Source organism: Pseudomonas sp. B707 (genome assembly GCF_022496685.1).
GTDB classification, from domain to species: Bacteria; Pseudomonadota; Gammaproteobacteria; order Pseudomonadales; family Pseudomonadaceae; genus Aquipseudomonas; species Aquipseudomonas paraglycinae.
In genome coordinates, this window is the sequence record NZ_WTVE01000033.1 from 172,329 (window position 1) to 229,999 (window position 57,671).

Here is a 57,671-nt window from a genome sequence, read left to right on the forward strand (position 1 = left end):
GGCATCAATCAGCATCAGGCCCGGCATCAGCCGGCCGAGCCCATGGATACTGCCCAGTTCAAACTCCATGCAACCACTGAACAAGAGAGTGCTCGGCGTGGGGCTGGCATCCGCTCCGGTATCCACCGCGCTGACGGTGTCACCCAAGGTTTCGCCGTCTAGACGGTCGATGTCTTGAACAGGCGCGTCCGGATGGGAAAACAGTTGATGGGACGCGCCATGGGAGATGAACACGGCGTTGCCGGCAGACAGCGCGTAGGTGTTGCCGTCCTCCATTTGCAGTACCGCATTGCCAACGGCCATGAAGTGGAACCAGGCGTGCCCAGGTTTTTCCGCGAAGCTCAATCCGAACGTTGGACCCGCCTGGATACGCCGGTATTCAACGCCACGCAGGCGCATGCCGCGCAATAGCTCATTGATGAGGTCCGAGGAGAGAGCAAACTGGTCTGCAGACATCGTTCAGGGGTTTTGATCAAAAAGTAGAGACTTTGGATCATAGATCATCCAGTTTTCAGCGCCTAGACTCGGCTCGCAATGAACATTGGGAGATCCTTGCAATGACTGACTGTTTAAGTAACACCGTATCCGACCGCCATTGCGGCGTAGGAGCGGACTTGGAACCTTCGACGCCCGCGTGGATGGCCGTTTTCTCGTTGGCAATGGGTGTGTTCGGGTTACTGACCGCTGAATACCTGCCGGCGAGTTTGTTGACGCTGATGGCTAACGATCTGGGAGTGTCCGAAGCGCTGGCTGGCCAGGCGGTAACGGTGACAGCCGTGGTGGCGCTGTTCGCGGGCCTGTTGGTGCCAGGCCTGACCCGCGGCATCGATCGACGTTGGGTGTTGCTGGGTTTTTCCACGTTGATGGTGGCGTCGAATCTGTTGGTCGCCGTTTCCTCCAGCTTCGCGGTGCTGTTGTTGATGCGCATCTTGCTGGGTATTGCCCTTGGCGGGTTCTGGAGCATGGCGGCAGCGGTAGCGATGCGCCTGGTGCCGAATGCTCTGTTGCCTCGGGCGTTGTCGATCATTTTCAGCGGCATAGCCATTGGGACGGTGGTGGCAGTGCCGCTGGGCAGTTATCTGGGCGGGTTATATGGCTGGCGCAGCGCGTTCTTTGCAGCGGCGGCGGTAGGCCTGGTGACCCTGGCTTTCCAGTCGCTCACTCTGCCGCGCCTCGCGCCGCGCCGGCCGGCAAGACTGCGCACCGTTTTCGAGGTGTTGCAGCGTCCGGGCATCGCCATCGGCATGTTCGGCTGTGTACTGGTGCACAGCGGGCACTTTGCGATGTTCACTTATGTTCGGCCATTCTTTGAAGGGACTACTGGCATCGGCTCGCAGGGGCTGTCATTGATGCTGCTGGGGTTCGGTGTGGCGAACTTCGTCGGTACGTTGCTGGCCGGGAGATTGCTGGAGCGCCACCCGCTGGCAACTCTGGTGTTGATGCCCGCGCTGGTCGGCGTCGCAGCACTGGCGTTGGTGCTGTTGCCAGCGTCGGTGCCGGGGCAGGCGGTACTGCTGGCGATCTGGGGCCTGGCCTTTGGTGGTGTGCCGGTGGCGTGGTCGAACTGGGTCGCCAGCGCGGTACCTGATCAGGCGGAAAGCGCCGGGGGCATGGTGGTGGCCTCTGTGCAGTCCGCCATTGCAACGGGCGCGGCCGCTGGCGGTGCGATGTTCAACCTTGGAGGAAGTGCCGCCGTATTCGTAGCGGCGGCCGTGCTGATGCTGCTCGCCGCGTTACTGATTGCGCTACGTGTCCGCGCGCCTTCTGTCCATGGCGTTCGCCAGGCCAAGCCTGCGTTGCACCTTTGATGCGGTTTGCCAAACCGCTTCAAGTCCTTCCGTAATCAGGAGATATTCCGATAGAAGCCTAGAGACTGTCAGGGTCCCCAAAAAACATCTGAATCCGCGACCGCAACCACCGCTCACCCGGATCGTTATCCTGCGACCCACGCCACGCCATGTGCAGCTCGAAAGTGCGTGTCGGCAACGGTGGATCTTCCGCGCGAAGACCTCCAGCCGCCGTCAGCGCTTCCGCCGTGTAATCAGGCACGGTCGCGACGATGTCGGTGCCCGCCAGCAGCGTACCCAGTCCGTTGAACTGCGGCACCGCCAGTACCACATGCCGTTTACGTTCGAGTTTTTCCAGCTCTTCATCGACGAAACCACTGAGGTCGCCGGCGAACGACACCAGCGCATGCGGTCGGGCGCAGTAATCGTCGAGACTCAACGGTCCCGGCACAGTATCGGCGCGCAGCAATTTGGGTGCGCTGCGGCGCAGGACCTTGCGTTTGGCGTTGGCCGGCAGGTCGGTGGTGTAGCTGACGCCGATGGAGATTTCGCCGGAGGCGAGCAGGCCGGGCATCAGGATGTAGTTGACGCGGCGTACTACCAGCACGATCCCGGGTGCCTCGGCGCGCAGGCGCTTGAGCAACATTGGCAGCAACGCGAATTCGACGTCGTCCGACAGGCCGATGCGAAATACTGAAGTGCTGGTGGCGGGGTCGAATTCCGCTGCGCGGCTGACGGCTGTCGAAATCGAGTCCAGGGCCGGGGAGAGCAGGGCGAAGATTTCCACCGCGCGGGCGGAAGGCTCCATGCTGCGCCCGGTGCGCACAAACAAAGGATCGTCGAACAGGCCACGCAGGCGCGAAAGCGCCGCGCTGATCGCCGGCTGGCCGAGAAACAGCTTTTCCGCCGCACGGGTCACGCTGCGCTCATGCATCAGCGTTTCGAACACGATCAACAGGTTGAGGTCGACACGACGCAGGTCATTACGATTCATCTGGAGTCCTGGCAGAGTCATCAAGCTTGACGAGAGCGACCATATGAGAACAATGGCCGGCATGAATCTTACGGGGAAAGGCTGGTAGTCTGCACCGGGTAATTCAGCTTTACTGAGAAGGCGGCAGCAGTTTTTTCATGGATTTTTTCAATGCTGACCATGCTGCGGAATCAATGACAGGCATGTCGACTATTAATAGCCACTGATAGTCTTGGCTGGAAAGCCCAGATAGAGTTCATGGCATTAGAGGTTACTTTGACGAGGTTTGCGATGTCCCGCACGATCCGTTTTCACAAGTTTGGTCCAGCCGAGGTGCTCAAATGCGAAGAGCATGCGGCTGCTCAGCCAGGTCCTGGCGAAGTGCAGGTGCGTGTCGAGGCGATCGGCATCAGCTGGTATGACACGCTCTGGCGCCAGAATCTGGCGTCGTCCCAGGCGCGTCTGCCTTCCGGCCTCGGTCATGAAATGGCCGGCGTGGTCACGGCGATCGGCGACGGCGTCGAAGATCTTGCCGTGGGCGACAAGGTGGCCAGCTTCCCGGCCGAGAGCCCCAACGATTACCCGGTCTACGGCGAACTGATCGTTCTGCCGCGCACCGCGCTGACCCGTTATCCGGACGTGCTCAGCCCGATTGAAGCCAGCGTGCATTACACGCCGCTGTTGATCGCCTATTTCGGTTACGTTGATCTGGCACGGGTCAAACCCGGGCAGTTCGCCCTGGTGACCGACGCCAGCCACTGTGCCGGTCCGTCCTTCGTCCAGTTGGGCAAGGCGCTGGGTGTACGGGTGATTGCTGCCACCAAAACGGCGGAGGAACGTGAGTATCTGCTGTCGCTCGGTGCCGAGAAAGTGATCGTCACTGAAGAAGAAGACTTGTTGATGCGGATCAACAAGATCACCGACAACCGCGGCGTCGACGTGGTGTTCGACGGTCTCGGCGGGCCTCAGATGTCGCTGCTCGGCGATGTGCTGGCACCCCGTGGCAGTCTGGTGCTGTACGGCCTGCAGGGCGGCAACCAGACGCCGTTCCCGGCCTGCGCAGCGTTCCAGAAGAACATTCAGTTCTTCGTGCATTGCATCGGCAACTTCACCGGCAAACCGGAGCTCGGCATCATTCAGGATCACGTCGCCTTGCAGCGTGCCTTGCGTGATATCAACCAGCTCACTGCCGACCGTGTGCTGCTGCCGCTCAAGACTCGTGTGTTTCCGTTCAACGAGTTTGTCGAAGCTCACCGCTACATGGACGAATGCCCATGCCGCGAGCGGGTTGCCCTGCAAATCGAAACTGCCTGACCCTTCCAATCAGAGTCCGTGGCCGCACGGACTCTTGTGCGTTTAATCCTTCAGATATCGAGAAGCCCCTGGGCCATACGCCTGGGGACGTTCAGCAACTGAACTGGTTTTTGCTCTCGATCTGTATCTTCTAATTGCCCTCCAGACCCTGATAATTGAATGACTACTTTCATCTCAAGGAATGAGCTATGTCTGTGCATTCTATTTGTTCTGTGCAGTATCAATCTGCTGTTTATCAGCGCATCTCAAACTTTTGTTTAAAGTTTGTAGGCGTGTCATGTAATCCCTTCTTTTTTTCTTGTGCTCATCATGTGCAGGGGCTTGTAAGAAGTTTCCTAGGAAAGCTCGACCTTGCAAGGAACCCAGCAACGACGGGGCTTTCGGTCACGCCATTCGTGATTCCAAAATGCCGCGCGCTCAACTGTTTCAAATAACTACAAAAGCTTAAGTGTTAGCATTTCAGCGTCTATTAATTAATGAAGAATGATTGTGCGTCCGCCATTTGCGTCCGTGCGATATAAAACCTTTGATACCGGGTGAAGTACTGATGAGCACGATCCATGATCAGGCAATGAATTATGTCTACCAGCAAGTATTGCAACGACTGCTGAGTTTCTTTTCCCGTGCCGAGCGCACGGCATTGCAGCTGTTGATCCAGCGGCTGGCGGTCGCTGCCGGTGGTATGGATCGCATCGGTGAATTCAAGGTGATGACGATTCAGTCCGGCACACGAGATTGCAGCTACAGCCTGGCCCTGTTGCGTGCTGCCCAGCTGAGCATTGCCGGGCGTGCACCGGCCACGTTCCAGTTACGGGTCGCAACCTTGCGGAGCAATGGCTTACCGGCTTCGGCATTGCACAATCTGCATCGCAGTTTCAGCGCCCTGTTTCTGCATGACGATCCGAGGGTCGAACTGTTGATGGTCGATCATCGCGAGATTCTGCCTTTCAACCATCTGACACCTGTCTGCGATGAAGGTCGTGAAGCCGGCAGAATCGACCTGTTGATGGTCGGGCATCGTCGTGGATGGAATGAGGAGCTGACGTTGTGGGATGACGAGTACTTGACCACCGCCGAGTTCTACGGTCAGGTCGCCCGATGGAACAACGGTGTCGATTCATTCATCAGTAGCGACAGCGCACACCGTCAGGAGCAGTTTCTCGATGGGCTGGACCGCGCAGTGCGCAAGGTCGGCATGGGCGATCTGTCGCGAAAGGGCGGCGGGTTCGATGAACTGTTCAGTCTGCTCGACAACATCGGCGGCGATTGTTATCGCGAACTCTACTCGCAAGACGATCGGGTGCCGTGGCGTCCGCTCGGCGAGTTCGAAGCCTGTCGTCGCACCAGCTATATCGGGATCGACGATATGGTCGTCGGCAAAATGGAGGAGCGCTGGCCCTTGCTCAGCGATTTTCTCGGGTTTCAGGCTGACGAGATGATGCTTGAAGCCCGCCCCGGCGAGTGCGCTGATCCCTTGATCGGCGGCTATTTGAAGGGACTGCAAGCCAGTTACATCGAAGGGAGTACCTACGAGGCCGGCGTATCGGACTATCTGCAGCAATGCCTGGCCACGATGCGCCGCAGGAACACGCCCGAGCAGATTTGCGAACGCTTCGTTGCCACGTTCGACAAAGATCTCGCCGAGCATCGGTCGCTGGCAGCGTCGTCCCTGCAAAAGAATTTCAGTATCAATGAGTCGCAACTGGTTTGTCTGTTGTTCGCTCCCTTCAACAATTCCGGTGCCGGTCTCGAGCGATTCCTGCGCACTTGTCACCCCGGCATGCTGGTCGCCATGCCGGACCTGCACCGCGCCATGCAGGGTTTGCACGCGCCGGAGCAGGTCTTGCAATGGATGACTGATGTCAGCGGTTTGCCCCTGCGACTGATCTGCCGGTTATATGCAATGGGGGCTGTCCGGATGGGCGAACACGTCGCACAAGCTCAGGAGTTGCCCGAGCACGAGGTCACTCTGGGCGACCGCTCGGCGGAAGGTTGAATGGGATTTTGTCGCCCGATCACACGGACACCTCTGCGGACGTACGCTCATGAGTGAGCCGAGAGAATCTGATTTTGCCTACCAAGCGGTCTATCGCTACCTGACGCAACTGATTAGCGAGCCGGGCAACCAAGGGGCGATTCGACTGCCATCGTTAAGGCAGCTGGCCGAGCGGTTGAACGTTTCGATATCGACTATTCAATATGCTTACGCGCTACTGGAGAAAGAAGGCCGGGTCTATTCCGTCGCCAAATCCGGATACTTCGCGCAGCCTGCATCGTCGGTCATGCCGCCCGGACGCGGCGGTGATTTGCTGGAAACGGTGTACGTCAATGCCAGATGCACTGGCATGCAGGTATTGAGCGCCGATGAGCCGGCGTCGATCCAGCCCCTCGATCGTCCGTTGCTGATGCTTGAACGAGAGCTGTTGCGCCAGTATCCCCGGCACCTGCAAACGCCGGCCCAGCCTTGCGGCGAGCTTGAGTTGCGCACGCTGCTGGCGGCGCGCTACACGTCATCGGCCGCTCATTGGTGGCACGCTGAAGACGTCTACATCGGTGCCGATCTGCGAGGAGTGCTGGAAATCCTGATCGCCGTCCTTGAGCTGCGCCACGCAACCGTGGTGATCGAATCGCCGTGTGACTGGATGATCCTGCGCCTTTTCCAGTCCGCCGAGGTTCAGGTGATCGAGTTGCCGCTTCAGCCGGACGGGGCATTCGATCCGCAGAAACTCCAGAGACTGCTTGAAAGCGAGCGGGTGCGATTGATCCTGCTGTCCTCCAGATTGAACATGCCCCACGGTAGTCGTGTCCCGCCGGCCAGCCGTGAAGCCATTGCGCATTTGCTGCTGAGTCATGGCACCTGGTTGCTGGAAAATGATTGCCACGGCGACTTGCTGGACGACGCCGAAGGGGAGCCGCTGCGCGAGTTGGTGGATCCCGACCGCTTGTTGGTGTTTTCCATGTTCGAAAAAATCATCGGGGTCGAAGCACCTTACGGTTTTGTCCTGTCGCGGCAATGGCGTGCGGACCTGCAGCGTCACTTCCTGCTGCGTTCGTTCCGCCTGTCACCGATCCGCCAGAAAGCCATTGCCCGACTCTATGCGAGCGGGCGGGTCGACCAGCATCTGCCAGTGCTCAAGCACTTGCTCAGAGAGCGCCGAACGCAATGGATCGATTTGATACGTGAGCGTCTGGGCGACTTTCTGCAAATCGTGGAACCTGATGGCGGCGCAACAATCTGGCTGCATTCTGCGCGCCCGGTCGTGATGGATGCCGTGTTTCAACGGTTGCTCAAGCAGCACGTGCTGATTGCTCCGGGGGAGTTGTTCAGCCTCAGAGGGTTGCACGCGCAGCACATGCGTTTGAGCGCGATTGGTGGCACGGAACACGAGTTGTTAAGACTTGTCGGACTGCTTGGGGATGCGTTGCGACTGGCTCCGCGGACAGATGCGCGCAAACACTCGGCTTGTACGCAATAGACCCCATCGCACTCCGGACAAACTGCCAGTAAACTCCGGTGTAATTTCCTGAACCACTCTATTTCAGAGGTTTTGCATGACACTCAGTCCTTTTGCGGGCAAACCGGCACCGGCAGAACTGTTGGTCGACATCCCGCGACTGGTTACGGCGTATTACACCGGTCAACCCGACGCCTCGGTTTCCACCCAGCGCGTGGCGTTCGGCACCTCCGGGCACCGGGGCAGTTCCTTTGATTTGAGTTTCAACGAGTGGCACGTTTTGGCCATCAGCCAGGCGATCTGCCTGTATCGCGAAGCCCAGGGCATCACCGGGCCGCTGTTCGTCGGTATCGACACCCATGCGTTGTCGACCCCGGCCGGGGCCAGCGCCCTGGAAGTGCTGGCGGCCAACGGCGTGACCGTAATGATCGCCGAAGGCGATGAATACACGCCCACCCCGGCAGTCTCCCACGCCATTCTTTGCTACAACCGTGGTCGCACCACGGGCCTTGCCGACGGCATCGTCATTACGCCGTCGCACAACCCGCCTCAAAGCGGCGGCTACAAATACAACCCAACCAACGGCGGCCCGGCCGACACCCATATCACCAAGTGGATCGAAGCCAAGGCCAACGAACTGCTGGCCAACAAACTGGCCGGCGTCAAACGCATCAGCTACGAGCAAGCGCTCAAGGCCGAAACCACCCACCGTCACGACTACGTCAACACCTACGTCGCCGACCTGATCAACGTCATCGACTTCGATGCCATTCGCGGGGCCAAACTGCGCCTGGGCGTCGATCCGTTGGGCGGAGCAGGGGTGCGCTACTGGTCGGCGATTGCCGAGCACTATCGTCTGGACCTGGATGTGGTGAACAAGGAAGTCGATTCGACGTTCCGCTTCATGACCGTCGACTGGGACGGGCAGATCCGCATGGACCCATCGTCCAGCCATGCCATGCAAGGCCTGATCGGTCTGAAGGAACGCTTTGACGTGGCCTTCGCCTGCGATCCGGATCACGACCGCCACGGTATCGTCACACCGTCCGGCGGCCTGCTGGCACCGAATAACTACCTGGCGGTGTCGATCGACTACCTGTTCCAGAACCGTCCGCAATGGCGCGCCGATGCTGCCGTGGGTAAAACCGTGGTCAGCAGCGGTCTGATCGATCGCGTGGCCAAGCGTCTGGGCCGTCGCCTATATGAAGTACCGGTTGGCTTCAAATGGTTTGCCGATGGTCTGTTCGACGGCTCGCTGGGTTTTGGCGGCGAAGAAAGCGCCGGCGCCTCGTTCCTGCGCAAGGACGGCGGTGTCTGGAGCACTGACAAGGACGGTCTGATTCCAGCCCTGTTGGCCGCTGAAATGACTGCCCGTACCGGACGCGACCCAAGCCAGGCCTACCGTGCGCTGACCGATGAACTGGGCGAGCCGTTCTCGGTGCGTGTCGACGCCAAGGCCAATCCGGAACAGAAAGCGCTGCTGAGCAAACTGTCGCCGGAGCAGGTCACCTCGACCGAGCTGGCGGGCGAGAAGATCCAGAGCATTCTGAGCAAGGCTCCAGGCAACGATCAGGCCATTGGCGGTCTGAAAGTGATGACTGAAAACGGCTGGTTCGCTGCGCGTCCGTCGGGCACTGAAGACATCTACAAGATCTACGCCGAAAGCTTCATCGGCGACGACCACCTCAAGCAACTGGTGGCTGAAGCACAAACCCTGGTAGACGGTGCTATCAGCACCCAATAAATCCAGACTGCGAAAAAGGGCGACCCTGAGGTCGCCCTTTTTTGTGCCCGCGATTCGCCGATCAGGCCAGATCCACCAGCACGATCTCGCTGTCTTCCAGCGCCGTGACGGTCAACACCTGTTCATCAGCCACCGCCACACCGTCTCGAGCTTGTGCGCGCAAGCCGTTGACTTCAATGACGCCCGTGGCCGGAACCAGATAGGCACGACGCCCGGCATCGAGACGGTATTCAGCCGTTTCCCCGGCCTTGATATTGGCCGCCACCAAGCGCGCGTCGGCGCGGATGCGCAGGCTCTGATCGTCACCGTCCTTGCCGCTGGCGAGGGTCACGAAACCTTCGCGGTCGCCTTTCGGGAACGGTTTGGCGCCCCAGGACGGCGGTGCGCCGGTTTCGGTCGGCAGAATCCAGATCTGGAAGATCTTGGTGTCCGTGGCTTCCAGGTTGTATTCGCTGTGGGCGATTCCGGTGCCGGCGCTCATGACCTGCACGTCGCCAGCCTCGGTGCGGCCCTTGTTGCCCAGGTTGTCCTGGTGGCTGATCGCACCTTCACGCACGTACGTGATGATTTCCATGTCGCGGTGCGGGTGAGTAGGGAAGCCCGTGCCGGCGGCAATGATGTCGTCGTTCCACACGCGCAGGTTGCCCCAGCTCATACGTTGCGGATCGTAGTACTCGGCGAACGAAAAATGGTGATGGGCATCCAACCAGCCGTGATGGGCGCCGCCCAGCGAGCTGAAGGGTCTGAGTTCAAGCATGATCGTCTCCTCAAAAGGTTCGTCATGGGGCGCGATGCCTGAGCCACGAAGCGAGACCGGTGATTGATGGCAGCCATCATCTATCAGTCAACCATCGAGAAAAAGCGTAAAAACTGCGGCATTCCAATCGAATCGGTTGATATGAAAAAGGCTCGAAACCGTCTCATCCCACCTTCAATTCATCGCCTAAACCAATGACCTGTAAGCATTTCGCTAGAACAAAAAAGCAAATGCAGACACCATAGCCCTCAACAGCCTCACATCCGGAGTCCGTCAGCGTGGCGCAACACACCCCCGATCTTCCTCCCGAACTTCGTCCCTTGGCCGAGATGCCCTGGTTCAAACGCCTGGCGGCGCGTTTTCTTGGCCACGGTCTGACGCAACTGCGCGCCCAGCACCGGGCTTCGTGGTTGCACGGCCAGGCCGACGGCTTTCGCAGCGGGCATACCGCCGGCGTGGATTACGGGTACAAGGAAGGCAAGGCTGACGGGCTGGAAGAGGGCCGCCAGGTCTTGTTGATCCGCGACAGTCGCAATACCGAGCATCGCCCGCCGGGTATCGACAATCACTTGTTCGACGACTGGCGTCTGCCGCTCAGCGCAGAACTGAAGAAGCGCATGAAAGCCGATGTCGCGCGCCTGCTGCCAGCCCACGCCCAGCCAAGCGTGGCGCAATGGAAAATGATTTTCAGCGATACCCCGTCAACCTCGGTGATTGCCGGCGCCGGAGCCGGCAAGTCCACCACGCTGGTGCTGCGGATCGTGCTGCTGACTCACTACCTGGGTTTTGAGCTCGATTCGATGACCGTGGTGACCTTCACCCGCGAGTCGCGCAAGGACTTCATCAACAAACTGATCGAACTGTTCGCGTTGTGGGGCCGGGCATTGAGTCAGAAAGCTGCGAAGGATCTGGTGCGCACCTTTCACTCGCGGATCTTGCCGATGGTTCGCAGCCTGCCGGGGTTCGAGCGCTTGCAGGCATTCGAAAACCTCAGCCAGCGCGGGCCGGATAGAGATGAAGACATAGACAGCAATCCGTTCGATTTGCGCATCAACGACGCGCAACGCCAGCAGCTCAACGCCTGCTACCACCGTCTCTACAACCAAGATCCGCGTTTTGCACAACTGATCCAGCCCTTGTCACGGCATGCCCTGCAATTAAAGGAGCTGGAACGCGATCACCCGGACGTGCAAAAGCGCGTGGCAGTGACAGAGCTGGCGGCCCGGCGCGATGAAGAGCTGTGCGACATGATCGAGGACATGTGGCTCCGCGCCGGCGCCTGGCCGATCAAGGGTATCGAACCAAGCCGCGAGACTTTCGAAATCAACGGTGCTTCGTTCCATTGCCACGGCTACATTCCAAGCCTGGACGCCTGGGTCGTTCTGGGTTTCGACCCTCGGGAAAACCCGCAGGTCTGTCGTCCGAACGCCAAGCTGACGGTACGCGCGGAGTGGGCAGTCAAACGCACCCTGTTTCAAGCTTTCTGTCGTAAACCATTGATCTGGCTTGATAGTTACGAGTCATCAAAGCGTTTATTGGCCACGCTGGCAGGCGATGTCAGCGCCGGTCCCGGCTTCGATTACAAGGTCAAGGGCGAGCTCGCTTCCGCGCCGTTGCTCGACTGTTTTGTCGCCGCCGCAGGCTTCATCGAGAACCTGGGCCTGGATGTGCCGGACGCCGTTGGCCGTATGAGTTTCGCCAAGGACGATCCGGACCGGTTTTTCTTCGAAGCCTTGAGCCTGTTCTGGCGAGCGCTGGAAGACCATTTGCTGGATCAGAAACCGCCGGTCATGACCTACAACCGCATGTTCGCGCTGTTCAGCGAGCATTCGCCGGAGAACTTCAAACTGCTCAGCGATGAGTTACTGCGGCCGATGTCGCACCTGATGATCGATGAGTTTCAGGACGTTTCACCGCAAATCGTCTCGTGGATTCGCGCCAGCCTCTCGGAAATCCGCAGTCGCGGGCCGGCCATGCACGTCGGGCGAGGTGCACAGCGATCCTCGCTGCTTTGCGTAGGCGATGACTGGCAATCGATCTACGGCTGGCGCGGCAGTTCGCCGAGTTACTTCATGGAATTCAACAAGGAATTCCCGTCGCCGAGTACGACGAGGGTGATGCTTAGCGAAAACTATCGCAGCCATCAGCACATTATCGACGCGGCGGAGCACATCGTTCGTGCGGCACCGGCGATTCCCGGCAAGAAGGCCAAGGCCAGCGGCGAAGAGAAGCTGTTGCATCCGGTCAACGTGGCGGAGCGCGACGATCAGGCACTCGGCCAGCGCCTTGCAGAACACTATCGAAAGGGCGATTCAATCCTGATGCTCTATCGAAAAAGCAGCGATAAGTTGTTGATAGAGCAGCATATTCAGTCTGTAGTTAATGTGGATTCGAGCTTGCCATACGAGTCCCGACGCCTGAAACAACTGACCTATCACAGCGCCAAAGGTCTGCAGGCCGACGCGGTCTTCCTGCTGGGCGATTGCCAGCACCTGACCAGTTCGCCGTACAAGAATCAGGTGTATCGCATGGCCGGACTGGGCAAGGCTGGTGACAGCGAGCCTTATGACAGTGCGCAAAAGGACGAAATCCTGCGCCTTGCTTATGTCGGCATCACCCGCGCAGTCAGCCATTGCTACTGGTACGTAGAGCCGCAAGACACGCAGGCAGTCAACATGCCTCGGGCTTCGGACCGGGTCGCCAAAGGCAAACCGTTCTTCGTCGATCATCGTCCGGAAAAGAAAACGGCCTGAATCCATCACCCATAAAAAAGCCCGCACAAAGCAGGCTTTTTATTTTAAATCAGCTAGTTACGCGTAACTCTTGAGAGATTCTGGAGGAATAAAAGCCTCCAATTCGTCCTCGACGGCCTCGATTATTCGCTCCACATCCGCCGCGTTCATGACCGTGGCACAGGGAATGCCGGCGATCGCGATCAGGGTTTCGCCGCTGGCCCGATCGAACAGGCGCGCGACCAGACTGCCCGGCGCATCCATGGTCGCCTCGAAACCCATGGGATGAAAATGCCAGCGCATGAGCTGGCAGGCATTGGGAAACGTGACTTTGCTTGACCCTTTGTTCATGTGTTGCCCGCCTTCTTCATCGAGCGCTTCCGTTTGCTCATGTTAGGTGGGAAGAGCCTTCATTGGCTCAACCGGTGACTGCTTTTAAAAGTAGCATCTGAATGTGAAATTCCTGTGAGAATTTTCAGTTCATTTAGCGATTGCGAGGATTCTTTTGATGTAAGTCACGATCCACCCAATCGTCGCCAAAGTGCCATTACGGTCGGGTTATTGATGCAACGCCAGAAGTTGGGCAAGCTCGGTTCTTTTTCCAAGAGTCCCTTATGCACGCCGATGATGACGGCCCGGAACAGACGCGGGCCACGGCCGAAACGGTCATGCGCTATCACCTGTGCTGGAAACACCGGGACCTGGATGGCGTGATGGCGCTGTACCACCCGGACATCCAGTACAACGATTTTTTCCAGAACCGCGTGCTCGGCCTCGACGAGTTGCGCGAGTACGTGCGGGTCAGCATGCCGCGCGAATCCGACGAAGCGCTGGAGCATTGCGACCGCATCCGCATCGACGGCAATACCGCATTCATTCAGTACGAAGTGACATTGCGCGGCGGCAACGGGCTGGTGTCGTTTCGCTCCAGCGAAGCGATCACGGTCAAGGACGGGCAGATCTGGCGGGTCAACGAATATGCTTCGCTGGTGCGCGAGCAGGCCGATAGCCCGACGACAAGCAGCCAGCGTCCGGCGGTGAGTCGACTGGGGCTGTCGCCGCGCCAGTTGAGTTTCATGGCCGATGACTTGCAGCAGTATTTCCAGCGTCAGCAGCCTTATCTCGACCCCGAGCTCGACCTGCAGCGGGTGGCGAAGGAGTGCGGGTACAGCCGCAATCAGATTTCCTATTTGCTCAATCAGGTGCTGGGGCAAAGTTTCTACCGCTACGTCAATCAGGCGCGTCTGCAACATCTATTGCAGTCGCTGGACAACGCCACGCCGCCGTTGCGCATCGATGAACTGGCCTTCGCCGCCGGTTTCAATTCGCTGTCGGCTTTCTATAGCTGCTTTCGCCAGCACACCGGCCAGTCGCCCAAGGCCTACGCGAAGCAAATTTCTTTGCGGACACGCGCGCAAGACAATCCCTGAGTTCTGCCTCTAGGATCGACGCCATCGAAACCTGGATTGGCGGAGTCTTGCATGCCGGCGTGGCGCACTATCAGTTTGTGGATGGACCAACTCGACGAGCCGCTGATCGCGCGCCCGTCGCTTGCGCAGGATCTGGACGTCGACGTGGCGATCATCGGTGCCGGTTACACCGGGCTGTGGACGGCGTACTACCTGAAACAACAGGCGCCAAACCTGAACATCGCCATCATCGAAGCGCAAACCGCCGGGTTCGGCGCGTCCGGTCGCAACGGCGGCTGGTTGATGGGCAATCTGCTGGGCGAGGATCGCCTGCTGGCAGGGTTGTCGCCACAACAACGCCGCGCTTCATTCGACCTGTTGCACAGCATTCCCGATGAAGTGGAAATCGTCCTCGAACGCGAAGGTGTCGACTGTGATTACCGCAAAGGCGGAGTGCTGTATTGCGCCGCGCGCTATCCCGAGCAGGAAGCCAATCTTCGCGACTACCTGAAAAAGCTCCACGCTCAGGGCCTGACCGACGACGATTACCGCTGGCTAAGCCCGGAGCAACTGGCGCAGCAGCTGCGCATCGCCAAACCCTACGGCGCCATCTTCGCCCCGCATGTGGCGACCATTCACCCGGCGAAACTGGTGCGCGGCCTGGCGCGAACCGTCGAACGCCTGGGAGTGAAAATCTACGAAAACAGCCCGGTGACCCATTGGCAGGCCGGCAGCCTGCGCACCGACAAGGCCAGCGTGCGCAGCCGCTGGATCGTCCCGGCCATCGAAGGCTACTCCGTCACGCTGCCACCGCTGGGCCGTTATCAATTACCGGTGCAGAGCCTGATCGTCGCCACCGAGCCGTTGTCCGCCGCGACCTGGGATGCAATCGGCCTCAGCCGGGGGCAGGCGTTCAGCGAATTCAGTCGTCAGGTCACTTACGGCCAGCGTAGTGCCGATAACCGGCTGATTTTCGGCGCCCGTGGCGGTTATCAGTTCGCCGGCAAGTTGCGCCACAACTTCGACCTGACCCGTGATGAAGTCGACCTGCGTCGCTATCTGTTCGGCGAGCTGTTCCCGCAACTGAAAAACGTCCAGATCACCCACGCCTGGGGCGGCAACCTCGGCATGTCCCGGCATTTCAAGCCGCACATGCTCTGTGATCGGGCCAACGGCATCGCGCTGTCCGGCGGCTATGGCGGGGAGGGTGTCGGCGCTTCCAATCTGGGTGGGCGCACGCTTGCGGATCTGATTCTCGAGCGCGACACCGAGCTGACGCATCAGCCGTGGGTGCTGCCCGACGGCGGGATCCACGCGCTGCGGGCATGGGAGCCGGAACCGTGCCGCTGGCTCGGCTACAACGCGATCATCAAAAGCTTCGTCCACGAAGACCAGACCCTGGCCAACCCGGCGACTGCGCCCTGGCGGCGCAAGCTTGCCAGCCAGGTGGCCGGGTTCATGGAAGGTTTCATGCACTAATCGTTGTTTACTAGCAGACAGGTAACGCCATGAGCATCACCCAATTCAAGAACACCGCCACGTTGCAGCTGGAAGAATCCAACCCGGTGGCCGTGCCGCTCGGCACGCCGGTGGCGATTGCCTCGACCACCAGCGTCGAGCGCGACGACGGCGTCGAGACCGGCGTCTGGGAATGCACCCCCGGTCGCTGGCGCCGTCAGATCACCGCTCAGGAGTTCTGCCATTTCATTTCCGGTCGCTGCACGTTCACCCCGGACGACGGCGGCGAACCCCTGCACATACAAGGTGGCGACGCACTGATGTTGCCGGCCAACACGCTCGGGATCTGGGACATCGAAGAAACCGTGCGCAAGACCTATGTCCTGATTTTCTGACGTTTTGATCCTTTTGATTGCCTGCCAACAACAATAGCCAATACAGGAATCGATCCATGATCCGAAAGACCCTCGCACTCGCACCCTTGATGCTCGCCGTCTCCCTCGCTCAGGCGGCGGATACGGTCAAGGTTTACAACTGGTCCGACTACATAGCACCGGACACCGCCAAGAACTTCGAAAAGGCCAGCGGCATTGGCGTCACCTATGACGTCTACGACAGCAACGAAACTCTCGACGGCAAGTTGATGACCGGTAAATCCGGTTACGACGTGGTGTTTCCGTCCAACCACTTCATGGCGCGGCAAATCGAAGGCGGGGCGCTGAAGAAGCTCGACAAGAGCCAGTTGCCGAACTGGAAGAACCTCAACCCGGTATTGCTCAAGGCCTTGCAGACCAACGATCCGGGTAACGAACACGGCTTTCCATACCTGTGGGGCAGCACCGGCATCGGCTATAACATCGCCAAGGTCAAAGCCGTGCTGGGTGACAACGCGCCGGTCGATTCCTGGGATCTGATCTTCAAACCCGAATACATGGAAAAACTGCAGAAATGCGGCGTGGCGATCCTCGACAACGGCCCGGAACTGCTGCCGGCGGCGCTCAACTACCTGGGTCTGCCGCATCACAGCAAGAATCCCGAGGACTACAAGAAAGCTGAAGCGCTGCTGATGAAAGTGCGGCCTTATGTCAGCTATTTCCATTCCTCGAAGTACACCAGCGATCTGGCCAATGGCGATATTTGCGTGGCGGTCGGTTTCTCCGGCGACATCCTGCAGGCGGAAAACCGCGCCAAGGAAGCGAAGAACGGCATCGAAATCGGCTACGAGATTCCCAAGGAAGGCGCCGCCATCTGGTTCGACATGGTCGCCATGCCCGCCGACGCACCGGACGAGAAGGCCGGCTACGCGTTCATGAACTACCTGCTGCAGCCCGACGTAATGGCCGGCATCAGCAACTACGTGCACTACGCCAATGGCAACGAACAGGCCGACAGCCTGATCGACCCGGCGATCAAGAACGACACCAAGGTTTATCCGAGCCCGGAGATGATGGGCAAGCTGTTCGCACTGGAAGCGATGCCGCTGAATATCGACCGGATTCGCACGCGGGTGTGGAACAAGATTCGTACTGGCAGCTGAAGAAAACAGGCGAGGGCGGTACAGCCCTCGCCTGAGTATGTTCTGTTGGATCAACTTGATATCAAACCACTGGCATTGCACCGATAAAGTGCAGCAAAGTGAGACGTTGCTAACAAAAAACAACTTACCGATATTTAATATTTAAATAAGAAATCGTCAGACAATTAGGCAAACTCACCACACTTACAAACTTCTTTCGGCAGCACGCGCTTTGTTTACGGGAGTTTCCCGGAACAGTTCAATTTGATCTCAAAAAAACGCTAGACGTTAGATTTCAAATTGTGTCAGGTTTCTTACGCCTTCATTGGGCGAGTGATAGGACAATCTCGCCAGAGGTTGTCGCTATCGGACAAAAACTGTTCCATTGCTAAACAAGGAAGTGTGTTTATGTCGAAAGTAAAAGCTAACGCTATTGATACCGCCGAACAGGCTTTCCAGCTGGGCGCGGCGCCGGAACCACTGGCGGCAACCAGCACGGCGTATAACCAGATCAATAGCTTCAGCCATCAGTACGATCGTGGCGGCAACCTCACGGTCAATGGCAAACCCTCTTTTTCCGTCGACCAGGCCGCAACCCAGTTGCTGCGCGACGGCGCTGCCTACCAGGACAAGGATGGCAGCGGCAAGATCGAACTCACCTACACGTTCCTGACTTCGGCATCGTCCAGCACGATGAACAAGCACGGGATCACCGGGTTCAGTCAGTTCAGTGCTCAACAGAAAGCCCAGGCCGTGCTCGCCATGCAATCCTGGGCCGATGTGGCCAACGTCACCTTCACCGAGAAAGCCTCGGGCGGTGATGGCCACATGACCTTCGGTAACTACAGCGGTGGCCAGGATGGCGCTGCAGCGTTCGCTTATCTGCCAGGCACTGGCGCCGGTTACGACGGCACGTCGTGGTACCTGATCAACAGTGGCTACACGCAAAACAAAAATCCGGATCTGAACAACTACGGTCGTCAGACCCTGACCCACGAAATCGGCCACACCCTTGGCCTGGCGCACCCGGGCGACTACAACGCCGGCAACGGCAACCCGACCTACAATGACGCGACCTACGGGCAAGACACCCGCGGCTACAGCGTCATGAGCTACTGGAGCGAAAGCAACACCAGCCAGAACTTCAGCAAGGGCGGCGTGGAAGCTTATTCCTCCGGCCCGCTGATGGATGACATCGCAGCGATCCAGAAGCTCTACGGCGCCAACCTGACCACCCGTACCGGTGACACCACCTACGGCTTCAACTCCAACGCCGGTCGCGATTTCCTCAGCGCCTCGTCGTCGGCCGACAAGCTGGTGTTCTCGGTGTGGGATGCGGGCGGCAAGGACACCTTCGACTTCTCGGGTTTCACCCAGAACCAGAAGATCAACCTCAATGAAGCCTCGTTCTCTGACGTTGGCGGCCTGGTGGGCAACGTGTCCATCGCCAAGGGCGTCACCATCGAGAACGCGATCGGCGGTTCGGGCAACGACCTGCTGATCGGCAACAGCGCGGCCAACGAGCTCAAGGGTGGTGCCGGCAACGACATCATCTGGGGCGCCGGCGGTGCGGACAAGCTGTGGGGCGGCGCAGGTTCGGACACCTTTGTGTTCGCGGCCAGCTCTGATTCCAAGCCGGGTGCGATCGATCAGATCCTCGATTTCGTCAGCGGTCTCGACAAAATCGACCTGACCGGTATCACCAAGGGCGCAGGCCTGCACTTCGTCAGCGCCTTCACCGGCGCGGCGGGTGATGCGGTTCTGACGTCCTCGGGCGGCAACAGCCTGTTGTCGGTGGACTTCTCCGGGCACGGCGTGGCTGATTTCCAGGTCAGCACCGTTGGCCAGGCGGCCACCAGCGATATCGTGGCGTGATGTAACACGGGAAAGCGGTGCGTTATGCGCCGCTTTCTTCGCTTGCTTCGTCTCGCTACGTGCGCAAGGCTACACGCCGGAGTGAAATTTCCTATGATTCGAAACCCTTTTTCCCGCATGGCAGTCACCTGTTTCATGCCGATGCTGATGATTTCTGGAGAAACAACCATGGCAAGCAGCCTCAGACTCGAAGATCCATCGGTATTCGCCGGGCACTGGCAGGCGACGCTGACCGCCGCCCATGACGCTCCCGAAGCACAGGCACTGCAAGACAAACCTTCCAACACCTGCCAGATCGACCTTGAGCCGAACCAGACACTGGGCCACGGCGCCGACTGTCTGAGCGCCTGGCTACAGGAAAACGCCATCGGCTGGTTTCCCGATCCGGACGGTCTTTCGATCACTGGCAAGGAAGGCTCCAGAATTCTTTTTTTCGGCCGACAACATGACGGACTTTATTCCAGTACTTTGAAGTCGGGTCTGATCGTGACGCTCAAGCGTGTCGAGCAATAACGCAGCGAATATAAAGAAGTACCCGACAGTTATAAGTATTCGAAAAAGTTGTTATGAAAATGTAAGCGGGTACTTGCAAGTCATCTCTCGCAGGTAAGCGAAATAACAATTGAGCGCTCGTCACTTTTGGGCGGGTTCAATCATTTCAGGAAGAATCAATGAAGATGGCGAAGGCCCCAGCCACTGCTCCCTTATTCAAGGCCTTGGGTGACTATAAAAGCATTCTGATCAGCGTCGGATGTTTTACCGCATTGATAAACGTGCTGATGCTGGTGCCCTCCATATATATGCTCCAGGTCTATGACCGGGTGCTGTCTTCGCAGAACGAAACCACCCTGGCGATGCTGTCGCTGATGGTCGTCGGTTTCTTCGCCTTCATCGGTCTGCTGGAAGTGGTGCGCAGTTTTATCGTGATCCGCATCGGCAGCCAGTTGGAGCGCCGATTCAACCTGCGGGTCTATCAGGCGGCCTTCGAGCGCAACCTGTTCAAGGGCGAGGGTAACGCCGGGCAGTCCCTGGGCGACCTGACCCACATTCGCCAGTTCGTCACCGGGCCTGCGCTGTTCGCATTCTTTGATGCGCCGTGGTTCCCGGTCTACCTGTTCGTGATTTACCTGTTCAACGTCTGGCTCGGCGTGCTGGCCACGGCGGGTGCGCTACTGCTGATCGCGCTGGCGTGCCTGAACGAATACATGACCAAAAAGCCGCTGGGCGAAGCTGCCGGCTACTCGCAGAAATCCAGCCAGTTGGCCACCAGCCACCTGCACAACGCCGAAACCATTCAAGCCATGGGCATGCTCGGTGCCTTGCGCAAGCGTTGGTTCCAGGTGCATTCGCGCTTTCTTGGCCTGCAGAATCAGGCCAGCGACACTGGCGCAGTCATCAGCTCGCTGAGCAAAACCTTGCGTCTGTGCCTGCAATCGCTGGTGCTGGGCCTTGGCGCACTGTTGGTGATCAAGGGTGATATGACCGCCGGGATGATGATCGCCGGCTCGATCCTGATGGGTCGGGTACTGAGCCCGATCGACCAGTTGATCGCCGTGTGGAAGCAGTGGAGCGGGGCGAAGCTGGCTTACCGTCGCCTCGATGCGTTGCTGCAGGCCTTCCCGCCGAGCGATGACGCCATGGCGCTGCCGGCGCCGAAAGGCCAGATCACCTTCGAACAAGTCAGCGCCGGTCCTCCCGGCCAGCGCGCCGCAACTCTGCATATGGTCAATTTCAACCTGGGGGCCGGTGAAGTGTTGGGCGTGCTCGGTGCCTCCGGCTCCGGCAAGTCGACCCTGGCGCGTGTGCTGGTCGGCGTATGGCCGGCGCTTGGCGGCACGGTGCGTCTGGACGGCGCCGACATCCACCGCTGGAACCGCGATCAGCTCGGCCCGTACATCGGCTACCTGCCACAGGACATCGAGCTGTTCAGCGGCAGCATCGCCGAGAACATCGCCCGCTTCAGTGAAGCCGATCCGCAAAAGGTTGTGGCCGCCGCGCAACAGGCCGGCGTGCACGAACTGATCCTGCGCATGCCGCAAGGCTACGACACCCAACTGGGCGAGGATGGCAGCGGTCTGTCCGGCGGCCAGAAACAGCGCGTGGCCCTGGCCCGTGCACTGTACGGCAACCCGAGCCTGGTGGTGCTGGACGAGCCGAATTCCAACCTCGACACCGTCGGCGAAGCCGCGTTGTCCAGCGCGATCGTGCAGCTCAAGGCCCAGGGCACCACCGTAGTGCTGGTGACGCACCGTTCTTCGGTGCTGGCCCAGGCCGACAAGCTGCTGGTGCTCAACGACGGTCGCCTGCAAGCCTTCGGCCCGAGCCACGATGTGCTCAAGGCGCTGTCCGCAAACCAGCCCGGCAATCAGCCCGGCAACCCATCACAACACAATGAAAAACCTGCGCAAGCACCGGCCGGGCTCAGCATGAGCCGACAGTATCAGCCGACGACAAGGAATTCGGGTGTATGAGCAGCGCGAGCATGAACACGCAAAACGAAGCGACGATGGAACACGCGTACATCACCGAACGCCCGGAGCGCGATGCAAAATTCTTCGCCCGCATGGGCTGGATTCTGGCGCTGGTCGGTGCCGGCAGTTTCTTCACCTGGGCGGCATTGGCGCCGCTGGATCAAGGCATTCCGGTGCAAGGCACCGTGGTGGTGTCGGGCAAGCGCAAGGCCGTACAGTCGATGAGCAGCGGTGTGGTCAGCCGGATTCTGGTGCGCGAGGGCGAAATTGTTAAGCAGGGCCAGCCGCTGTTCCGCCTCGACCAGACCCAGGTCGCCGCCGACGTGCAGTCGTTGCAGGCGCAATACCGCATGGCCTGGGCCAGCCTGGCGCGCTGGCAGGCCGAGCGTGACAACCTCAAGCAAGTGACGTTTCCGGCCGAGCTGAGCGATAACGCCGATCCGCGCCTGGCACTGGTGCTGGAAGGCCAGCGGCAATTGTTCAGCAGCCGCCGCGAAGCGTTCTCCCGCGAGCAAGCCGCCCTGCGCGCCAGCATCGAAGGCGCCACCGCGCAACTGGCCGGCATGCGCCGCGCCCGTACTGACCTCAACGCGCAGGCTGACTCGCTGCAACAACAGTTGAGCAACCTGCAACCGCTGGCTGACAACGGCTACATCCCGCGCAACCGCTTGATGGAATACCAGCGCCAGTTGTCGCAGGTCCAGCAACAACTGGCCGAAAACACCGGCGAAAGTGGCCGGGTCGAGCAGGGCATTCTTGAGTCCCGCCTGAAGCTGCAACAGCACGGTGAGGAATACCAGAAGGAAGTCCGCACCCAACTGGCCGACGCGCAACTGAAAAGCGTCACGCTGTCGGAGCAACTGACTTCCGCCGGTTTCGACCTGCAACACAGCGAAATCCTCGCCACCGCCGACGGCGTGGCAGTCAACCTCAGCGTACACACCGAAGGCGCCGTGGTGCGTCAGGGCGAAACCCTGCTGGAAATCGTCCCGCAAGGCACGCGCCTGGAGGTCGAAGGTCACCTGCCGATCAACCTGATCGACAAGGTCGGCACGCACCTGCCGGTCGACATCCTGTTCACCGCGTTCAATCAGAGCAAGACGCCACGGGTCCCCGGCGAAGTCAGCCTGATTTCCGCTGACCAGATGGTCGACGAGAAAACCGGTGTGCCGTACTACGTGTTGCGCAGCAGCGTCAGCGATCAGGCCATGGAAAAACTCAACGGTCTGGTGATCAAGCCCGGCATGCCGGCGGAAATGTTCGTGCGCACTGGCGAACGTTCACTCCTCAACTACCTGTTCAAGCCGCTGCTCGACCGCGCCGGTTCCGCGTTGACCGAAGAATAAGGATGTTCGGCTGTATGAATAAGCTTTCCATGCTGGCGGCAGCGTTCGCGCTGCTCGCGGGCAACAGTGCAATGGCGGCCATGGGGCCGTTCGAGATCTACGAACAGGCGTTGCGCAATGACCCGGTGTTCCTCGGCGCGATCAAGGAACGCGACGCAGGCCTTGAAAACCGCGCCATCGGCCGCGCCGGCCTGTTGCCGAAACTGGGTTACAACTACAACAAGGGCCGCAACTCGTCGAAAGCCACGTCCCTCGACGAACGCGCGCGCAATCGCACCGATGACCGCAACTACAGCAGCTACGGCTCGAGCCTGACCCTGCAACAACCGTTGCTCGACTACGAAGCCTACGCGGCGTATCGCAAAGGTGTGGCCCAGTCGCTGTTTGCCGACGAAAACTTTCGCGGCAAGAGCCAGGAACTGCTGGTTCGCGTACTGGACAACTACACCAAGGCTTTGTTTGCCCAAGATCAGATCGACATCGCGCAGGCCAAGAAGAAGGCGTACGAGCAGCAGTTCCAGCAGAACGAGCACATGTTCAAGCAGGGCGAGGGCACTCGCACCGACATCCTCGAAGCCGAGTCGCGTTATGAACTGGCGACCGCCGAGGAAATCGAGGCCCGCGACGAGCAGGACGCCGCGCTACGGGAGTTGGGCGCATTGGTAGGCGTGCCGGCGATGGACATCAGTGATCTGGCACCGCTGGATCAGAATTTCCAGACATTCGCCTTGATGCCGGCCAACTACGACACCTGGCACGAACTGGCAGTCAGCAACAACCCGAACCTCGCGTCGCAGCGTCAGGCGGTGGAAGTGGCGCGGTACGAAGTCGAGCGCAACCGCGCCGGGCACCTGCCGAAAGTCAGCGCGTACGCCACGATGCGCCAAAACGAATCGGAAAGCGGCAACACCTACAACCAGCGTTACGAAACCAACACCATCGGTTTTGAAGTCAGCGTGCCGCTGTATGCCGGCGGCGGCGTGTCGGCCTCGACCCGCCAGGCCAGCCGCACCATGGAACAGGCCGAATACGAACTGGACGGCAAGACCCGTGAGACGCTGATCGAATTGCGTCGCCAGTTCAGTGCGTGCCTGTCCGGGGTCAACAAGCTGCGCGCCTATCAAAAGGCCCTGGCCTCGGCCGAAGCGCTGGTCGTGTCGACCAAGCAAAGCATTCTCGGTGGCGAGCGAACCAACCTCGACGCACTGAACGCCGAACAACAACTATTTACCACCCGCCGCGACCTGGCCCAGGCACGCTATGACTACCTTATGGCCTGGACCAAATTGCATTACTACGCGGGCACCTTGAGCGAACAGGATCTGGCGCGGGTGGATGAGGCGTTTGGGGTGGCTCGACGTTGATGTGCATGGCTTCAGAGCGGCCCTCACCCTAACCCTCTCCCGGAGGGAGAGGGGACTGATCGGGGGATATTTTGGACGTACACCGACCTGATCGGGCGTCACCGAATCCAGCATCGACCCGGTTTTTCAGGTCGATGTATGACGCAAGACACCTCGATCAGCTCCCTCTCCTTGGGGAGAGGGCTGGGGTGAGGGGAATGGGCAACACCGCAGAATCAACCTGCATAAAACAATAAAAGTGAGTGGTGAACATGGACGTACGCATCAAGCCGGTTTCGGTCGGCACCCTGCTGCTTGTGATTTCTTCGACCCAGGCTCAGGCGCAGTACCTGGAATCCGGACAACCCGGCGATCCGGCCAGTTGGCGCAGCGCCGAGTTCCTGCGTGACTGGGGCCTGGACCGGATGCAGGCCGATCAGGCCTACGCCACCGGCATCACTGGCAAGGGCGTGAAAATCGGCGCGCTGGACTCCGGTTTCGACGCCGCCCATCCCGAGTTCGCCCGTGACCGCTATCACCCGGTACTGGCCAGCGGCAGCTATATCGACGGCTCGCTGTTCAATGTCAACGGCACCCTCAACCCGAACAACGACTCCCACGGCACCCACGTGGTCGGCACCATGGGCGCATCCCGCGATGGCACCGGCATGCATGGCGTGGCGTACAACGCGCAGATCTACGTCGGCAACACCAACAAGAACGACAGTTTCCTGTTCGGCCCCAATCCTGATCCGCGCTACTTCAAAGCGGTGTACGACGCTCTGGCCGATGCCGGTGTGCGGGCGATCAACAACAGCTGGGGCAGCCAGCCACCGGATGTCAGCTACCGAACCCTCGCGGACTTGCACGCCGCTTACGCCCAGCACTGGAACAAAGGCACCTGGCTGGATGCGGCAGTGGATGTTTCCCGTCGAGGCGTGATCAACGTGTTCAGCGCTGGCAATAGCGGCTACCCGAATGCCAGCGTGCGCTCGGCGCTGCCGTACTTCCAGCCGGATCTGGAAGGCCACTGGCTGGCGGTTTCCGGGCTCGATCAAAGCAATCAGCAGAAGTACAACCAGTGCGGCATCGCCAAATACTGGTGCATCACCACGCCGGGGGCGAAGATCGACAGCACCATTCCCGACGGCGGTTATGCGATCAAGTCCGGCACGTCGATGGCCGCGCCGCACGCCACCGGCGCACTGGCGCTGGTGATGGAGCGCTATCCGTACATGAATAACCAGCAGGCTCTCGAAGTGCTGCTGACCACCGCTACCCAGCTCGACGGTTCAGTGACCGACGCGCCCACCGAGCGAGTCGGCTGGGGCGTAGCCAACCTGTACCGGGCGATGCGCGGTCCGGGGCAATTGCTCGGAGCGTTCGACGCCAACCTGGCAGCCGGGCAGAGCGATGTCTGGAGCAATGACATCAGCGACAAGGCGCTGATCCAGCGCCAGGGCGAAGACCTCGCCGAACACAGCGCCTGGCAGCAAACCCTGCAAAACAAAGGCTGGCAGAACGGCGTGCCGGCCGGCGCCAGTCAACAGGATCAGACCGATTACGCCGTGGGCATGGCTCGCGATGCAGCGGCTGCCAGTCGGGTGTATCAGGGCAGTCTGATCAAGTCCGGCGACGGGCGACTGGTTCTGACCGGTAACAACAGCTATCGCGGGCCGACCACGGTCAATGGCGGTCTGCTGACGGTGAACGGTTCGCTGACTTCGGCCGTAACCGTCAACGACGGCGGCACCCTCGGTGGCTCCGGGCGGATCGGCGCGTTGACCGCCAATAGCGGCGGCCGCGTGGCTCCGGGCAATTCCATCGGCACGTTGAACGTGGCGGGTGACGTGACCTTCGCGCCAGGCTCGACCTACGCGGTGGAACTGTCTCCCACCAGCAGCGACCGCATCGTCGCCGGCGGCACTGCATCCATCAACGGCGCTACTGTAAGCCTGTCGCTGGAAAACAGCCCGACGCTGCTCAGCACCACCGAGGCCAGAAGCCTGCTCGGCCGGCAGTACGAGATTCTGCAAGCGGCAGGTGGCATTCAGGGGCGGTTCGGTGCGGTGCTGCCGGATTATCTGTTCATCGGTGGCAGCCTGGCCTACAGCGACAGCGGCATCGGCTTGAATGTCGAGCGCAACGCAACATCGTTCGCCAGCGTCGGCCAGACACCGAATCAACGTGCTGTGGCTGCCGCCGTGGAAGGCATGGGCGCGGGCAGTTCGGTTTACGAAAGCCTGCTGTTGTCGGCCACCGCCGGTGACGCGCAACAAGCCTTTCAACAGTTGAGTGGCGAAATCTATCCGGCCCTCGGGTCGGTGCTGATCAACGACAGCCGGCAACTGCGCGACGCCATTGGCGAACGCCTACATAACTCGAATGCCGCGCAAAACAACGGCTGGATCAAGGCCCTCGGCGCCTGGGGCACAACCGATTCGCAGCACGACACCGCTGGATACAGCACGTCGATTGGCGGCCTGCTGGCCGGTGTCGACGGAGCGCTGGACGAGCAGACCCGCATCGGTCTGGTCACCGGTTACAGCGACAGCTCGCTGAGCATGGGCTCGGGCACGCATTCTTCGGCCAAGGTCGACAGCTATCACCTCGGCGCCTACGCCGGTCACGACATCGGCGCCTGGCGCCTGAGCACCGGCGCGGCCTACAGCTGGCATCGCGCCGATGTGAAACGCGACTTGCAGTACGGCAACGTCAGCGCCAGGCAAAAAGCCAAGGTCGATGCCGCCACCACTCAGGTATTCGGAGAAGCGGCTTATCGACTGAACCTGCAACCGCTGGCCCTGGAGCCGTTCGCCAACCTGGCCTACGTGCACCTCGACACCGACGGCTTCACCGAGAAGGGCGACGCCGCCGCGCTGAAAAGCGGCGGCGACCAGCGCGACGCGGTGTTGAGCACCCTCGGCGTGCGGGCGATCAAGACCTTCGACCTGCCGTCCGCGCAGAAGCTGCAAGTGAGCGGACACCTGGGCTGGCAGCACAGCCTGACCGACATCGACTCCGAACAGCATTTGCGTTTTGCCAGCGGCAGCGCGCCGTACACGGTCGAAAGCTCGCCACTGGTGCGCGACGCTGCGCTGATCGGCGTGCAGGCCAGCCTGGCGCTGACCCGCGACGTGCGGATCAACCTCGATTACACCGGACAACTGGCCAGCCGCGAGAAGCAGCATGGCGTGGGCCTGAGCCTGAACTGGCAGTTCTAGACACACGGATGATCGTTCCCACGCTCTGCGTGGGAATGCCTCTAGGGACGCTCCGCGTCCAGTGACGCGGAGCGTCACGGGCTGCGTTCCCACGCGGGAGCGTGGGAACGATCACGGGGCTGAACACACGGATTTTTCGCAACATCACTAAGGAAGGTCGCTGGATGAAAAACAACAACACCCCCGCGCAATCGGGTGGATGCTTTCGCCTGAAAACTCTCAACGTCGCCTTGCTCTGCGCGCTGGCCACCTGGGGTAGCGCACACGCGGCGCCCTACGTGGAAAGCGGCCGGGCAGGGGATCCGGGCAGTTGGCGCAGTGCCGAGTTCAAGGCCGACTGGGGCCTGGGCGCCATCGGCGCGGATTACGCCTACGCCGCCGGTTACACCGGTAAAGGCGTGAAACTGGGAATTTTCGACCAACCGGTCTACGCCGCGCACTCGGAGTTTTCCGGCAGCAACAAGGTCATCACCCTGGTGACCTCGGGGATCCGCGAATACACCGACCCGTACATCCCGGTCAAAGCGGGGGACGCGTTCCGCTATGACGGTTCGCCCTCGGTCGGTTCCGACGGCAAACTCGGCGCCCACGGCACCCACGTTGGCGGTATCGCTGCCGGCAGCCGTGACGGCGGGCCGATGCACGGCGTGGCGTTCGGCGCGCAGATCATCAGCGCCGACAACGGCGACCCGGGCCCGGAAGACGGCATCGTGCGCGGCAACGACGGCGCGGTGTACAAGGCCGGCTGGGATGCGCTGATCGCCAGCGGCGCGCGGATCATCAACAACAGCTGGGGCATCGGCATCACCGACCGTTTCGACCTCGGCGGCCGTGACCCGGCGTACCCGCACTTCACCGTCAACGACGCGCAACTGCAGTTCAACGAGATCCGCACACTGCTGGGCACCAAACCCGGCGGCGCCTACGACGGTGCAATCGCCGCCGCACGCAGCGGGATCGTGACGATCTTCGCGGCGGGCAACGACTACAACCTGAACAACCCGGACGCCATCGCCGGCCTCGGTTACTTCGTGCCGGACATCGCGCCGAACTGGATCACCGTCGCCGCATTGCAAAGGAACCCGGATCAGGCCAGCGCCAATCCGTACATCATGAGTACGTTCTCTTCGCGCTGCGGCTACACCGCCAGTTTCTGCGTCTCGGCACCGGGCACGCAGATCTACAGCTCGATCATCGAAGGCACCAACGCCGACAACCTGACCACCGGCTACAAGAACTACAACGGCACCTCGATGGCCGCGCCCCACGTGGCCGGCTCCATGGCGGTGCTGATGGAGCGCTTCCCGTACATGTCCGGCGATCAGGTCGCCAGCGTGTTGCGCACCACGGCCACCGACCTCGGCGCACCGGGCATCGACGCCCTGTATGGCTGGGGCATGATCAACCTGCGCAAGGGCATCGACGGCCCGGCGATGTTCGTCACCGAGCAGGACATCCCCGAAGAATTCCGCATCCAGGGCGCCTACGGTTCCGGCCAGTTCGTGGCCGATCTGCCGGGCATCGGCGCAATCATCGATGCGGGCAAACCCACCGAACGCGTATGCAACGACATCACCTGCGGGCTCGACACCTGGCGCAACAACATCTCCGGCCATGGTGGTCTGACCAAACAAGGCATCGGCACTCTGGTGCTGACCGGCAACAACACCTACAGCGGCCCGACCCTGGTCAATCAGGGCCGACTGGCAATCAATGGCTCGCTGCAATCGGCGGTGACGGTCAATGACGGCGGCATCCTCGGTGGTAACGGCCGGATCGCCGCGCTGACCGCCAACAGCGGCGGCACCGTGGCGCCGGGCAATTCCATCGGCACCTTGAACGTGGCGGGTGACGTGACCTTCGCACCGGGTTCGACCTATGCGGTGGAAGTGTCGCCGACCAGCAGCGACCGGATCGTCGCCGGTGGCACCGCCATAATTGAGGGCGCCACCGTCAGTCTGTCCCTGGAAAACAGCCCGACGCTGTTGACCACCGAAGACGTGAAATCGCTGCTCGGCAGTCAGTTCAACATCCTGCAGGCAACAGGCGGGATTCAGGGGCGCTTTGGTCAGGTGCTGCCTAACTATGCGTTCCTCGGCGGCACCCTCGATTACTCATCAGGTGGCGTGCAACTGGAGGTTGGACGTAACGGCGCCTCGTTCGCCAGTGTCGGCCTGACCCCGAACCAGCGCGCGGTCGGCGCTGCTGCCGAACGCCTCGGCGCCGGCAATGCGTTGTTCGAAACCCTGTTGCTGTCGCCGTCGGCGGCCGCTGCGCAGGAGGCCTTCCAGCAATTGTCCGGCGAGATTCATCCGGCGATCGGCACGCTGCTGATCAACGACAGCCGCTACCTGCGCGATGCCGTGGGCGAACGTCTGCGTGAGCGCGATCTGTTCGATGCCGGCGCGCCGACCGATGACCGCAGCAACGCCTGGCTCAAAGTGCTGGGCGCCTGGGGCAAGAGCGATGGCGGGTCGAAATACGCCGATTCCACCAGCTCCATCGGTGGCCTGCTGGCCGGTGTCGACGGCTTGATCGCTGAAGATACCCGTCTGGGTTTCGTTACTGGTTATAGCGACAGCTCGTTGAGCATGGGCGAGGGTACACATTCGTCCGCCTCGGTCGATAGCTATCATCTGGGCGCGTACCTGGGGCATCAGATCGATGCACTGCGTCTGACCGCCGGTGCGGCTTACAGCTGGCATCGCATCGACGTCAAACGTGACCTGCAGTTCGGTGGCGTCAGCGGCAAACAGAAGACCAAGCGCGATGCGACCACCGCGCAACTGTTCACAGAAGCAGCCTACGACCTGGGCCTGCAACCGATGAACCTGGAGCCGTTCGCCAATCTGGCCTACGTGCACCTCAACAGCGACAGCTTCACCGAGAAGGGTGATGCCGCCGCACTGAAGGGTGGTGAAGACAACCGCGATGTGGTGTTGTCGACCCTCGGTGTGCGGGCCAAGCGCACGTTTGTCCTGTCGGAGAAACACCAGCTGGAACTGGGCGCAAGCCTGGGCTGGCAGCACAATCTGAGCAGCGTGGATTCCGACAGTCACTTGGCCTTCGTCAATGGCAACAGTGCGTTCACCGTGCAAAGTGTGTCGATGGATCGAGATGCAGCGGTAGTCGGCGTGCGCGCCGGGCTGGCGCTCAATCGCGATGTCCGGGTCAACCTGGACTACAACGGGCTGATCGGCTCCAACGAAAAGGACCACGGTGTGGGCCTGACGCTGGACTGGCAGTTCTAAGGGGTAGCGGCAGTTCTTTCGAGAACTGCCGTTTTTGAAAGGAAGAGAGAGCACAACATGGGATTGTTCGATTACAAAAACGCCGACGGCAAAGCGCTGTACAGCGACGCCATCGCCCTGACGCTGTATGCCTACACGCCGACCGGGCAGGCCTTGCCCGGCACTGGCTGGAAGCCGATCGGCGCCACGGCGCTGGGCTATCAGGGCAAAGTCGGGGCGCAGGGTACGTTCTTCGGTGAGAAGGATGGTTTCACCAGCGCCGAAGCCGAAGTGCTCGGCAAGTACGACGCCGCGGGCAAGCTGATCGGCATCGGCGTGGCCTTCCGGGGCACCGGCGGGCTGGGTTACAGCGACACCTTCGGCGACATGAAAAACAACCTGCTGGCTGCCATTGGCCCGTCGGACTACGCCACTCAGTACGCGAAAAACGCCTTCGACAACCTGCTCAAATCGGTGGCCGCGTTCGCTGTCGCCCACGGCATTGCGGCCAAGGACGTACTTGTCAGCGGCCACAGCCTCGGCGGTCTCGGGGTCAACAGCGTGGCGGAGTTGAGCGCGAGCAATTGGGGCGGATTCTTCAAGGACGCCAACTACATTTCGTTCGCCTCGCCGACCCAGAGCAGCACCGGCACCAACGTGCTGAACATCGGTTACGAGAACGACCCGGTGTTCCGCGTGCTCGACGGCACCACGTTCAGTACCGCGTCGATGGGCAAGCACGACAAGCCGCACGATTCGACCACCGACAACATCGTCAACTTCAACGACAACTACGCATCCACCGCGCAGAACCTGGTGCCGTTCAGCATCGCCAATCCGCTGAACTGGTCGGCCCACAGCTCGCTGGGGTATGCCGACGGCCTGAATCGGGTGATCGCGTCGAAGTTCTACGGCCTGACGCACAAGGACTCGACGATCATCGTCTCCAACCTTGAGCAAGCATCGCGGGGCAAGACCTGGGTCGAGGATCTGGGCCGCAGCGGCGAGCCGCACACCGGCAGCACCTTCATCATCGGCACCGACAGCGGTGACTGACTCAAGGGCGGGGCGGGCAACGACTTCCTCGAAGGCCTGGGCGGCGATGACCGTTTCCGTGACGACGGCGGCTTCAACATCCTGCTTGGTGGCCAGGGCCACAACACTTTCGAACTGCAAAAACCGTTGCAGAACTTCAGCTTCGCCAACGACGGCGACGGCACCCTGTACGTGCGTGACGCCTACGGCGGCATCAGCATGACCCGTGACATCGGCGCGCTGGTAAGCAAAGAGTCGGGTTCGTGGTGGGGCAGCAAGGAAATCACCTGGACCGTCACCGCCAAAGGCCTGGCCAACGGTGCCGAACTGACCCAGTACAACCATTCGCTCAGCGGCGGCGCCATGGGCGACACCCTCAAGGCCACCGCCGACGGCGACTGGCTGTTCGGCCTGGGCGGCAACGATCACCTGCAAAGCGACAAGGCCCACGTGACCTTCGTCGGCGGCGCCGGCAACGACGTGATGAGCGCGGTGGGTGGCAACAACACCTTCCTGTTCAGCGGCGCCTTCGGCTTCGACGCGATCAATGGCTACCAGGGCAGCGACAAACTGGTGTTCATGGGCGTCGAAGGCGCGGGGCAGGGCTACGACTACAAGCAACACGCGTCGCAGTCCGGAAGCGATACCGTGCTGAAGATTGGCGACTTTGCCGTGACGCTGGTCGGGGTCGGTGTGGCTAACCTGTCGGATTCGAGTTTCGTCTTCGCCTGACAAACGAACGTTGTACTGAAATGCTCCGGGGCGCCTCGGGAGGGGCGTTCTGGTTGTGAGCTATCTCTGAACAATTCCAACAAAAAGAGAGGCAACAGCAATGGGTGTGTATGACTACAAGAACTTCGGTACGGCGGAATCCAAGGCGCTGTTCAGCGACGCCATGGCCATTACGCTGTATTCCTACCACAACCTCGATAACGGCTTTGCCGTCGGTTATCAGCACAACGGCTTCGGCCTCGGCTTGCCGGCCACGCTGGTGACCGCGCTGATCGGCGGCACGGATTCCCAAGGCGTGATCCCCGGCATTCCGTGGAACCCCGATTCGGAAAAAGCCGCACTCGACGCGGTGAAAAAAGCCGGCTGGACCCCGATCACCGCCTCGCAACTGGGTTACGAAGGCAAGACCGATGCGCGCGGCACCTTCTTCGGCGAAAAAGCCGGCTACACCAGCGCTCAGGTGGAAATCCTCGGCAAATACGACGCTCAGGGCCATCTGACGGAAATCGGCATCGCCTTTCGCGGCACCAGCGGCCCACGGGAAATCCTCATCGGCGATTCCATCGGTGACGTGATCAACGACTTGCTCGCTGCATTCGGGCCAAAGGATTACGCCAAGAACTACGTCGGCGAAGCCTTCGGCAACCTGATGAACGATGTGGTGGCGTTCGCCAAGGCCAACGGCCTGACCGGCAAAGACGTGCTGGTCAGCGGCCACAGCCTCGGCGGGCTGGCGGTCAACAGCATGGCGGACCTGAGCACCAGCAAATGGGGCGGGTTCTTCAAGGACTCCAACTACATCGCCTACGCCTCGCCGACCCAGAGCAGCAACGACAAGGTGCTCAACGTCGGCTACGAAAACGATCCGGTGTTCCGCGCGCTCGACGGCTCGACCTTCACCGGCGCCTCGCTCGGCGTGCACGACGCGCCCAAGGAGTCGGCGACCGACAACATCGTCAGCTTCAACGACCACTACGCTTCGGCGGCGTGGAACGTGCTGCCGTTCTCGATCGTCAACATTCCGACCTGGATCTCGCACCTGCCGACCGCCTACGGCGATGGCATGAACCGGGTGATCGAATCGAAGTTCTACGACCTGACCAGCAAGGACTCGACGATCATCGTCGCCAACCTGTCGGATCCGGCGCGGGCCAACACCTGGGTGCAGGACCTGAACCGCAACGCCGAAACCCACAAGGGCAGCACCTTCATCATCGGCAGCGACGCCAACGACCTGATCCAGGGCGGCAGCGGCAACGATTATCTGGAAGGCCGCGCCGGCAACGACACGTTCCGCGACGGCGGGGGCTACAACATCCTGCTCGGCGGCTCGGGCAACAACACCCTGGAGTTGCAGAAGTCGGTCAATACCTTCGACTTCGCCAACGACGGCGCCGGCAACCTGTACATCCGCGATGCCAACGGCGGTATCAGCATCACCCGCGACATCGGCAGCATCGTCACCAAGGAGCCGGGTTTCCTCTGGGGCCTGTTCAAGGACGACGTCACCCACACCGTCACTGCGACCGGTCTGAAGGTCGGCAACAACGTCACCCAGTACGAATCAAGCGTGAAGGGCACCGGCGACGCCGACACCCTCAAGGCCAAGGCCAGTGGTGACTGGTTGTTCGGCCTGGACGGCAACGATCATCTGATCGGCGGGGCGGGCAACGACGTGTTCGTCGGCGGCGCCGGCAATGATCTGATGGAGTCGGGTGGCGGGGCGGATACCTTCCTGTTCAGCGGCGCGTTCGGCCAGGATCGCGTGGTGGGTTACACCGCCAACGACAAACTGCTGTTCCTCGGCGTGCAGGGCGTGTTGCCGGGCGACGACTTCCGCGCCCATGCCACGGCGGTGGGGCAGGATACGGTGCTGAAGTTCGGCGCGGATTCGGTCACGCTGGTCGGGGTTGCGTTGAACAGTCTGAGTGGCGACGGGATCGTGATTGCCTGACGTTAGTGGCGCCCGCAAGGGCGCCTTCGCGAGCACGTCGAACATCGCTCCCACTCTTGACCGAGTACCGGCCTTTTGTGGGAGCGAGCCTGCTCGCGATTGAACGATAACGCGGTATTGAAAGTGACTCACCAGCCACTCCCTGACTCCAATCCCTGCACCAACAGGAAATGCGGCCTAAAGCCATGACGGCAACGTTCGTCATGTAAGGGTCGCCAACGAGTACAGGAGATTCACACGTGAAAGGTTTCAAGAGGTTTATCGGTATCGCGGGACTGGCGCTGCTGTCGGCCAATGCCTGGGCCGATCTGCCTCACAGCTCGATTCTGAGCCGCTATGGCGTCACCACCGATCAACTGCCAAAACCTGCCGACAGTGATGACGTCAAACCCGTCGAAGAGAAAAGCCGCTTTCATATCCAGCCCGAACAACCGTTCGTGACCGTTCGCATCGGCGAAGACCATGAGCCGGAAATGACCGGCAACCTGAGCATCGACCGCATGGCGCAGCAGGAACGTCAGCGCTGCCAGCGCTTGCAGGAAGAAATGGTCCGGCGCGGCGAGCGCGCGTTGAACTGCGACGGTTCCCTCCCGGGCATGGCATTACCCCGCTGATCAATGCAAAAAAGGCTGCGCTCCACCAGGAACGCAGCCTTTTTTTGATGGGGGAACCGTCAGTCTTCCTTGCGCACCGTGGCCACTTCGTCGGCACGCACGCGGATCTTGGCGCCGGAAATATCCTTGAACTCGTAGAAACCGTCCTCGTTTTTGGTATCGGGCATGTCCTCGGTCAGGTACTGGGTGCCGTTCTGCAGGGTGACCACCGTCGGGGTCGAGCAACCGGCCAGCGTCAGCAGGGCCGCAACAGCCAACGGGATCCCGAGAGTCTTGATTTTCATAAGCAGCATTCCTGTTCATTTCGACCATTGTCGGCCTCTAACGCGGTTGGTGCCATTACGCCGGAGAAAGTTCGATGGCCACCTGAAAAAATTCCGCAATGAAGGTGCCACTGATCTTTTTCCGTTTGCGCCCGCCGGGGCAGGCTGGTATCTGTACGCATAACCAGTACTCGCTTGCCATGGCCCCGAAATCACCGTGACTGCCAATTCCCTCGAAGATCCGTTCTATTACCTCAACAACTTCCGCCAGGTGCTTGATTGGCTTGAGCTTCGTTACGCCGATGTCATGAGCGAAGCGGAGCACGGCTTCATCCGCGACTTCAAGGCACTGCCGCGCGGATCCCAGGGGTTGCTGGTGCGGATGGTGATGCGCAAGGGCGTGCATTTTCGCGCCGGCAAGCTGAATTATCCGGAAATCGGCGACATCGCCGAGGCGGCGCAACCACTGCTGGAGCAGGGCTGGCTCGATGAACAGGCGCCGCTGTCGATGGCGGATCTGTTCGAGGTGCTGCTCAAGGCCGAGATCCTGCAAGCCTTTGGCCCGGCCATCGATCAGCCCCGGGGCAAGAAAGTCGACTGGCTGCCGCTGCTGCACGAACAATTCCCCGAGCCCCGCATTTTCCGGCAATGGTGCCCAACGCTGGCGGATCGGCTGTTCAGCCTGACGCTGATGGACCTGTGCGACCGTTTTCGCCTGATGTTCTTCGGCAACCTCTATCAGGACTGGTCGGAGTTCGTGCTCGCCGACCTCGGCATCTTCACCTACGAAAAAGTTGAGTTCAGCGCCGATTCCCGGGGTTTGCGCAGCCGTGCCGACGTCGATGCCTGCCTGTTTCTGCACGACTGCCAGCTGTATTTCGAAGCCGGCGAGCCGTTGGAGCCGATCGTCGAACAGGTCGCGGCGCTGCATTTCGACAACCCGTGGCTGCAACGCCGGCGCGGCAAGCTGTTGTTCCAGATCGGCCAATACTGCGAGCGCCTCGGCGAATTCGCCCTGGCCCTTAAGATCTATCGCGACTGCGCCTATCCCGGCGCACGATTGCGGATGATCCGCGTGCTGGAGCGCAGCGCCGAGTATGCGTTGGCTCTGGAACTGGCGGTCATTGCCGAGCAGGCGCCGGAAACCGCCACCGAACAGCAGGGCTTGCAACGGATATTGCCGCGCCTGCGGCGCAAGCTCGGCGGACCGCCGATCAAACGCACGGCACCCGGCCTGGTGGAGCGGCTGGATCTGCACCTGCCGCGTCTCGATCCGGCGTTGTCGGTGGAATATCACGTTCAGGCGCACCTGCACGAAGAAACGGGCCCGGTGCATTACGTGGAAAACAGCCTGATCAATTCATTGTTCGGCCTGCTGTGCTGGCCGGCGATCTTCGCGCCGCTGCCGGGCGCGTTCTTTCACCCGTTCCAGCGCGGGCCGGTGGATCTCCTCAATGAAGACTTCCAGCCCCGACGCGCCGAGCTGTTTCAGGCCTGTCTGGCCCAACTCGACGATGGCCGCTATGCCGACACCATCCGCGCGCGGTTCGCCGCCAAATGGGGCGTGCAGTCGCCGTTCGTGTTCTGGGGCGCGCTCAATGAAGATTTGCTGGAGCAGGCGCTGGCCTGTCTGCCGGCCGAACACCTCAAGCACTGGTTCAGCCGTCTGCTGCTGGACATCAAGGCCAATCGCGCCGGCATGCCCGATCTGATCCAGTTCTGGCCACAGCACAAGACCTACCGGATGATCGAAGTCAAAGGCCCGGGCGATCGCTTGCAGGACAACCAATTGCGCTGGCTGGAGTTCTGCAACACGCACCGGATGCCGGTCGCCGTGTGTTACGTGCAATGGGCGGAGCAGGGCGCTTGAGCTACAGCATCGCGGTGCGGGCGTTATGCGAATTCACCGCGAAAACCGGTGACCTCGACCTGCGCTTCACCCCGTCACCGACCGCGCTGGAGGGGATTGCCGGGCATCGCACCGTGGCGTCCCGGCGCAACGACGCCTACCAGAGCGAAGTGGCGCTGGAGGGCGCATTCGGGCCATTGAAGGTCAAGGGCCGGGCGGACGGCTACGACCCGACGCAGAACTGCCTGGAAGAAGTCAAAACCTACCGCGGCGATTTGAGCAAGCAACCGGCCAATCACCGTTCGCTGCATTGGGCCCAGGCGAAAATCTACGGCTGGTTGATGTGCTGTCGATTGCAACTTGAGCAGATCAATCTGGCGCTGGTGTACTTCGACATCGTCACGGAAAAGGAAACCTGTCTGGTCGAAGCGTTCAGCGCCGATGCGCTGCGGCAGTTCTTCGAACAACAATGCGGTCTGTTCCTGGCGTGGGCCGAACAGGAAATGGCCCACCGCGACGCGCGCAACCGGGCGGCGCAGCAGCTGGGTTTCCCCCATGCCGCGTTTCGCCCCGGCCAGCGTCACCTCGCCGAATCGGTGTTCAAGGCCGTCAGCACTGGCCGCTGCCTGATGGCCCAGGCCCCGACCGGGATCGGCAAGACCCTCGGCACCCTGTTTCCGATGCTCAAGGCGTTGGCGCCGCAGCAACTGGACAAGGTCTACTTCCTCACCGCCAAGACACCCGGACGCAAACTGGCGCTGGATGCGGCGCAAGTGCTGTTCGATCACAGCGAAACCTTGCCGCTGCGGGTGTTGGAAATGGTCGCCCGGGACAAGGCCTGCGAACACCCGGACAAGGCTTGCCACGGCGAATCCTGCCCGTTGGCCCAGGGCTTTTACGACCGCTTGCCCGCTGCCCGCGAAGCCGCCAGCCAACTACGTCTGCTGGATCAAGCCGCGCTGCGAGACGTCGCGGCGCAGCACGCAGTGTGTCCGTACTACCTGAGCCAGGAAATGGCCCGCTGGGCCGACGTGGTGGTGGCGGACTACAACTATTACTTCGATTTCAGCGCGCTGCTGTTCGGTCTGGCCCAGTTCAATCAATGGAACGTTGCGGTGCTGGTGGACGAGTCGCATAACCTGGTCGAGCGCGGGCGGCAGATGTACAGCGCCACTCTCGATCAGGCGACGCTGGGCAGCGTGCGCAAAACCGCCCCCGAGGCCTTGAAAAAATCGTTGCAGCGGGTCAACCGCGAATGGAACGCCCTGCACAATGACCAGTTGGCGCCGTATCAGGCCTACGACAGGGCGCCGGAAAAACTGTTGCAGGCGCTCTCATCCTGCACGGCGAGCATCGGCGACTACCTCAACGATCACCCGCAAGGGCTCGACAGCGCCTTGCAGAATTTCTACTTCGAGATGCTGCAATTCGGCCGGGTGGCAGAACTGTTCGACGCGCATTACCTGTTCGACATCAGCAAGCGCGACCTCGAGCGCAAACGCCCGCTATCGCAACTGTGTCTGCGCAACGTGGTGCCGGCGGCGTTCATCGGCCCGCGCCTGACGGCGGCGCGCAGCAGCGTGCTGTTTTCCGCAACCCTCAGCCCGCGCCACTATTACGCGGATTTGCTTGGCACCCCTGTCGACACGGTCTGGATCGATGTCGAGTCACCGTTCAGCGCCGAACAATTGCAGGTGCAGATCGTCAGCCGGATTTCCACGCGTTTCACGCACCGGCAAGCGTCGCTGGAACCGATTGTCGAGCTGATCGCCCGCCAGTTCAGCGAACGCCCGGGCAACTATCTGGCGTTCTTCAGCAGTTTCGATTACCTGCAACAGGTCGCGCAGCTGCTGGCCGAGCGGCACCCGCACATCACCCGCTGGCAGCAATCCCGGGGCATGACCGAAGGCGCGCGGCAGGACTTTCTCGATCAATTCACCGCCCACAGCCAGGGCGTCGGTTTTGCCGTGCTCGGCGGCGCGTTCGGTGAAGGCATCGATCTGCCCGGCGCACGGCTGATCGGTGCATTCATCGCCACCCTCGGGCTGGCCCAGCTCAACCCGGTCAATGAACAGATGAAGCGGCGCATGGCCGCGATCTTCGGCGCCGGTTACGACTACACCTACCTGTTCCCCGGCGTGCAGAAAGTGGTGCAGGCCGCCGGACGGGTGATCCGCACCCAGCAGGATCGCGGCGTGGTGATGCTGATCGATGACCGCTTTGCCGAAAGCCGGATCCGCCAATTGCTGCCGCGCTGGTGGTCGCTGGAGGGGAGTGAATGCGCAGGAAACCTGTCGGGTTGACGTACGTTTCCGGGAATTTGAACAGGGTGATTTCCATCGTTAACTGTAGGATTAATTCCCATACAAAACAGTGACATACGTTGTAAATATCTTGTCTTTGATGAAGTCCGAAAACCGGTCTTTAGTCAAAGGACCGGCCACCGGTATCCCTCAAGACGAGATAAGGAAATCACTGCATGTCTGTCGCCGCTGCCTACCACTACACCTACACGCCAGAGCAGGTCACTGCCGCTTTCGACACCCTCAGCCCAACGCTGTTTTCCGCAGTAACAGCCGAGACCACACCCCGGATGCTGGTCACTGCCGGCGTGCAAAGTTCGGGCAAAACCTACCTGCTGGAAAAAAGCCTGCTGCCTTCCGGTCGCTATCAAAACCATGTTCGCCTCTACCTTCCCCAGTATCGGGAGAGGCATCCGCAATATAAGGAAATGATCAAAATCGGCGTATTGCATGCCTACGAACACACAGAGACTTTCGTCCGCGATCTGTGCCAGAAGATTTTCGAAAGAGCCTTCAGGGAAAAACTCAACATCATTCTGGAGTGCGCATTCGACACCATTCAATTTGCCGCCTTGCCTGAATACGCCGCCAGCGCCGGCTATCAGCTGGAAGTGCACGTGGTCGCCTGCAACTATCCCTTTGCCTTTATTTCAGGTGTCCAACGTGGGTTCAAAAGCCTCGAAAAGGGCGAGCTTGAGCGTTTCGTCAAACCGTCGGCGCTGAAATCCAGCCTGGGTAATGCTCATGCGGTGCTGTACACACTGGAGTCGGTGGCCAGAAAAATCAGCGGCTCGCAGATTTTCCTGTACGAGCGCGGGCTGGGTGCCTTGCAGGATCGGATCCTGCGCGCGCACAGCACATACACCCTGGACACCCAGCACAAGCTTTCCATTACCTCGACATCCACGCCTTACAGTTACGAGGCCTATGAGCGCATTTTCAGCAAATCGGTCAATGGCGAAAACGAGCGTAATGAAATGGTCAGGGAGTGCCACCTGGCCTTGTCCAAGGCAACGCAATACGCGACGCAGGTACCGGATTTCCTCTTCAATGCGCTTTACGCAAGGATCATCAGATATGTCCAGCGATGAGCTGCTGCCCCTTGCCTGGCCCGGTATGCTTTTGCGGCTTTCCAAACCGCCGGTTTGACGCATACTCCAGTCATTGAAAACCTGCTTTGAGCCAAGCCTGATGAGCGAGAACAAGAAGTCCGCTGCAATCGAAGACATGCGCTTTCGTTTGCTGATCGATGCGGTCGTCGATTATGCGATCTACATGATCGACCCCGAGGGGATCATTACCAGCTGGAACTCCGGCGCCAAGCGCTTCAAGGGATATGAAGAGGCGGAGATCCTCGGCGAACACTTTTCCCGGTTCTACACCGATGAAGACCGTGCCAACGGTTTGCCGCAGCGGGCACTCGACACGGCGATCCGCGAAGGCCGGTTCGAGGGTGAAGGCTGGCGGGTACGCAAGGACGGCACGCATTTCTGGTGCCACGTGGTGATCGATCCGATTTTCAGCCCGGGCGGGCAACTGCTCGGGTTTGCCAAGATCACCCGCGACCTGACCGACCGCAAAATGGCCGAAGAAACCCTCAAGCAGAGCGAACAGCAGTTTCGCCTGCTGGTGCAGGGCGTCACCGACTATGCGATCTACATGCTCAGCCCCGAAGGCCGGGTGACCAACTGGAATCCCGGCGCGCAGCGGATCAAGGGTTACAAGCCGGATGAGGTCATCGGCAAGCATTTCTCGATGTTCTACACCCCGGAAGACCGTGACGCCGGTGAACCCCAGCGCGCCCTGGAAACTGCGGTGCGCGAGGGCCGTTTCGAGAACAAGAGCTGGCGCCTGCGCAAGGACGGCACGCGGTTTCTGGCCCATGTGGTGGTCGATGCGATTCGCGGCGACACCGGCACTTTGCTCGGTTTTGCCAAGATTACCCGCGACGTCACCGAGGCTACCCAGGCGCAACAGGCCCTGGAAAAAACCCGTGAAGCGCTGTTCCAGGCGCAGAAAGTGCAGGCTATCGGCCAACTCAGCGGCGGTATCGCCCACGACTTCAACAATCTGCTGACGGTGATCCTCGGCAACCTGGAAATCGTGCGCAAACGCCTGGGCGATGACCCGAAAGTCAGCCGTCTGCTGGAGAACGCCACCCAGGGCGCCTTGCGCGGCGTGTCGCTGACCCAGCGCATGCTGGCTTTTGCCCGGCGTCAGGAGCTCAAGACCGAACCGATCGAAATCCCGAAACTGGTGCAGGGCATCACCGGGCTGTTGCGCAGTTCACTGGGGCCGGGGATCCGCATCGAAACGCAGTTTCCCGAAGACCTGCAAGCGGTGCTGGCCGACAGCAACCAACTCGAACTGGCGGTGCTCAATCTGGCGACCAATGCCCGTGATGCCATGCCCGAAGGAGGCAACGTCACGATCAGTGCCGAGCCCGAAGTGGTGCTCGAACAGAACGACACAAGCCTGGCAGCTGGGCGCTACGTGTGCCTGAGGGTCACCGATACCGGTGAAGGCATGGACGCCGCCACCCTGGCGTCGGCGAGCGATCCGTTTTTCACCACCAAGGGCTTGGGCAAGGGCACCGGTCTGGGATTGTCGATGGTCCAGGGTTTCATCGAACAACTGGGTGGCCGCTTCATTCTGAAAAGTACAAAGGGGCAGGGCACCACCGCTGAACTGTGGTTGCCGGTGGCCGTCGACGGTGTTGTCGCCAAACCGCTTGGTCCGATGGTGTCCACCGATAGGGTGCCGCGCCTCAGCGTGCTGGTGGTGGACGACGACAGTCTGGTGCGCACCAGCACGGTCCTGCTGCTGGAAGACCTCGGCCACCGGGTGGTCAGCGCCGCCTCCGGTGCACAGGCGCTTGAGCTGTTCGATCAGGGCGAGGTCATCGACCTGATGATCACCGACATGGCCATGCCGCAGATGAGCGGCGCGCAACTGGCTCACGCCGTGCGCCTGCTCAAGCCGGATCTGCCGATCATCCTCGCGACCGGTTATGCCGAGCGCCTCGAAGGTTTTGCAGCGGGGCTGCCGCGGCTGTCGAAACCGTTCAATCAACTGAATCTGGTGGAGATCATTGCCCAGTCGATAAAGTGAACCGGAGGCACAATCGGGCTGAACTTGTCCGAGACGTGGCGCCTCAAAACGCTTTGTTTCGGAGCGTTCCATCGTGCCACGCATATTGACCCAACCGACCGCCGAAGAGACCCTCAACGAACATAACGCCAAAATGTTCGGTTCACCCAAGGAACGGCTGGATTTCTACCGACGGGAAATCCAGTACGAAACCAGCATCCTGGCCAACCGCACCGATGCGTACCTGGCCGCGCAATCGTTTCTGGTGATTGCCTTCGCGTCCTGCATGGCCAACCTCAACCCCGAGTGGGGCAAGTTGTTCACCCTGGTGGTGCCACCGTTCCTGGCCTTGCTCGGCCTGCTCAGTTCGCTCAATGCCTGGCCGGGGATTCGTGCCGCCTACGACATCATCGATCATTGGCATTTCAAGCAGAGTGAATTGCTGCGCAGCGAACCCCTGATGGGTCTGGCTTATGACGAATCGCCGCTGTTCAGCGAAATGGAGTCGAGCCACAAGGGGTATCGCAAGTCACTGCTGTTTTCCATTCGTACGCCGTGGATCTTTGCAACATTCTGGATGTTGCTCGGCACTTATGCCTTCTACATTCAGGTGACCAACCCGGGAGGCTGAAACACCACCGCGTTCAACGGCCATCTCGTTTAGGATTGACCGGTTTTTACGCTGCTCGTAGCGGGCAAGAATCGGCTGGGTGCTGATGCCGTGCAGCAGAATGCTCAGCGCCACCACCGACAGGGTCAGGTCGGTACACAGCGTGCCCACGCTGTCGCCCAGCCCATGGTTCAGCGCATAGAAGAGGTAGAACAGACTGCCGATGCCACGAATGCCGAACCAGCCGATCAATAACCGTTGGCGCCCAGCCAATAACGATCCCCACGGCATCAAAGCCACGCAGGCAGGGCGAATGAAACAGAACAGCACGCCGCCGACCAGCAGCGCCCGCCAGTCCCAGTGACTGACCAGCACCACGCCCAGCAGGGTAACCAGAAACACTTCCATCGCCCGCTCGACCAGACCGCCGAAGGCGAGCATGTCGCCCATCATGATGCCGGCGGCCACCTGGCTGTCTTCCAGCCGCTCGGTATCGCCGTGCACCGCCTGTTGCGGCTCGACATTCTGATGACCGACAACCGGTTGCACCATGTGTTCGGCGGGTGGTTGATGGGCGCCGGTGGATTTGACTTCCTCCTGTCGCAAGCCGAGGCCGGCGGCGAATACCGACAGAAAACCGTAGCCACCGATGGATTCAGCCACCACATAGGCCAGCGCAATCAACGCTAGAGCAAGATAGTCATTCGGACTCAGAGTGCTGTCATCGTTGCGGATGCGCAGCGAGAGGGTCAGACGACCGATGCCACGGCCCATCCAGTAGCCACAAAGCAACCCGGCCGGAACCGCCCACACAAGGCTGCGCAGTACCCAGTCGGGCCACTCGGCGGCAAACCCTTCACCGTTCAGCAGCAACAGCCCGAGGATCACGAAGGGGAATGCAACGCCGTCGTTGAGCCCGGCCTCGCCGGACAGGCCGAAGCGCACGCTGTCGACGTCCCGCGCATCGTTGACCTGTACCAGCGCTGCGAGCACCGGGTCGGTCGGAGCCAGAATCGCGCCGATCAACAGCGAAGGGCCCCAATTCAGATCCAGGCCAAAATGCAGCAACAGGCAGACGCCGATGATCGTCAGGACCATCACAGGGCCCGCCAGACCGAATGCAATCCGCCAACGTTTGTCGCGCAATGGCAAACGCAACTTCAAACCGCAGACGAACAGGGAAAACAGCACCGCGACCTCAGTCAGGTGCTCCATCCACAAAGAGGCTTCGTCCAGCGGCAGTTTCAGCAGATCGAGCCCTGCCGGCCCGATGCCCACACCCAGCAGCAGGCAAACAGCCGAGGTCGTCACCGGCATCCAGCGCAGGTACGACGACGTCAGCGCCAGGGTCAGCAGCACGGCACCGAGCACCGCCACCCAGATGATGAAGCTCATGACGCGCGGCCCGTAAGGTCAGTTCGATGCCGCCCCGACATAACCGGCCTAACCCGCAGTCGTGCGCAGGTATTCCGGCGTCAGCACGTTGAACCACAGCAGAATCATCGACACCAACAACGTCACCAGCACCAGCAGCGCGACACCCCAGACGCTGGCCGAGTACAGCAAACCCTGTTCCTTGCGCTCGTGCATGAAAGTCGGCAGGCCAACGAATAGCAGAAACGTCGAATAGATCGACGCCGCGCCAAGCACCAGCACAGCCAGCCAGCGGCTGGGATACAGGCCGGCGAGCCCGGCGATGAAAAACGGGGTGACGGTGTATGCCGCGAAACCGATGCACTGGTTGAGCGTCGGCCGCGCATCGAAGGTGCGCGACATCCAGCGGATGAAACCGCCAATCATCGCCACGCCGACCACGATGGTGATATAGAGCAGGACACTCAGCTGCAAGGCGCTGACACTGCTGAGCCTCACGGTTTCACCCACTGCCAGGCTCCAGCCGACATACGTGGTGCCAATGAACAGGCACACCGCCGGGACGAGGGCGAGCAACAGCAGGTGAGCAAGGTAATGACGCGGGTGGGCCTCTTCTTCGCGGCGGATGTCAGTCCAGGCAAAGTTCGGCTGGGTGAAGAGTTTGATAATAGGCGCAGACATGACGACCTCCTGATCTCTTGCAACCCGAACGGGCCATGAAGGTATGGAGAGGTCGCCTTGTCCAGCGGTTCACTTTTTCTGGCAAGTGGTTCAGAGCATCGGTTTGCCGCCGGTCACGCCATAGCGCTGGCCCGTGATGTAGCTGGCTTCATCAGACGCCAGCAGCACATAGATCGGCGCGACCTCCACCGGCTGGCCGGGGCGGCCGAGTGGCGTTTGCCCGCCAAAGTTCTGCACTTCCTCATCCGGCATGGTCGAGACGATCAGCGGCGTCCAGATCGGCCCCGGTGCCACGCAATTCACGCGGATTTCCCTCGGGCCGAGCATTTGCGCCAGACCACCGGTGAAATTGGCGATGGCGCCTTTGGTGGTGGCGTAGGCGAGCAGGGTGGGCTTGGGCATGTCCGAGTTGATCGAACTGGTGTTGATGATGGAGGAGCCGGGTCCCATGTGTTTGATGGCAGCCTGGCACAGACGGAAGATCGCGGTGATGTTGACGTCGAAGGTCATCACCCATTCGTCGTCGGGAATCTCCTCGAAGGTTTCGTGGGTCATCTGGAAAGCCGCGTTGTTGACCAGCACGTCGATGCGGCCGAAGCGCTCGACGGTTTGATCCACCAACGCCTGGCACTGGGATTTCTGCGCAATGTCACCGGGCAGCAACAGGCACTGGCGACCGGCCTGTTCGACCCAGCGCGCGGTTTCCTTGGCATCTTCATGTTCATTCAAATAGGCGACCGCCACATCGGCACCTTCGCGGGCGAAGGCAATGGCCACCGCACGGCCGATGCCGCTGTCGGCACCGGTGATCAGGGCGATCTTGCCGGCCAACCGGCCGGAGCCGGTGTAGCTTTGCTCGCCGCAATCGGGGTAGGGCTCCATCTTGCGCTGGGAGCCGGGAACCGGCTGCGCCTGTTTCGGGAACGGGGGTTTTGGATAGTCGGTCATCGTCAATCTCCGGGTCTCATGGCAGGTAGGCCGGTTGACCCGGCCCGTTTGCGCTGAGTTCGATCGGATTGACGCTCGGGTTTGCCCTGACTTGATTACCGGGACTTGAGGGCCCGTTCCATCCGCGCAATGCCTTCTTCCAGCATCGAACGCGGGCAACCGAAGTTCAGGCGCACGAACTGCTGGCTGTGGTCGCCAAAATCCAGGCCCGGGCTGAGGCCTACGCGTGCGTGGTCCAGGAAGAATTTCTGCGGGTCGTCCAGGTCCAGCGCCGAGCAGTCGAGCCAGGCCAGATACGTGCCTTGCGGCACATTGAGGGTCACGCCGGGCAAGCGATTGCGCACCGCGTCCACCAGCCAGTCACGGTTGGCTTGCAGATACTGCTTCAGCGCCTCTAGCCACGGACCGGCTTCGCTGTAGGCCACGCGCGTAGCTTCCATGCCCAGCGGGTTGACGCTGTCGACCATGCCGCAACGGGCGTGGTTGACGCGTTCGCGCAGGGCGGCGTCCTGGATGATCATGAACGAGGTCTTGAGGCCGGCGATGTTGTAGGCCTTGCTCGCCGACATCAGGGTGATGGTGCGGCGGGCGATTTCCGGGCTCAGGGACGCGGTCGGAATGTGGACGCGACCGTCGTAGCACAGCTCGGCGTGGATCTCGTCGGAGATGATCCAGGCGTCCTGCGCCACGCAGATGTCCGCTACCGCTTGCAGTTCTTCACGGCCGAAGACTTTGCCGATCGGGTTGTGCGGGTTGCTCAGCAGCAGGGCGCCGCCACCTTTGAGGGATTCACGCAGTGCGTCCAGCGGGGTGGCGTAGGTGCCGTCGGCCTGGGCGTTGAATTCCAGCTCGACCTTGTTCAGGCCCCAATGGCCAGGTGCATGGCGCAGCGGCGGGTAATTCGGAGTTTGCACCACAACGTTCTGCTGCGGTTGCACCAGCGCCTTGAGCGCCATGTTGAAACCCGACTCCACGCCCGGCAGGAAGATCAGCTCTTGCGGTTTGACCCGCCAGGCGAACTTGTTCCAGAGGTCGGCAACGATGGCCTCGCGCAGATTGTCCTGGGCCACGCTGTAGCCGACCAGCGGGTGCAGGAGGCGTTGTTGCAGCGCCTCGATGACCACCGGCGGCGCGGCGAAATCCATGTCAGCGACCCACATCGGCAACACGTCGGCCGGATAGCGGCTCCACTTGGTGCTGCCGGTGTCGTGGCGGTCGAATACCTGATCAAAATCGAAAGTCATGCGCGGTCTCTGAGGCGGAGATGGGTCGTGCCGGCGATGATAAACCCCCATCCCCTGTGGGCGCGAACTTGTGACCGATGAATGGCCGACGGTCGGTTTTCACACAAGCGGCGGGAGCTTTGTCTACAGTGAAAAAGTCGGCACTCGTCTGCCGCAACCGTGATTGTCCAGAACAAACCCGGCACCAGTACCGGGTTCCACCTGATCAGGAGTGCACGATGGATCTCAGCCGTCGTCAGTTCTTCAAGGTCGCCGGTATCGGCCTTGCAGGCTCTAGCCTGGGCGCGTTGGGCATGGCCCCGACGCAGGCCTTCGCCGAGCAGGTGCGCCACTTCAAGCTTGCCCACACCCATGAAACCCGCAACACCTGCCCGTATTGCTCGGTCGGTTGCGGCTTGATCATGTACAGCCAGGGCGATGCCGCGAAGAACGTTGCGCAAAACATCATCCATATCGAGGGCGACGCCGACCACCCGGTCAACCGCGGCACTTTGTGCCCGAAAGGCGCCGGTCTGCTGGACTTCATTCACAGCCCCGGCCGCTTGCAGTACCCGCAGGTGCGCAAGCCCGGCAGCAGCGAATGGACCCGGATCACCTGGGACGAAGCCCTCGACCGCGTCGCCGACCTGATGAAGGCCGACCGCGACGCCAATTTCGTCGAACAGAACGCCCAGGGCCAGACGGTCAATCGCTGGCTGACCACCGGTTTCCTCGCAGCGTCGGCAGCGTCCAACGAAGCGGGCTACATCACCCACAAGGTGGTTCGCAGTCTCGGCATGCTGGGGTTCGATAACCAGGCGCGTGTCTGACACGGCCCGACGGTGGCAAGTCTTGCCCCGACGTACGGCCGTGGAGCCATGACCAACACCTGGACCGATATCGCCAACGCGAATCTGATCCTGGTGATGGGTGGCAACGCAGCAGAAGCCCATCCTTGCGGCTTCAAATGGGTGACCGAAGCCAAGGCGCACAACGCCGCGCGGCTGATTGTGGTCGATCCGAGGTTTACCCGGACCGCGTCCGTAGCCGATTACTACGCGCCAATCCGCACCGGCAGCGACATCGCGTTCATGGGCGGGCTGATCAATTACCTGTTGACCGAGGACAAGATCCAGCACGAATACGTGCGCAACTACACCGACGTGTCGTTTATCGTCAAAGCCGGTTTCGGCTTCGAGGACGGACTGTTCACCGGTTACGACGCGGCCAAACGCAGTTACACCGACAAATCCACCTGGGGTTACGAACTGGGCGAGGACGGCTTCGTCAAAGTCGACCCGAGCCTGCAGGACCCGCGCTGCGTCTATCAACTGATGAAGCAGCATTACAGCCGCTACAACATCGACCTGGCGAGCCAGATCTGCGGCATGCCGGTCGATGCGATGAAAAAGATCTGGGAGGAAATTGCCACTTGCTCGGCACCGGGCAAGACCATGACCATTCTCTATGCGCTGGGCTGGACCCAGCACTCGATCGGCTCGCAGATAATACGCAGCGCAGCGATGGTGCAACTGTTGCTGGGCAACGTCGGCATGCCGGGCGGCGGGGTCAACGCCTTGCGCGGGCACTCGAACATTCAGGGCCTGACAGACCTTGGCCTGCTGTCCAACGCGCTGCCGGGTTACCTGACCCTGCCGACCGACGCCGAGCAGGATTACGCGGCCTACATCCATAAACGCACCCAGGTTCCGTTGCGGCCGGGGCAATTGTCCTACTGGCAGAACTACAGCAAGTTCCACGTCAGCCTGATGAAAGCCTGGTACGGCGCCAATGCCACTGCCGAAAACCAGTGGGCCTACAACTACTTGCCGAAACTCGACATCCCCAACTACGACATCCTCAAGGTGTTCGACCTGATGGGGCAGGGCAAGGTCAACGGCTACATGTGCCAGGGCTTCAACCCGATCGCCGCGTTGCCGGACAAGAACCGGGTGATGGCGGCACTGGCCAAACTGAAATGGCTGGTGGTAATGGACCCGCTGGCCACCGAAACCTCGCAGTTCTGGGAAAACGTCGGGCCGTACAACGATGTGAAGAGCGCCGACATCCAGACCGAAGTCATTCGCCTGCCGACCACCTGTTTTGCCGAAGAGGACGGTTCGCTGGTCAACAGCAGCCGCTGGCTGCAATGGCACTGGAAAGGCGCCGATGGCCCCGGCGAGGCGCGCACCGACGTGCACATCATGAGTGCGCTGTTCCTGCGCCTGCGTGAGCGTTATCAGGCCGAGGGCGGCAAATTCGCCGATCCGCTGTTGAAGCTGTCGTGGCCGTACAAGATTGCCGAAGAGCCCTCACCGGAAGAGATCGCCAAAGAGATCAACGGCTACGCCACCACCGATTTCACCGACGCCACCGGCGCGGCGATCAAGGGCAATGCGCAACTGGCCGGGTTCGCCCAGCTCAAGGATGACGGCAGCACCGCGTCCGGCTGCTGGATTTTCTGCGGCAGCTGGACCGAGGCTGGCAACCAGATGGCCCGTCGCGACAACAACGACCCTTACGGCATGCACCAGCATCAGGGCTGGGCATGGGCCTGGCCGGCCAACCGACGGATTCTGTACAACCGCGCTTCGGCGGACGTCACCGGCAAACCCTGGGATCCAAAAAAGCGCCTGGTCTGGTGGAACGGCAAGGCCTGGGGCGGCACCGATGTGCCGGACTACAAGGCCGACGTGCCGCCGGAAGCCGGGATGAACCCGTTCATCATGAACCCCGAAGGTGTGGCGCGGTTCTTCGCCGTCGACAAGATGAACGAAGGGCCATTCCCCGAGCACTACGAGCCGTTCGAAACGCCGATCGGCATCAACCCGCTGCATCCGGAAAACAAGAAAGCCACCAGCAACCCGGCGGCGCGGATTTTCGATTCGGTGTGGGACAGCCTCGGCGTGGCCAAGGATTACCCGTATGCAGCGACCAGTTACCGGCTGACCGAGCATTTCCACTTCTGGAGCAAGCACTGCAAGTTGAACGCGATCGCCCAGCCCGAGCAGTTCGTGGAAATCGGCGAAGTGCTGGCCAAGGAGAAGGGCATCGCTGCCGGCGACCGGGTGCGGGTCAGCAGCAAGCGCGGGTTCATTGAAGCGGTGGCGGTGGTGACCAAAAGGATCCGGCCGTTGCAGGTCAACAACCAGGTGGTGCACCAGATCGGCATTCCGCTGCACTGGGGTTTCACCGGCCTGACGCGCCACGGTTACCTGACCAACACCCTGGTGCCGTTCCTCGGCGATGGCAATACACAGACCCCGGAATCCAAGTCATTCCTGGTCAACGTGGAGAAACTCTGATGGAGAATCTTTAGATGGCCAGCCAAGACATCATTGCCCGCTCGGCCACCACGACCCCGGCGCCTTCGATACGCGGCCAGGAACAGGTGGCCAAGCTGATCGACACCACCAAATGCATCGGTTGCAAGGCCTGTCAGGTCGCGTGCTCGGAATGGAACGAGCTGCGCGACGAGGTCGGCCACAACCACGGCACCTACGACAATCCGCAGGACCTGAGCGCCGATTCATGGACGCTGATGCGCTTCACCGAGCACGAAACCGACGCCGGCAACCTCGAATGGCTGATCCGCAAGGACGGCTGCATGCACTGCGCCGAGCCCGGATGCCTGGCGGCGTGCCCCAGCCCCGGCGCGATCATCAAGCACGCCAACGGCATCGTCGATTTCGATCAGGACCACTGCATCGGCTGTGGTTATTGCATCACCGGGTGCCCGTTCAACATCCCGCGCATTTCGCAGAAAGATCACAAGGCCTACAAATGCACGCTGTGTTCGGACCGGGTGGCGGTGGGGCTGGAACCGGCCTGCGTAAAAACCTGCCCGACCGGGGCCATCGTGTTCGGCACCAAGGACGACATGAAAACCCACGCCGCCGAACGCATCGTCGACCTGAAAAACCGTGGTTTCGACAACGCCGGCCTGTATGACCCGGCAGGCGTTGGCGGTACCCACGTCATGTACGTGCTGCACCACGCCGACACCCCGAAAATCTACGCCGGCCTGCCGGACAACCCCGAGATCAGCCCGCTGGTGGGCTTGTGGAAAGGCATCAGCAAACCGCTGGGCCTGCTGGCCATGGGCGCGGCGGTGCTGGCCGGGTTCTTCCATTACGTGCGGATCGGCCCGAACCGGGTCGAGGAAGATGAACATCCCGAACCGCCCGACACCTCGGTGCACGTCGTCGACCCGGCGGTGCACACCTTCGACCCACGCGGGGAGGACCGGCCATGAGCAACAAGACGATCCTGCGCTACACCGCCAACCAGCGCACCAACCACTGGCTGGTGGCGATTCTGTTCTTCATGGCCGGGCTGTCGGGGCTGGCGTTGTTTCATCCGTCGATGTTCTGGCTGACCCACCTGTTCGGCGGCGGGCCGTGGACGCGGATCCTGCACCCGTTCATGGGCGTGCTGATGTTCGTGTTCTTCCTCGGTCTGGTGTTTCGCTTCTGGCGTTCCAACTTCTTCATCGACAACGACTGGAAATGGCTGCGGCGCATCAACCGGGTGCTGGTCAACGACGAGGAGACCGTGCCGGCGGTGGGCAAGTACAACGCCGGGCAGAAACTGCTGTTCTGGACTTTACTGCTGTGCATGCTCGGATTGTTGTTCACAGGACTGGTGATCTGGCGCGCGTATTTCAGTCATTACTTCGGCATCACCACGATTCGCTGGGCGATGTTGCTGCACGCTCTGGCGGGGGTTGTGCTGATCCTGAGCATCATCGTGCACATCTACGCCGGGATCTGGATCAAGGGCTCGGTGGACGCAATGATGCACGGCTGGGTCAGCCGCGCCTGGGCCAGGAAACACCATGCACTCTGGTATCGCGAGGTGGACAGCAAAGATCCGCCAGAGCGACCGATCACGAAAAAGGGCTGACAGTTGCCAACCATCCTCGAACCCGGAGAAATCGAAGCGGCGGCCAGTTCGCCGCCGTTTCTGCACCTGCCGCCGCACAACCTGTTCACGTTGCGGGCCCAGCGCCTTGAGCGCTTGGCCGAAGGTCATCCGCTGGCCGATTACCTGCATTTGATCGCCGGTTTGTGCCGTGTCCAGCAGCAAATCTTCGACGACCCGCCCTCGACCGTGCCGCTCGATGAACAGCGGCTGGAAGTCTGTCGGCAACACGGCATGCCGCCGTTCGCCGCCGACACCCTGATTCGCGAGGACACCTGGCAGCTTTATCTCGAAGCCTTGCTCAAGCGCTATGTCGCCCCCGAGCAACCGGCGGTGGTCGAGGCCGTTACCACACTGCGCATCGCCAGCCCCGGTCAGTTGCGCGCCTGGGCGGTGGCGCTGGTCAGCGGCCAGTATTCGCTGGTGCCGGCGGCGCTGGTGCCGTTTCTCGGGGCGGCGTTGCAAGCGGCGTGGAGTCATTGGCTGCTCAGCGCACAGAACCTGCAACTGACGCCCGGCGACAGCCTCAGTCAGTGCCCGGCCTGCGGCTCGCCGGCCATGGCCGGGGTGATCCGCCATCGCGGCAAGCACAACGGCCTGCGTTATCTGGTGTGTTCGCTGTGCGCCTGCGAATGGCATGTGGTGCGGGTCAAGTGCGTGTATTGCGAGCAGAGCAAAGGGCTTGAATACCTGAGCCTCGAAGATGACCGCCACGCTGCCAATCAGGCGCCGCTGCGCGCCGAAGTCTGTCCGGGCTGCAACAGCTATCTGAAGTTGCTGTATCTGGAAAACGACGGGGAGGGCGAGGCGCTGTCGGCGGATCTGGGCAGTCTGTTGCTCGACATGCGCTTGGCTCAGGACGGTTATCAGCGGCTGGCGCCGAATTTGTTGCTGGCGCCCGGCGACGAATAAGCCTCAGCGATGCGGCAATTCAACCCGTGCGCGTAAGCCGCCGCTGCGGCGATTGCGCAGACTCAGCTCGCCACCCTGTTCACGAATGATTCCTCGTGCCGCCGAGAGACCGAGCCCGACGCCACCGGTGTCACGGTTGCGCGAGGTCTCGAGTCGGAAGAAAGGATCGAAAACCCGCTCCAGCGCGTCCTCGGGAATCCCCGGCCCTTCGTCAATGACCTCGATGCGGATCGACGTGTCATCGCTGCTCAGCGCCACGCTGGGGCGCTGTCCGTATTTCACCGCGTTATCCAGCAGATTGACGATGACCCGTTTGATGCCCAGCGGCCGGCCGTCATACACCACATGCGCCGGAACGGTGAAACCGATGTCGATGTGCTGATCGCGGTAGTCATCGATGATGGTTTGCAGCAACTCCGACAGATCGAACGCGGTGGATTGCTCCAGATGGGTGTCTTCCCGGAAGAACGCAAGGGCGGCGTTGATCATCGATTGCATTTCCTGGATGTCGCGGATCAGTTTGCCCTGATGGTCGAGGTCTTCCATGAACTCGCTGCGCAGGCGCATCCGGGTCAGCGGGGCGCGCAAATCGTGGGAGATGGCGGCGAGCATGTGCGTGCGTTCGCCGATGAAATGCTGGATCTGCGCCTGCATCGTATTGAAGGCGACGATGGCCTGACGGATTTCATGGGGGCCTTCGAGGTAGATCGGTGGCGCTTTCAGGTCCCCGCCGAAACGCCGCGCGGCATGGGCAAAGCGCTGCAACGGCTGGGCCAGTTGGCGTGTGGCGAGCCAGGCGACCAGCAGGGTGGCGACCAGCCCCAGGGCAACGATCACGGCAATCCGCACGTTCAGACTCAAGCCCCAACTGCGCTCCGGCGGCGTGAAAGACAGCCAGCTGTCATCGGCCAGCCGCACCAGCGCCATGTAATGCGCGCGAGGGCTGCCGGCGGGCCAGTCATCGGGGTTGAACACATCGATCTGTCGGTTATCGCCAAGCAATTGCCGCAGCGCCGGCACTTTTCCGGCCTCAACCTGTTCGCCGTCCCCCGGCAGACCGAAGTCGACCCGACGGGGTTTCCACAGCACTTCAAGCATCGGGCTGCTGGCGGCACTGGCCAGTTGCGGGCGCAAGGTCGCCGGCGCCGCCTCGATCACTCGGGTGGTGGCGGCAATCTGTTCCAGCAGCCCGGTGCGCTCGATCGGCGGCCGGGCCCAGATCCCCGCGACCTGAACGAACAGCGCGTTGAGCAGTAGCGAAGCGAGCATGGCCGCGACGATTGTCAGGGCAATCCGCCGGCTGAGGGTGTCGCGCCGCAGCATCCGGCCGATCATGAGCGGCTGACCTTGGCAGTGAACATGTAACCACCGTTGCGCACGGTGCGGATCAGGTCCGGGCGTTTGCTGTCCGGTTCGATCTTGCGTCGCAGCCGACTGATCTGCACGTCGATGCTGCGGTCATAGGCGTCGTGGCCCTGGCCGTGGGTCAGGTCGATCAGTTGTTCGCGGGTCAGGATGCGTTGCGGGTGTTCAAGCAACACCAGCAGCAGGTCGAATTCGCCGGCGGACATCGGAATCATCACGCCTTCGGGCGAGCGCAGTTCGCGGCAGGTGATGTCCAGATGCCAACCGGCGAAGGCCATGACCGGGCGTGAAGGCTCGGCGCCGGACGGCGTGTGCTCACCGACCCGGCGTTGCAGCGCGCGTACCCGGGCCAGCAACTCCTGCGGGGCGAAGGGCTTGGTCAGGTAGTCGTCGGCGCCCAATTCCAGGCCGACGATCCGGTCGCTCAGCTCGGCCATGGCCGTGAGCATGATGATCGGGATGCCCATCTGCGCCCGGACTTTCTGGCACAGGCTCAGGCCACCCTCACCGGGGAGCATCAGGTCGAGGATGATCGTGTCCGGCCGTGCCTGCGCAATGGCCGCCCACATGGCCTCGCCATGGGCGGCGACATCGACCTGATAGCCGTGCTGAACGAAGAACTTCTTCAGCAAGGACAGAATTTCCCCGTCGTCATCGACGATCAGCAATCTGCTCACGTTTGCGCAATCCATGAACCCAAAAGAAGCGCATCTAAAACCATTTCGATGCGCCGGTCATATATTTCAATCCTGCAACATTCCTTCAGCGCGGACATCAGCCGGACATCGTCGGGCAAACATCCGCAGGCACTCTGCAGGCCTTCCAACCAAGGGGGCTCAACATGAAGGACATGAACAGCGGCTACATCACCCGGGACCATGGCGCCGTGCGCCCGTTGATCCTGACCCAGCGCACCACCGCACCGGGTCCCGACACGCCGATCCTGTTCCAGGAGACGTGCCTGGGGCTGGCCAACGATCAGAGTCAGTTGATCCTGCGCCGCTATTTCGAACGGTTCAGCCCGACCGAGGCCCATTGGGTCGAATACCTGCACACGATTCCTACCGCCGAATTCATCCAATGGATCATGACCCACGGCCAGTTGCGCATCGAGTGCTCCGACAACACCCCGCACAGCCACGTCCACGCCTGAAAAAGGAAACACCATCGATGACTAGCCATCGCTCACTGGCCGTGTTGTTTGCCGCCACCCTCAGCCTGTCGGCGTGCAGCAGCAAGAAGCTTCCGGCCGAGCCGCAGGCCGGGTTTCTGCGGGATTACAGCGTGCTCAAGGAAGGGCAGACCGCTTCGGGGCACAAGATTCTGAGCTGGGTCAGCCCGACACTGATGAGGGGGCGTTACACCCAGGTTTACCTGGCGCCGAGCCAGTTCTATCCCCGGCCCCAGCCGTCGCAGCGCATTCCCCAAAGTACCTTGTCGGGCGTGACCCACTACTACGACGCAGCCCTCAGGCTCGAGCTGGGCAAGGTGCTGCCGCTGGTTTCTAAACCCGGCCCGAACACACTGATCGTCAAACCGGCCATCACCCAGGTCGCCGCAAGTACTCAGGGCCTGCGCTTTTATGAATGGCTGCCGGTGACACTGGTCGCGGCCGGGGTGAGCAGCGCCACCGGCATTCGTGACCGGGACAGTGAGATCGCCACGGAAGTGTCCTTCGAGGACGGTTCGACCGGGGAGGTTGTGGCCGAGGTGGTGCGCAAGGGCAAGGGCGTGCCGCTGGAAAACGACAAACAGGTCATGACGCCCGATAACGTGAAAGCCGTGCTCGATGGCTGGGCGACGGACCTGAGTCAAACCTATGTGCCGGTTCAGCGGGCCGCGCTGCGCTAGAAGCAGGGTGGTCTAACATCATCAGGCGTATTTCGATTTCGGGAGTGCCTGATGTCCGTAAGTGTTGCCCTGCGATTACCGTCGATTGACAGCCTGTTGCGCCACCCCGCGTGCCAGCCATTGGCCGAGCGTTACGGGCGTGAGGCCCTGTTGACGGGGTTTCGCCAGTTACTGGATGACTTGCGCGAAGCCGTGGTGGCGGGGCAACTGACCGCCGTTGAAATCAGCCCTGAAGCGCTGGCCGGAAGGGTCGCCGAACGTCTGGCGCTGCAGCAGCGCAGCCAGGTCCGCCGGGTGTTCAACCTGACCGGCACCGTGCTGCACACCAACCTCGGCCGGGCCTTGTTGCCGGAAGAAGCCATCGACGCCGTGCAACTGGCGGCGCGCTATCCCTTGAATCTGGAATTCGACCTGGCCAGCGGCAAGCGCGGTGACCGCGACGATCTGATCGAAGGCCTGATCCGCGAGCTGACCGGCGCCGAAGCCGTCACGGTGGTCAACAACAATGCCGCCGCCGTGCTGCTGACGCTCAACAGCCTCGGCGCGCGCAAGGAAGGCATCATTTCCCGGGGCGAGCTGATCGAGATCGGCGGCGCGTTCCGCATCCCCGACATCATGAGCCGCGCCGGCGTGCGCCTGCACGAGGTCGGCACCACCAATCGCACCCATGCCCGCGACTACGAAGCGGCAATCAGCCCACGCAGCGGCCTGATCATGCGCGTGCACGCGAGCAACTACAGCATCGAAGGCTTCACCGCCCGGGTGCCGACTTCCGAACTGGCGGCATTGGCCCATCGGCATGACCTGCCGTTGCTGGAAGATCTTGGCAGCGGCAGCCTGCTGGACCTGACCCGCTGGGGCCTGCCGGCGGAACCGACGGTGCGTCAGGCGCTGCTCGATGGCGCCGACATCGTCACCTTCAGCGGCGACAAGTTGCTTGGCGGGCCGCAGGCGGGGGTGATCGTCGGGCGCAAGGACTTGATCGCGAAGATCAAGAAGAACCCGCTGAAACGCGCGTTGCGGGTCGACAAACTGACGCTGGCGGCACTGGAAGCGGTGCTCGGGCTCTATCGCGACCCGGATCGTCTGGCCGAGCGTTTGCCGAGCCTGCGCCTGTTGACCCGACCGCAAGCCGAGATTCTGGCCCAGGCCGAACGCCTGCGACCGACCTTGTCCGAACTGTTGGGCGAGGGCTGGATCGTCACGGCGGAGCCCGCGCTGGGCATGATCGGCAGCGGCAGCCAACCGGTGGCGCGCCTGCCAAGCGCAGCGCTGTGCCTGCGCCCGCAAGTATCGAAACGCCTGCGCGG

General features: G+C 61.2%; 42 protein-coding genes and 1 pseudogene (2 of these 43 cut by a window edge). 32 read left to right on the top strand and 11 right to left on the bottom strand.

Annotated elements, in window-relative coordinates; all coding sequences use genetic code 11:
* Positions 1–456, bottom strand: partial view of an AraC family transcriptional regulator gene (locus tag GQX66_RS23145; RefSeq protein ID WP_240871702.1) — the start only. Its footprint begins 513 nt before the window's first position; only the first 456 of its 969 coding nucleotides appear in the window; its start codon is at positions 454–456; the stop codon falls past the left edge of the window.
* Between the two features lie 101 nt (positions 457–557).
* On the opposite strand from GQX66_RS23145, the gene GQX66_RS23150 reads away from it, so the two are divergent.
* Positions 558–1,808: an MFS transporter gene (locus GQX66_RS23150; RefSeq protein WP_240871705.1), complete on the top strand. Its 1,251-nt coding sequence runs from the start codon at positions 558–560 to the stop codon at positions 1,806–1,808.
* Positions 1,809–1,866: 58 nt separating this feature from the next.
* Here GQX66_RS23150 and GQX66_RS23155 read toward each other — a convergent pair whose 3' ends face one another.
* Positions 1,867–2,781, bottom strand: coding sequence for a LysR family transcriptional regulator (locus GQX66_RS23155; RefSeq protein WP_074690647.1), 915 nt, complete (start codon positions 2,779–2,781; stop codon positions 1,867–1,869).
* Positions 2,782–3,051: 270 nt separating this feature from the next.
* On the opposite strand from GQX66_RS23155, the gene GQX66_RS23160 reads away from it, so the two are divergent.
* From GQX66_RS23160 to pgm, 4 genes are all read left to right on the top strand, one after another.
* On the top strand, positions 3,052–4,074 hold the full coding sequence (locus GQX66_RS23160; RefSeq protein ID WP_064381679.1) for a zinc-dependent alcohol dehydrogenase family protein: 1,023 nt from the start codon (positions 3,052–3,054) through the stop codon (positions 4,072–4,074).
* A 547-nt stretch (positions 4,075–4,621) separates the two neighbouring features.
* The gene (locus GQX66_RS23165) at positions 4,622–6,070 is read left to right on the top strand and encodes a hypothetical protein (protein ID WP_240871707.1); all 1,449 of its coding nucleotides are present in this window, start codon (positions 4,622–4,624) and stop codon (positions 6,068–6,070) included.
* Between the two features lie 49 nt (positions 6,071–6,119).
* Positions 6,120–7,550, top strand: a complete 1,431-nt coding sequence (locus GQX66_RS23170; RefSeq protein WP_240871710.1) for a PLP-dependent aminotransferase family protein — start codon at positions 6,120–6,122, stop codon at positions 7,548–7,550.
* 76 nt (positions 7,551–7,626) lie between these two features.
* A complete protein-coding gene (gene pgm / locus GQX66_RS23175; RefSeq protein ID WP_085745729.1) occupies positions 7,627–9,273 on the top strand; it encodes a phosphoglucomutase (alpha-D-glucose-1,6-bisphosphate-dependent) in 1,647 nt (548 codons plus the stop codon).
* A gap of 61 nt (positions 9,274–9,334) precedes the next feature.
* Here the strand turns inward: pgm and GQX66_RS23180 are convergent, their stop codons facing one another.
* On the bottom strand, positions 9,335–10,030 hold the full coding sequence (locus GQX66_RS23180; RefSeq protein WP_085683700.1) for a pirin family protein: 696 nt from the start codon (positions 10,028–10,030) through the stop codon (positions 9,335–9,337).
* A 278-nt stretch (positions 10,031–10,308) separates the two neighbouring features.
* Here GQX66_RS23180 and GQX66_RS23185 point away from each other — a divergent pair, with 278 nt between their 5' ends.
* Positions 10,309–12,783, top strand: a complete 2,475-nt coding sequence (locus GQX66_RS23185) for a UvrD-helicase domain-containing protein (RefSeq protein ID WP_240871712.1) — start codon at positions 10,309–10,311, stop codon at positions 12,781–12,783.
* A 57-nt stretch (positions 12,784–12,840) separates the two neighbouring features.
* On the opposite strand, the gene GQX66_RS23190 is transcribed toward GQX66_RS23185, so the two are convergent.
* Complete coding sequence (locus GQX66_RS23190; protein ID WP_011334086.1) at positions 12,841–13,113, bottom strand: DUF1652 domain-containing protein; 273 nt, start codon at positions 13,111–13,113, stop codon at positions 12,841–12,843.
* Between the two features lie 263 nt (positions 13,114–13,376).
* Here GQX66_RS23190 and GQX66_RS23195 point away from each other — a divergent pair, with 263 nt between their 5' ends.
* From GQX66_RS23195 to GQX66_RS23260, 14 genes and pseudogenes are all read left to right on the top strand, one after another.
* On the top strand, positions 13,377–14,192 hold the full coding sequence (locus GQX66_RS23195) for a helix-turn-helix domain-containing protein (RefSeq protein ID WP_085745727.1): 816 nt from the start codon (positions 13,377–13,379) through the stop codon (positions 14,190–14,192).
* A 51-nt stretch (positions 14,193–14,243) separates the two neighbouring features.
* Entirely contained in the window at positions 14,244–15,650 is a 1,407-nt protein-coding gene (locus GQX66_RS23200) for an FAD-dependent oxidoreductase (RefSeq protein ID WP_240871713.1), read from the top strand.
* Between the two features lie 29 nt (positions 15,651–15,679).
* Positions 15,680–16,024, top strand: coding sequence for a cupin domain-containing protein (locus GQX66_RS23205; RefSeq protein ID WP_134019923.1), 345 nt, complete (start codon positions 15,680–15,682; stop codon positions 16,022–16,024).
* A gap of 56 nt (positions 16,025–16,080) precedes the next feature.
* Positions 16,081–17,166 carry a polyamine ABC transporter substrate-binding protein gene (locus tag GQX66_RS23210; protein ID WP_007954580.1) on the top strand — a complete coding sequence of 362 codons (1,086 nt, stop codon included), beginning with the start codon at positions 16,081–16,083 and terminating at the stop codon, positions 17,164–17,166.
* Positions 17,167–17,553: 387 nt separating this feature from the next.
* Complete coding sequence (locus tag GQX66_RS23215; RefSeq protein ID WP_102716848.1) at positions 17,554–19,020, top strand: serralysin family metalloprotease; 1,467 nt, start codon at positions 17,554–17,556, stop codon at positions 19,018–19,020.
* A 93-nt stretch (positions 19,021–19,113) separates the two neighbouring features.
* Entirely contained in the window at positions 19,114–19,533 is a 420-nt protein-coding gene (locus GQX66_RS23220) for an AprI/Inh family metalloprotease inhibitor (protein ID WP_158247722.1), read from the top strand.
* Between the two features lie 158 nt (positions 19,534–19,691).
* Positions 19,692–21,491, top strand: coding sequence for a type I secretion system permease/ATPase (locus GQX66_RS23225; RefSeq protein WP_085745721.1), 1,800 nt, complete (start codon positions 19,692–19,694; stop codon positions 21,489–21,491).
* Positions 21,488–22,837, top strand: coding sequence for an HlyD family type I secretion periplasmic adaptor subunit (locus tag GQX66_RS23230; protein ID WP_134019932.1), 1,350 nt, complete (start codon positions 21,488–21,490; stop codon positions 22,835–22,837). The genes GQX66_RS23225 and GQX66_RS23230 overlap by 4 nt, the downstream gene beginning before the upstream one ends.
* A gap of 2 nt (positions 22,838–22,839) precedes the next feature.
* Positions 22,840–24,201, top strand: a complete 1,362-nt coding sequence (locus tag GQX66_RS23235) for a TolC family outer membrane protein (protein ID WP_085745720.1) — start codon at positions 22,840–22,842, stop codon at positions 24,199–24,201.
* A 251-nt stretch (positions 24,202–24,452) separates the two neighbouring features.
* Positions 24,453–27,404 (top strand): autotransporter serine protease, encoded by a 2,952-nt coding sequence (locus GQX66_RS23240; protein ID WP_240871715.1) that lies wholly within the window; start codon positions 24,453–24,455, stop codon positions 27,402–27,404.
* 164 nt (positions 27,405–27,568) lie between these two features.
* Positions 27,569–30,655, top strand: a complete 3,087-nt coding sequence (locus GQX66_RS23245) for an autotransporter serine protease (RefSeq protein WP_240871717.1) — start codon at positions 27,569–27,571, stop codon at positions 30,653–30,655.
* Between the two features lie 57 nt (positions 30,656–30,712).
* Positions 30,713–32,401: pseudogene (locus tag GQX66_RS23250) on the top strand (polyurethanase).
* A gap of 100 nt (positions 32,402–32,501) precedes the next feature.
* Positions 32,502–34,355 (top strand): polyurethanase, encoded by a 1,854-nt coding sequence (locus GQX66_RS23255; protein ID WP_240871719.1) that lies wholly within the window; start codon positions 32,502–32,504, stop codon positions 34,353–34,355.
* A 239-nt stretch (positions 34,356–34,594) separates the two neighbouring features.
* A complete protein-coding gene (locus tag GQX66_RS23260; RefSeq protein WP_085745715.1) occupies positions 34,595–34,969 on the top strand; it encodes a hypothetical protein in 375 nt (124 codons plus the stop codon).
* Between the two features lie 59 nt (positions 34,970–35,028).
* Here the strand turns inward: GQX66_RS23260 and GQX66_RS23265 are convergent, their stop codons facing one another.
* Complete coding sequence (locus GQX66_RS23265; RefSeq protein ID WP_007951417.1) at positions 35,029–35,253, bottom strand: YgdI/YgdR family lipoprotein; 225 nt, start codon at positions 35,251–35,253, stop codon at positions 35,029–35,031.
* Between the two features lie 196 nt (positions 35,254–35,449).
* Here GQX66_RS23265 and GQX66_RS23270 point away from each other — a divergent pair, with 196 nt between their 5' ends.
* The 5 genes from GQX66_RS23270 (at position 35,450) to GQX66_RS23290 (ending at position 43,105) form a co-directional block, all read left to right on the top strand.
* Positions 35,450–37,102 carry a VRR-NUC domain-containing protein gene (locus GQX66_RS23270; protein ID WP_240871720.1) on the top strand — a complete coding sequence of 551 codons (1,653 nt, stop codon included), beginning with the start codon at positions 35,450–35,452 and terminating at the stop codon, positions 37,100–37,102.
* Positions 37,099–39,384 (top strand): ATP-dependent DNA helicase, encoded by a 2,286-nt coding sequence (locus tag GQX66_RS23275; RefSeq protein WP_240871722.1) that lies wholly within the window; start codon positions 37,099–37,101, stop codon positions 39,382–39,384. The genes GQX66_RS23270 and GQX66_RS23275 overlap by 4 nt, the downstream gene beginning before the upstream one ends.
* A 176-nt stretch (positions 39,385–39,560) precedes the next feature.
* Complete coding sequence (locus GQX66_RS23280; RefSeq protein ID WP_240871723.1) at positions 39,561–40,475, top strand: zeta toxin family protein; 915 nt, start codon at positions 39,561–39,563, stop codon at positions 40,473–40,475.
* Positions 40,476–40,575: 100 nt separating this feature from the next.
* On the top strand, positions 40,576–42,495 hold the full coding sequence (locus GQX66_RS23285; RefSeq protein WP_240871724.1) for a PAS domain S-box protein: 1,920 nt from the start codon (positions 40,576–40,578) through the stop codon (positions 42,493–42,495).
* Positions 42,496–42,568: 73 nt separating this feature from the next.
* On the top strand, positions 42,569–43,105 hold the full coding sequence (locus GQX66_RS23290; protein WP_102686181.1) for a hypothetical protein: 537 nt from the start codon (positions 42,569–42,571) through the stop codon (positions 43,103–43,105).
* Here GQX66_RS23290 and GQX66_RS23295 read toward each other — a convergent pair.
* The 4 genes from GQX66_RS23295 to GQX66_RS23310 form a co-directional block, all read right to left on the bottom strand.
* Positions 43,004–44,479 carry a cation:proton antiporter gene (locus GQX66_RS23295; RefSeq protein WP_240871727.1) on the bottom strand — a complete coding sequence of 492 codons (1,476 nt, stop codon included), beginning with the start codon at positions 44,477–44,479 and terminating at the stop codon, positions 43,004–43,006. The genes GQX66_RS23290 and GQX66_RS23295 overlap by 102 nt on opposite strands.
* Before the next feature lie 48 nt (positions 44,480–44,527).
* Positions 44,528–45,139 carry a Yip1 family protein gene (locus GQX66_RS23300; RefSeq protein ID WP_240871730.1) on the bottom strand — a complete coding sequence of 204 codons (612 nt, stop codon included), beginning with the start codon at positions 45,137–45,139 and terminating at the stop codon, positions 44,528–44,530.
* Positions 45,140–45,229: 90 nt separating this feature from the next.
* Entirely contained in the window at positions 45,230–46,087 is an 858-nt protein-coding gene (locus GQX66_RS23305; protein WP_240871733.1) for a glucose 1-dehydrogenase, read from the bottom strand.
* Positions 46,088–46,182: 95 nt separating this feature from the next.
* Positions 46,183–47,331 (bottom strand): PatB family C-S lyase, encoded by a 1,149-nt coding sequence (locus GQX66_RS23310; RefSeq protein ID WP_240871737.1) that lies wholly within the window; start codon positions 47,329–47,331, stop codon positions 46,183–46,185.
* Between the two features lie 218 nt (positions 47,332–47,549).
* Here GQX66_RS23310 and fdnG point away from each other — a divergent pair, with 218 nt between their 5' ends.
* Genes fdnG through fdhE form a run of 4 tightly spaced genes read left to right on the top strand, consistent with a single transcriptional unit; the run spans position 47,550 to position 53,145 of the window.
* On the top strand, positions 47,550–50,615 hold the full coding sequence (gene fdnG, locus GQX66_RS23315; protein ID WP_240871740.1) for a formate dehydrogenase-N subunit alpha: 3,066 nt from the start codon (positions 47,550–47,552) through the stop codon (positions 50,613–50,615).
* A 14-nt stretch (positions 50,616–50,629) separates the two neighbouring features.
* Positions 50,630–51,565, top strand: a complete 936-nt coding sequence (fdxH, locus tag GQX66_RS23320) for a formate dehydrogenase subunit beta (protein WP_240871745.1) — start codon at positions 50,630–50,632, stop codon at positions 51,563–51,565.
* A complete protein-coding gene (locus tag GQX66_RS23325) occupies positions 51,562–52,215 on the top strand; it encodes a formate dehydrogenase subunit gamma (protein WP_240871750.1) in 654 nt (217 codons plus the stop codon). Before fdxH ends, GQX66_RS23325 begins: the two co-directional genes overlap by 4 nt.
* Before the next feature lie 3 nt (positions 52,216–52,218).
* Positions 52,219–53,145, top strand: coding sequence for a formate dehydrogenase accessory protein FdhE (gene fdhE / locus GQX66_RS23330; protein WP_240871756.1), 927 nt, complete (start codon positions 52,219–52,221; stop codon positions 53,143–53,145).
* Between the two features lie 3 nt (positions 53,146–53,148).
* Here the strand turns inward: fdhE and GQX66_RS23335 are convergent, their stop codons facing one another.
* Together GQX66_RS23335 and GQX66_RS23340 are read right to left on the bottom strand one after the other, a co-directional pair.
* On the bottom strand, positions 53,149–54,480 hold the full coding sequence (locus tag GQX66_RS23335) for an ATP-binding protein (protein ID WP_240871758.1): 1,332 nt from the start codon (positions 54,478–54,480) through the stop codon (positions 53,149–53,151).
* Entirely contained in the window at positions 54,477–55,202 is a 726-nt protein-coding gene (locus GQX66_RS23340; RefSeq protein WP_085745701.1) for a response regulator, read from the bottom strand. The genes GQX66_RS23335 and GQX66_RS23340 overlap by 4 nt, the downstream gene beginning before the upstream one ends.
* A 149-nt stretch (positions 55,203–55,351) precedes the next feature.
* Here GQX66_RS23340 and GQX66_RS23345 point away from each other — a divergent pair, with 149 nt between their 5' ends.
* The 3 genes in view from GQX66_RS23345 to selA are tightly spaced (at most 51 nt apart) and all read left to right on the top strand, a layout consistent with a single transcriptional unit that may run on beyond the window.
* Positions 55,352–55,663 (top strand): hypothetical protein, encoded by a 312-nt coding sequence (locus GQX66_RS23345; protein WP_011334117.1) that lies wholly within the window; start codon positions 55,352–55,354, stop codon positions 55,661–55,663.
* A gap of 17 nt (positions 55,664–55,680) precedes the next feature.
* Positions 55,681–56,361, top strand: coding sequence for a DUF3313 domain-containing protein (locus tag GQX66_RS23350; protein WP_102686170.1), 681 nt, complete (start codon positions 55,681–55,683; stop codon positions 56,359–56,361).
* A 51-nt stretch (positions 56,362–56,412) separates the two neighbouring features.
* Positions 56,413–57,671, top strand: partial view of an L-seryl-tRNA(Sec) selenium transferase gene (gene selA, locus GQX66_RS23355; protein ID WP_240871761.1) — the 5' portion only. The gene runs 148 nt beyond the window's last position; 1,259 of the gene's 1,407 nt are visible here — the first part of the coding sequence; the start codon lies at positions 56,413–56,415; its stop codon lies off the right edge, out of view.

Bases quoted from the DNA above. Each gene is read 5' to 3' on its own strand.
- GQX66_RS23170 (WP_240871710.1), top strand. From the start codon at position 6,120: ATGAGTGAGCCGAGAGAATCTGATTTTGCCTACCAAGCGGTCTATCGC.
- GQX66_RS23255 (WP_240871719.1), top strand. From the start codon at position 32,502: ATGGGTGTGTATGACTACAAGAACTTCGGTACGGCGGAATCCAAGGCG.
- GQX66_RS23340 (WP_085745701.1), bottom strand. From the start codon at position 55,202: ATGGATTGCGCAAACGTGAGCAGATTGCTGATCGTCGATGACGACGGG.
- GQX66_RS23155 (WP_074690647.1), bottom strand. From the start codon at position 2,781: ATGAATCGTAATGACCTGCGTCGTGTCGACCTCAACCTGTTGATCGTG.
- GQX66_RS23240 (WP_240871715.1), top strand. From the start codon at position 24,453: ATGGACGTACGCATCAAGCCGGTTTCGGTCGGCACCCTGCTGCTTGTG.
- GQX66_RS23225 (WP_085745721.1), top strand. From the start codon at position 19,692: ATGAAGATGGCGAAGGCCCCAGCCACTGCTCCCTTATTCAAGGCCTTG.
- GQX66_RS23295 (WP_240871727.1), bottom strand. From the start codon at position 44,479: ATGAGCTTCATCATCTGGGTGGCGGTGCTCGGTGCCGTGCTGCTGACC.
- GQX66_RS23165 (WP_240871707.1), top strand. From the start codon at position 4,622: ATGAGCACGATCCATGATCAGGCAATGAATTATGTCTACCAGCAAGTA.
- GQX66_RS23300 (WP_240871730.1), bottom strand. From the start codon at position 45,139: ATGTCTGCGCCTATTATCAAACTCTTCACCCAGCCGAACTTTGCCTGG.
- GQX66_RS23285 (WP_240871724.1), top strand. From the start codon at position 40,576: ATGAGCGAGAACAAGAAGTCCGCTGCAATCGAAGACATGCGCTTTCGT.
- GQX66_RS23215 (WP_102716848.1), top strand. From the start codon at position 17,554: ATGTCGAAAGTAAAAGCTAACGCTATTGATACCGCCGAACAGGCTTTC.
- GQX66_RS23160 (WP_064381679.1), top strand. From the start codon at position 3,052: ATGTCCCGCACGATCCGTTTTCACAAGTTTGGTCCAGCCGAGGTGCTC.
- GQX66_RS23265 (WP_007951417.1), bottom strand. From the start codon at position 35,253: ATGAAAATCAAGACTCTCGGGATCCCGTTGGCTGTTGCGGCCCTGCTG.
- GQX66_RS23345 (WP_011334117.1), top strand. From the start codon at position 55,352: ATGAAGGACATGAACAGCGGCTACATCACCCGGGACCATGGCGCCGTG.
- pgm (WP_085745729.1), top strand. From the start codon at position 7,627: ATGACACTCAGTCCTTTTGCGGGCAAACCGGCACCGGCAGAACTGTTG.
- GQX66_RS23335 (WP_240871758.1), bottom strand. From the start codon at position 54,480: ATGATCGGCCGGATGCTGCGGCGCGACACCCTCAGCCGGCGGATTGCC.
- GQX66_RS23235 (WP_085745720.1), top strand. From the start codon at position 22,840: ATGTTCGGCTGTATGAATAAGCTTTCCATGCTGGCGGCAGCGTTCGCG.
- GQX66_RS23310 (WP_240871737.1), bottom strand. From the start codon at position 47,331: ATGACTTTCGATTTTGATCAGGTATTCGACCGCCACGACACCGGCAGC.
- GQX66_RS23245 (WP_240871717.1), top strand. From the start codon at position 27,569: ATGAAAAACAACAACACCCCCGCGCAATCGGGTGGATGCTTTCGCCTG.
- GQX66_RS23210 (WP_007954580.1), top strand. From the start codon at position 16,081: ATGATCCGAAAGACCCTCGCACTCGCACCCTTGATGCTCGCCGTCTCC.
- GQX66_RS23350 (WP_102686170.1), top strand. From the start codon at position 55,681: ATGACTAGCCATCGCTCACTGGCCGTGTTGTTTGCCGCCACCCTCAGC.
- GQX66_RS23190 (WP_011334086.1), bottom strand. From the start codon at position 13,113: ATGAACAAAGGGTCAAGCAAAGTCACGTTTCCCAATGCCTGCCAGCTC.
- GQX66_RS23280 (WP_240871723.1), top strand. From the start codon at position 39,561: ATGTCTGTCGCCGCTGCCTACCACTACACCTACACGCCAGAGCAGGTC.
- GQX66_RS23205 (WP_134019923.1), top strand. From the start codon at position 15,680: ATGAGCATCACCCAATTCAAGAACACCGCCACGTTGCAGCTGGAAGAA.
- GQX66_RS23230 (WP_134019932.1), top strand. From the start codon at position 21,488: ATGAGCAGCGCGAGCATGAACACGCAAAACGAAGCGACGATGGAACAC.
- GQX66_RS23200 (WP_240871713.1), top strand. From the start codon at position 14,244: ATGCCGGCGTGGCGCACTATCAGTTTGTGGATGGACCAACTCGACGAG.
- GQX66_RS23220 (WP_158247722.1), top strand. From the start codon at position 19,114: ATGATTCGAAACCCTTTTTCCCGCATGGCAGTCACCTGTTTCATGCCG.
- GQX66_RS23150 (WP_240871705.1), top strand. From the start codon at position 558: ATGACTGACTGTTTAAGTAACACCGTATCCGACCGCCATTGCGGCGTA.
- fdxH (WP_240871745.1), top strand. From the start codon at position 50,630: ATGGCCAGCCAAGACATCATTGCCCGCTCGGCCACCACGACCCCGGCG.
- GQX66_RS23180 (WP_085683700.1), bottom strand. From the start codon at position 10,030: ATGCTTGAACTCAGACCCTTCAGCTCGCTGGGCGGCGCCCATCACGGC.
- GQX66_RS23195 (WP_085745727.1), top strand. From the start codon at position 13,377: ATGCACGCCGATGATGACGGCCCGGAACAGACGCGGGCCACGGCCGAA.
- GQX66_RS23305 (WP_240871733.1), bottom strand. From the start codon at position 46,087: ATGACCGACTATCCAAAACCCCCGTTCCCGAAACAGGCGCAGCCGGTT.
- GQX66_RS23325 (WP_240871750.1), top strand. From the start codon at position 51,562: ATGAGCAACAAGACGATCCTGCGCTACACCGCCAACCAGCGCACCAAC.